The organism is Photobacterium rosenbergii (genome assembly GCF_003026455.1).
GTDB lineage: Bacteria > Pseudomonadota > Gammaproteobacteria > Enterobacterales > Vibrionaceae > Photobacterium > Photobacterium rosenbergii.
In genome coordinates, this window is sequence record NZ_PYMB01000017.1 from 57,672 (window position 1) to 101,903 (window position 44,232).

38 protein-coding genes and 6 tRNA genes (1 of these 44 cut by a window edge) are annotated in these 44,232 nt (G+C 52.6%); 19 read left to right on the top strand and 25 right to left on the bottom strand.

Annotated elements, in window-relative coordinates; genetic code table 11:
- Window positions 1–7 carry the final stretch of a gamma-glutamyltransferase gene (ggt, locus tag C9J01_RS22035; protein ID WP_107300300.1) on the top strand. 1,760 nt of this gene lie to the left of the window's left edge, so 7 of the gene's 1,767 nt are visible here — the last part of the coding sequence; the start codon falls outside the window, past its left edge; the stop codon is at window positions 5–7.
- Window positions 8–89: 82 nt separating this feature from the next.
- On the opposite strand, the gene uvrD is transcribed toward ggt, so the two are convergent.
- Window positions 90–2,261: a DNA helicase II gene (gene uvrD, locus C9J01_RS22040; protein WP_107300301.1), complete on the bottom strand. Its 2,172-nt coding sequence runs from the start codon at window positions 2,259–2,261 to the stop codon at window positions 90–92.
- A gap of 341 nt (window positions 2,262–2,602) precedes the next feature.
- Between uvrD and C9J01_RS22045 the strand changes: the two genes are divergently transcribed.
- From C9J01_RS22045 to C9J01_RS22065, 5 genes are read left to right on the top strand one after another with little or no spacing between them, the layout of a single operon-like run.
- Window positions 2,603–2,869, top strand: coding sequence for a BufA1 family periplasmic bufferin-type metallophore (locus C9J01_RS22045; RefSeq protein ID WP_107300302.1), 267 nt, complete (start codon window positions 2,603–2,605; stop codon window positions 2,867–2,869).
- Between the two features lie 47 nt (window positions 2,870–2,916).
- Window positions 2,917–3,177: a BufA1 family periplasmic bufferin-type metallophore gene (locus C9J01_RS22050; RefSeq protein WP_107300303.1), complete on the top strand. Its 261-nt coding sequence runs from the start codon at window positions 2,917–2,919 to the stop codon at window positions 3,175–3,177.
- A 24-nt stretch (window positions 3,178–3,201) separates the two neighbouring features.
- Window positions 3,202–4,047: an MNIO family bufferin maturase gene (gene bufB, locus C9J01_RS22055; RefSeq protein WP_107300304.1), complete on the top strand. Its 846-nt coding sequence runs from the start codon at window positions 3,202–3,204 to the stop codon at window positions 4,045–4,047.
- Window positions 4,028–4,804 carry an HvfC/BufC N-terminal domain-containing protein gene (locus C9J01_RS22060; RefSeq protein ID WP_107300305.1) on the top strand — a complete coding sequence of 259 codons (777 nt, stop codon included), beginning with the start codon at window positions 4,028–4,030 and terminating at the stop codon, window positions 4,802–4,804. Before bufB ends, C9J01_RS22060 begins: the two co-directional genes overlap by 20 nt.
- Window positions 4,798–5,253 carry a DoxX family protein gene (locus C9J01_RS22065; protein WP_107300306.1) on the top strand — a complete coding sequence of 152 codons (456 nt, stop codon included), beginning with the start codon at window positions 4,798–4,800 and terminating at the stop codon, window positions 5,251–5,253. The genes C9J01_RS22060 and C9J01_RS22065 overlap by 7 nt, the downstream gene beginning before the upstream one ends.
- A 181-nt stretch (window positions 5,254–5,434) precedes the next feature.
- On the opposite strand, the gene yigB is transcribed toward C9J01_RS22065, so the two are convergent.
- Genes yigB through lptM form a run of 6 tightly spaced genes read right to left on the bottom strand, consistent with a single transcriptional unit; the run spans window position 5,435 to window position 10,039 of the window.
- Window positions 5,435–6,157 carry a 5-amino-6-(5-phospho-D-ribitylamino)uracil phosphatase YigB gene (gene yigB, locus C9J01_RS22070; protein ID WP_107300307.1) on the bottom strand — a complete coding sequence of 241 codons (723 nt, stop codon included), beginning with the start codon at window positions 6,155–6,157 and terminating at the stop codon, window positions 5,435–5,437.
- A gap of 28 nt (window positions 6,158–6,185) precedes the next feature.
- Window positions 6,186–7,097 carry a tyrosine recombinase XerC gene (gene xerC, locus C9J01_RS22075; RefSeq protein ID WP_107300308.1) on the bottom strand — a complete coding sequence of 304 codons (912 nt, stop codon included), beginning with the start codon at window positions 7,095–7,097 and terminating at the stop codon, window positions 6,186–6,188.
- Complete coding sequence (locus C9J01_RS22080) at window positions 7,094–7,798, bottom strand: DUF484 family protein (RefSeq protein ID WP_107300309.1); 705 nt, start codon at window positions 7,796–7,798, stop codon at window positions 7,094–7,096. The genes xerC and C9J01_RS22080 overlap by 4 nt, the downstream gene beginning before the upstream one ends.
- Entirely contained in the window at window positions 7,795–8,625 is an 831-nt protein-coding gene (gene dapF, locus C9J01_RS22085; RefSeq protein ID WP_107300310.1) for a diaminopimelate epimerase, read from the bottom strand. Before dapF ends, C9J01_RS22080 begins: the two co-directional genes overlap by 4 nt.
- A gap of 14 nt (window positions 8,626–8,639) precedes the next feature.
- Complete coding sequence (gene lysA / locus C9J01_RS22090) at window positions 8,640–9,893, bottom strand: diaminopimelate decarboxylase (RefSeq protein ID WP_107300311.1); 1,254 nt, start codon at window positions 9,891–9,893, stop codon at window positions 8,640–8,642.
- Window positions 9,894–9,919: 26 nt separating this feature from the next.
- Complete coding sequence (gene lptM, locus C9J01_RS22095) at window positions 9,920–10,039, bottom strand: LPS translocon maturation chaperone LptM (RefSeq protein WP_107300312.1); 120 nt, start codon at window positions 10,037–10,039, stop codon at window positions 9,920–9,922.
- Window positions 10,040–10,117: 78 nt separating this feature from the next.
- Here lptM and cyaY point away from each other — a divergent pair, with 78 nt between their 5' ends.
- Window positions 10,118–10,429 (top strand): iron donor protein CyaY, encoded by a 312-nt coding sequence (gene cyaY / locus C9J01_RS22100; RefSeq protein WP_107300313.1) that lies wholly within the window; start codon window positions 10,118–10,120, stop codon window positions 10,427–10,429.
- A gap of 81 nt (window positions 10,430–10,510) precedes the next feature.
- Here cyaY and C9J01_RS22105 read toward each other — a convergent pair whose 3' ends face one another.
- Window positions 10,511–13,069: a class I adenylate cyclase gene (locus tag C9J01_RS22105; protein WP_107300314.1), complete on the bottom strand. Its 2,559-nt coding sequence runs from the start codon at window positions 13,067–13,069 to the stop codon at window positions 10,511–10,513.
- Between the two features lie 411 nt (window positions 13,070–13,480).
- Between C9J01_RS22105 and hemC the strand changes: the two genes are divergently transcribed.
- From hemC to C9J01_RS22125, 4 genes are read left to right on the top strand one after another with little or no spacing between them, the layout of a single operon-like run.
- A complete protein-coding gene (gene hemC, locus C9J01_RS22110) occupies window positions 13,481–14,413 on the top strand; it encodes a hydroxymethylbilane synthase (protein WP_107300315.1) in 933 nt (310 codons plus the stop codon).
- Window positions 14,413–15,180 (top strand): uroporphyrinogen-III synthase, encoded by a 768-nt coding sequence (locus C9J01_RS22115; protein ID WP_107300316.1) that lies wholly within the window; start codon window positions 14,413–14,415, stop codon window positions 15,178–15,180. The genes hemC and C9J01_RS22115 overlap by 1 nt, the downstream gene beginning before the upstream one ends.
- On the top strand, window positions 15,173–16,393 hold the full coding sequence (gene hemX, locus C9J01_RS22120) for a uroporphyrinogen-III C-methyltransferase (protein WP_107300317.1): 1,221 nt from the start codon (window positions 15,173–15,175) through the stop codon (window positions 16,391–16,393). The genes C9J01_RS22115 and hemX overlap by 8 nt, the downstream gene beginning before the upstream one ends.
- Window positions 16,390–17,577: a heme biosynthesis protein HemY gene (locus C9J01_RS22125; protein ID WP_107300318.1), complete on the top strand. Its 1,188-nt coding sequence runs from the start codon at window positions 16,390–16,392 to the stop codon at window positions 17,575–17,577. The genes hemX and C9J01_RS22125 overlap by 4 nt, the downstream gene beginning before the upstream one ends.
- Before the next feature lie 350 nt (window positions 17,578–17,927).
- Here C9J01_RS22125 and C9J01_RS22130 read toward each other — a convergent pair whose 3' ends face one another.
- The 3 genes from C9J01_RS22130 to C9J01_RS22140 all read right to left on the bottom strand — a co-directional run bounded on the left by C9J01_RS22130 (window position 17,928) and on the right by C9J01_RS22140 (window position 22,446).
- Window positions 17,928–18,401 carry a hypothetical protein gene (locus tag C9J01_RS22130; RefSeq protein WP_107300319.1) on the bottom strand — a complete coding sequence of 158 codons (474 nt, stop codon included), beginning with the start codon at window positions 18,399–18,401 and terminating at the stop codon, window positions 17,928–17,930.
- Between the two features lie 82 nt (window positions 18,402–18,483).
- Complete coding sequence (locus C9J01_RS22135; RefSeq protein WP_107300320.1) at window positions 18,484–19,254, bottom strand: class I SAM-dependent methyltransferase; 771 nt, start codon at window positions 19,252–19,254, stop codon at window positions 18,484–18,486.
- Window positions 19,255–19,314: 60 nt separating this feature from the next.
- Window positions 19,315–22,446, bottom strand: coding sequence for an ABC transporter substrate binding protein (locus C9J01_RS22140; protein WP_107300321.1), 3,132 nt, complete (start codon window positions 22,444–22,446; stop codon window positions 19,315–19,317).
- Between the two features lie 137 nt (window positions 22,447–22,583).
- On the opposite strand from C9J01_RS22140, the gene asnC reads away from it, so the two are divergent.
- Window positions 22,584–23,045, top strand: a complete 462-nt coding sequence (gene asnC, locus C9J01_RS22145) for a transcriptional regulator AsnC (RefSeq protein ID WP_107300322.1) — start codon at window positions 22,584–22,586, stop codon at window positions 23,043–23,045.
- An 80-nt stretch (window positions 23,046–23,125) separates the two neighbouring features.
- Here asnC and hemB read toward each other — a convergent pair whose 3' ends face one another.
- From hemB to C9J01_RS22200, 11 genes are all read right to left on the bottom strand, one after another.
- The gene (hemB, locus tag C9J01_RS22150) at window positions 23,126–24,178 is read right to left on the bottom strand and encodes a porphobilinogen synthase (RefSeq protein WP_107300323.1); all 1,053 of its coding nucleotides are present in this window, start codon (window positions 24,176–24,178) and stop codon (window positions 23,126–23,128) included.
- Between the two features lie 49 nt (window positions 24,179–24,227).
- Window positions 24,228–25,025 (bottom strand): 3'-5' ssDNA/RNA exonuclease TatD, encoded by a 798-nt coding sequence (gene tatD / locus C9J01_RS22155; protein WP_107300324.1) that lies wholly within the window; start codon window positions 25,023–25,025, stop codon window positions 24,228–24,230.
- A gap of 64 nt (window positions 25,026–25,089) precedes the next feature.
- The gene (locus C9J01_RS22160) at window positions 25,090–26,031 is read right to left on the bottom strand and encodes an ABC transporter permease (RefSeq protein WP_107300325.1); all 942 of its coding nucleotides are present in this window, start codon (window positions 26,029–26,031) and stop codon (window positions 25,090–25,092) included.
- 3 nt (window positions 26,032–26,034) lie between these two features.
- Window positions 26,035–27,012, bottom strand: coding sequence for an ABC transporter permease (locus C9J01_RS22165; protein WP_107300326.1), 978 nt, complete (start codon window positions 27,010–27,012; stop codon window positions 26,035–26,037).
- Between the two features lie 86 nt (window positions 27,013–27,098).
- Entirely contained in the window at window positions 27,099–28,655 is a 1,557-nt protein-coding gene (locus C9J01_RS22170; RefSeq protein ID WP_107300327.1) for an ABC transporter substrate-binding protein, read from the bottom strand.
- A 93-nt stretch (window positions 28,656–28,748) separates the two neighbouring features.
- Complete coding sequence (locus C9J01_RS22175) at window positions 28,749–30,467, bottom strand: ABC transporter ATP-binding protein (RefSeq protein ID WP_107300328.1); 1,719 nt, start codon at window positions 30,465–30,467, stop codon at window positions 28,749–28,751.
- 571 nt (window positions 30,468–31,038) lie between these two features.
- Window positions 31,039–31,115 (bottom strand) — tRNA-Pro (locus C9J01_RS22180).
- 45 nt (window positions 31,116–31,160) lie between these two features.
- Window positions 31,161–31,236 (bottom strand) — tRNA-His (locus C9J01_RS22185).
- A 9-nt stretch (window positions 31,237–31,245) separates the two neighbouring features.
- A tRNA-Pro gene (locus C9J01_RS22190) sits at window positions 31,246–31,322 on the bottom strand.
- Between the two features lie 157 nt (window positions 31,323–31,479).
- Window positions 31,480–31,555, bottom strand: a tRNA-His gene (locus C9J01_RS22195).
- Window positions 31,556–31,589: 34 nt separating this feature from the next.
- Window positions 31,590–31,666, bottom strand: a tRNA-Arg gene (locus C9J01_RS22200).
- A gap of 290 nt (window positions 31,667–31,956) precedes the next feature.
- On the opposite strand from C9J01_RS22200, the gene C9J01_RS22205 reads away from it, so the two are divergent.
- Entirely contained in the window at window positions 31,957–32,367 is a 411-nt protein-coding gene (locus tag C9J01_RS22205; RefSeq protein WP_107300329.1) for a c-type cytochrome, read from the top strand.
- A 75-nt stretch (window positions 32,368–32,442) separates the two neighbouring features.
- On the opposite strand, the gene rep is transcribed toward C9J01_RS22205, so the two are convergent.
- Window positions 32,443–34,458, bottom strand: a complete 2,016-nt coding sequence (gene rep, locus C9J01_RS22210; protein ID WP_107300330.1) for a DNA helicase Rep — start codon at window positions 34,456–34,458, stop codon at window positions 32,443–32,445.
- A 141-nt stretch (window positions 34,459–34,599) separates the two neighbouring features.
- Between rep and C9J01_RS22215 the strand changes: the two genes are divergently transcribed.
- The 4 genes from C9J01_RS22215 (at window position 34,600) to ubiK (ending at window position 39,886) form a co-directional block, all read left to right on the top strand.
- On the top strand, window positions 34,600–35,211 hold the full coding sequence (locus C9J01_RS22215) for a TetR/AcrR family transcriptional regulator (RefSeq protein WP_107300341.1): 612 nt from the start codon (window positions 34,600–34,602) through the stop codon (window positions 35,209–35,211).
- Between the two features lie 34 nt (window positions 35,212–35,245).
- Window positions 35,246–36,352 carry an efflux RND transporter periplasmic adaptor subunit gene (locus C9J01_RS22220; RefSeq protein ID WP_107300331.1) on the top strand — a complete coding sequence of 369 codons (1,107 nt, stop codon included), beginning with the start codon at window positions 35,246–35,248 and terminating at the stop codon, window positions 36,350–36,352.
- A 12-nt stretch (window positions 36,353–36,364) separates the two neighbouring features.
- A complete protein-coding gene (locus C9J01_RS22225) occupies window positions 36,365–39,484 on the top strand; it encodes a multidrug efflux RND transporter permease subunit (RefSeq protein ID WP_107300332.1) in 3,120 nt (1,039 codons plus the stop codon).
- Between the two features lie 132 nt (window positions 39,485–39,616).
- Window positions 39,617–39,886: a ubiquinone biosynthesis accessory factor UbiK gene (gene ubiK, locus C9J01_RS22230; RefSeq protein ID WP_107300333.1), complete on the top strand. Its 270-nt coding sequence runs from the start codon at window positions 39,617–39,619 to the stop codon at window positions 39,884–39,886.
- Window positions 39,887–39,962: 76 nt separating this feature from the next.
- Here the strand turns inward: ubiK and ilvC are convergent, their stop codons facing one another.
- The gene (gene ilvC / locus C9J01_RS22235; RefSeq protein ID WP_107300334.1) at window positions 39,963–41,447 is read right to left on the bottom strand and encodes a ketol-acid reductoisomerase; all 1,485 of its coding nucleotides are present in this window, start codon (window positions 41,445–41,447) and stop codon (window positions 39,963–39,965) included.
- Between the two features lie 133 nt (window positions 41,448–41,580).
- Here ilvC and ilvY point away from each other — a divergent pair, with 133 nt between their 5' ends.
- Window positions 41,581–42,459 (top strand): HTH-type transcriptional activator IlvY, encoded by an 879-nt coding sequence (gene ilvY, locus C9J01_RS22240; protein ID WP_107300335.1) that lies wholly within the window; start codon window positions 41,581–41,583, stop codon window positions 42,457–42,459.
- 20 nt (window positions 42,460–42,479) lie between these two features.
- The gene (locus tag C9J01_RS22245) at window positions 42,480–43,685 is read left to right on the top strand and encodes a Rossmann-fold NAD(P)-binding domain-containing protein (protein ID WP_107300336.1); all 1,206 of its coding nucleotides are present in this window, start codon (window positions 42,480–42,482) and stop codon (window positions 43,683–43,685) included.
- A 425-nt stretch (window positions 43,686–44,110) separates the two neighbouring features.
- On the opposite strand, the gene C9J01_RS22255 is transcribed toward C9J01_RS22245, so the two are convergent.
- Window positions 44,111–44,187: transfer RNA gene (locus C9J01_RS22255), tRNA-Asp, on the bottom strand.
- Between the last annotated feature and the right edge of the window lie 45 nt (window positions 44,188–44,232).

A 44,232-nucleotide genomic window follows, 5' to 3' on the forward strand; every position in this document is an offset into this window, starting at 1 on the left:
GAAATAAGGACACACGCCCTTCACCCATAAAAAAACCGTGGCTCCTGCCACGGTTTTTATTTCAGTATCAACAATGTGCCAACCAATGATTACATCGGCTCAAGCTTGGCATACTGGGTGACCAGCCATTTGATCCCTTCGCCGTTGAAGGCGACCTGAACCCGGCTCTGGGCACCGCTGCCCTCGAAGTTGATAATGGTACCTTCTCCGAATTTCGGGTGCTGGACCCGTTGGCCAAGGCTATAGCCGGTCTGGTTGAAGTTATCGTTAACCTGACTCTGGCTGAAGCGACCGCTACTGGCCGGGCGGGAGACCTTGGCCTTCATCCGCACTTCTTCAATGAACTCTTCCGGGATCTCGCGGATAAAGCGTGACGGTTTATGGAAGTTATCTTTGCCGTAGAGGCGGCGCATTTCCGCATAGGAGATGTAGAGCTTCTGCATCGCACGTGTCATCCCCACGTAGCACAGGCGGCGCTCTTCCTCCAAACGGCCGACTTCCTCAGTGGTGCGCGAACTCGGGAACATGCCTTCCTCGACACCGACCATAAACACCACCGGGAACTCCAAGCCCTTGGCACTGTGCATGGTCATCAACTGGACCGCATCTTCGAAATCATCAGCCTGGCCTTCACCGGCCTCTAGCGCAGCATGGGACAAGAATGCCGACAGCGGGCTCATCTCCTCGGCTTCTTCCGGGATCTCAAACTGGCGGGTTGCTGTTACCAACTCCTCCAAGTTTTCAATACGGGCCTGGGCTTTCTCGCCTTTCTCCTGCTCGTACATGGCGCGCAAGCCAGAGTTACGGATCACTTCATCGGTTTGCTGGTACAGCGGCAGCTCACGGGTGTCGTCTTCCAGTGCATTGACCAACTCGATGAAACGGCGCAGTGAGTTGGCGGCACGGCCAGCCAGCACCTGCTCTTCCAGCAAGGCAATACTGGCTTGCCACATCGTCGCACCACGGTCACGGGCCGCCATGCGGATAGTTTCAAGGGTGCGATCACCCAAGCCACGAGTAGGGGTATTCACTACGCGTTCGAAAGAAGCGTCATCATTACGGTTAGCAATCAGGCGCAGGTACGACAGGGCATCCTTGATTTCCTGGCGCTCGAAGAAGCGCATGCCGCCGTAAATGCGGTATGGCATCCCGGCTTGGATCAAGGCCTCTTCCAATACCCGCGACTGGGCATTGCTACGGTAAAGCAGGGCAGCTTCGCTCAGCGCACCACCCTGATCACGTAGCTCTTTGATTTTGCCAACCACAAAACGGGCTTCATCCAATTCATTGAAGGCCGAGTAAATCGAGATCAACTCACCTTCAGCACCATCGGTCCATAGGTTTTTGCCCATTCGCTCATTGTTGTTGGCGATCAGGCCGTTGGCCGCTTTTAGGATATTGCCGGTCGAGCGGTAGTTCTGCTCAAGGAAGATAGAACTCGCCCCCTTGAAGTCATTCAAGAAACGCTGGATGTTCTCCACCTTGGCACCACGCCAGCCGTAGATAGACTGGTCATCATCACCCACAATCATCACGTTGCAATCTGGGCCTGCCATCAAGCGCAGCCAGGCAAACTGGATGTTGTTGGTATCCTGGAACTCATCCACCAAAATGTGCTTGAAACGCGCCTGGTAGTGCTCGCGGATATGCTTGCTGCGCTGCAGCAGCTCGAACGCACGTAGCAGCAGCTCGGCAAAATCGACCAAGCCGGCACGGTCACAGGCTTCCTGATAGGCGGTGTAGAGGCGTAACCAGGTTTGCTCGACCGGATCATTGAAGGTATCAATGTGCTGTGGTCGTAGCCCCTCGTCTTTTTTCTCGTTGATATACCACGCCGCCTGACGCGCAGGCCACTGCTTCTCGTCCAAATTCTGGGCTTTGATCAAGCGACGCAGCAAACGCATCTGGTCTTCGGAATCCAAGATATTGAAGTCTTCCGGTAGGCCAGCATCAAGATAATGGGCACGCAGCATACGGTGACAAAGGCCGTGGAAAGTACCATTCCACATCCCGGCCGACGAGCCATGCATCAGCTCATTAATTCGGCCACGCATTTCGGCAGCGGCCTTGTTGGTAAACGTCACCGACATGATGGAGTAAGGCGAAGCCTGCTCTATCGTCATCAACCAAGCAATGCGATGGACCAAGACCCGGGTCTTGCCACTACCGGCTCCGGCCAAAACCAGGTGGTTACCCAACGGTGCTGCCACCGCCTCGCGTTGTTTGTCATTCAGGCCATCTAACAGAAGTGAAACGTCCATCGCTCTCTACTGGTTATTTATACAATGGTGATGATTATAACCACAAAGCCCCCCGCGATGCGAGAAACCTCCCTCCCCGCCGAGATGCCACCCCACATAGATGACAAACCCGTCAATAATGGGTGACAAAAATTTCACCTAATCAACCTCTTGCCAGATTGTTTTGTTCTATGCTTGGAATTACGCAAAGTTAACGGAAAGTTAAAAAAACTTAAGAAAGCGTGAAAGTTATTTCTAACTCGCCCTTTCTTATGTACCGAGAGCACCATTGAGGTGCCAGTTAACCAGAAAGGAAACGTTGCAGTTTCCTGCAACAGTCAGCGTATTTAAGAGGAATGAACATGAAAAAGACTACCAACATCGCACTCGCCACTGCCGTAACTGGCTTACTTGCCCTAGCAGGTACCGCCATGACAACCACAGCAGCGGTTGCCGCCGAAGAGAAAGAGAAGTGCTATGGCGTCGTGAAAGCCGGTAAGAATGACTGTGCAACCAAAACCAGTTCTTGTGCCGGTACTTCGAAAACCGATGGCCAGAAAGATGCCTTCGTGATGGTTCCTAAAGGTTTGTGTGATCGCCTAGCCGGCGGCTCAACCAGCTCATCATAACCCTTGGCCACCTACCAACTTGATAACACTAAAATGAAGGAATCATTATGAAAAAGTCTAACCTAGCTGTTGCTACTGCGGTTTCAGGCCTACTTGCCCTTGCGGGTACCGCATTAACCCCATCTGTTGCTGTCGCAGCAGAGAAAGAGAAGTGCTACGGTGTGGTCAAAGCCGGTAAAAACGACTGTGCAACCAAAACCAGCTCGTGTGCCGGTACCTCGAAAACCGACGGTCAGAAAGATGCTTTCGTCATGGTGCCTAAAGGCCTTTGTGATCGTCTGGTCGGTAGTGCTAAAGAGGCTAAGTAATTGAGCAGGTTGTCTTATGACAAGATGGTAGGGGTGGGGCTTCGCTCCCCCCACATCCATCAAATTCTCTCTGAACGGCCAGAAATCGGTTGGCTGGAGATCCACAGCGAGAATTATTTCACGGCCAACTCACCGGCCCGCCAGCAACTCCGGGATATTGCCAACCACTACCCCATCAGCTGCCACGGGATCGGAATGTCCCTCGGCTCTGCCGACGAGCTGGATAAACAACATCTTGGCCAACTCAAGCAACTGGTCGATGAAATCAACCCGATAGCTGTCTCCGATCACCTAAGCTGGAGTTCGGTCGACGGACAATATTTCAATGACCTGTTACCGCTCCCTTACACCGAAGAAGCACTCGCCCATTTTTGCCGCAAGGTTGAACAGGTGCAGGAAGCCCTCGGGCGTCAATTACTGGTTGAGAACCCGTCCAGCTACTTAAGCTTCAACCATTCGACCATTCCCGAATGGGAATTTCTGCGGGCTGTCCAGCAGCGCACCGGTTGTGGCTTGCTGTTCGATCTCAACAATATCTATGTCAGCAGCTTCAACCATGGCTTTGACTGCCAGACCTACCTTGATGCTATCGACCCACGAACCGTCAAGGAAATCCACCTAGCTGGCTTTACAGTTAAGCAATTCGCGCAAGGGGAGATCTGGATAGACACCCACAGCAAACCGGTCAGCGAACCGGTGTGGCAACTCTACCGCCAATGGGTACGCCAACATTTTACTGTACTAGGCGGAGTGCCTACACTCATCGAATGGGATCTCGATATCCCAGAGTTGGACGTACTGCTCGGGGAAGCTGAAAAAGCGCAACAGATTATTGCCAAGGAGGCCAACGATGGGATCTCCGCAGCCTAACACGCTTCATCAGCTACAGCAGGATTTCGCCGAAGCACTGCATTACCGGCCCAGCTCGGCCAGCGAGAACATTGCTGACAGTACATTCGGCCCGGAACAACTGATCCAGGTTTACCGAAATAATTTTATTATCAGCCTGTCAGAGGTGCTGGAAGCCACCTACCCATGCTGCCTGGCCGTTGTTGGCGAGGAGTGCTTTGCCCAAATAGCCCGCCAACATGTCCTCAACTATCCGCTTAGCGAGGGCAATGTTACCGACTACGGCGACGGGTTCAGCGATACCATCAACAACCAGCAGGCCTTGGTTGAGGCCGTCCCTTATCTAGCGGATCTGGCCCGCCTTGAATGGCTGGTAGACCGCGCCAGCCAGCAAGTCCCAGTCAGCACTGATTTCCCATTCGAGCAACTGACACTCATCACTGAGGACAACCTGCCCCAGCTGGTGATGCAGGTGGCCGAGCCTGTTTTCAGCTTCGACGCCCGATACCCAGTCGCCAGCCTATGGCAGATGATCACCCGGGACCAGATTGAGCAAATTGACCTTAACCAACCGGAGTCGATCATTATCCAGCACCGCCCTCAAGGGATGCAGGTGTTGGCAACCACCCCATCGGCTACAGCACTGTTGCGCCTATGCCAGCAGAGAAAACCCTTAGGGGAAGCCGATGAAGCCATGTTGGCTATTCTCGGCGAACTCATCCAACAACAACTCTTTACCCGTATCCACGGCTTGCCTGAGGGAGAATGCGCATGCTGAATTTTCTCAAACAAATCGACACCACGTCCCAGCGGATCACCGAGCCACTGATCCCACTCCTCCTGCTGTTCACCCGGCTCTGGGTAGCGTGGGTCTTCTTCAAATCAGGCATGGTGAAATACAACAGCTGGGACAGTACCCTCTACCTTTTTGAGTATGAGTACCAAGTACCGTTGCTACCTTGGCAAATCGCCGCCTATATGGGAACCGCTGCCGAGCTGATCCTGCCGGTGTTCCTGGCACTAGGCTTGTTTACCCGCCCGATGGCACTGGCTTTGTTCGTGTTCAATGTTATTGCGGTGGTGTCCTACCCACTATTGTGGGAGAAAGGGTTCTTCGACCACCAACTGTGGGGCATGATGATGCTGGTCAACGTGTTCTGGGGGGCCGGAATGATCTCGGTCGACCATTTGATTAGCAGCAAACCTAAGCAGTCCCTGCTGCAGTAATCCATCACCAACAAAAAAGGGCTGCAAAATCTGCAGCCCTTTTTGGTAGATAATGGCAGCTTTGGCAGTAGGATAAAATATCAAAACCTACCTGCCAGGGACGGCAGGTTGGAGCGACATGGATGTCTTTATGCGTTTTTGAAATTTTCATCCTGCTGGCGTAAGCAACAAATGTTTATTCTTACTCAGACACCAAAGCCAACAGCTGTGAAAGCTGGCTGATTTCGACATCCGGCAACCACTTGGCGCGCGGCTCGCGGCTCAACACCCGCTGCTGGTCGTTGAACCAGCAGGCCTTGAAGCCATTGCACTTAGCCCCGCCAACATCGGTCACCAGGTGATCGCCAACATGGAGGATATCGCCCGGTGCCAGGCCGAGTCCTGCCGCTGCACGAGAAAACAAGTCCGGCTCGGGCTTTGACAGCCCATCGCGGCCCGCCATCAAGACACCATCGAAATATTGCCCCAGTCCGATTTTGTCCGCATCGACATTCCCATTGGTAATCGCCACCAACGGCAGTTGCTGCTTTAGCAAGGCCAACACCCGATGGGTTTCTTCAGGAACATCGACTTGGTTCCTAACCTCCAGTACCACCGCCACACCTTCGGTCGCCGCTTGCTCAGCTGCCGACAAGGAGTAGCCAAACTGCATAAAGCCAATTTTGAGCAACTCAAAGCGCCATTGGGTCACGTCATGGCGCAGCATGGGATCGGCCTTGGCCAGGCGCATTTTCAGCTGCAGCCAACCCGCCGTCCCGACACCTTTCGTGCGCGGGTGATGGGCTACCAACCAATCATGCATGGCTTGCTCGGCACGGCGGATCACCGGACGGTTATCATAGAGGGTATCGTCAAGATCGAAGGTCAGCGCTTTGGGCGCGGACAAGCGGCGGTAAAACTGCATCAGCGGTTACTCTCGAAACAATCCCGGCTCAACGCTTGTTGCGCTTGGCTCGGGGATGGGCTTCATCGTACACCTGTGCCAGGTGCTGGAAGTCCAAGTGGGTATAGATTTGAGTGGTCGAGAGGTTGGCATGACCCAGCAACTCCTGGACAGCCCGCAGATCTCCCGATGACTCGAGCATATGGGTAGCAAAGCTATGGCGCAGCTTGTGCGGGTTGATATGGCTGGAGACGGCCTGCTTCTGGCCCCATTCCGCCATCCGCTTCTGGACATTGCGGTTGGAGATTCGCTGCCCGAGCTTGGAAACAAACAGCCCCGGCTCACCGGGCGCTGCCAACTGACCCCGGACTTTGAGCCAATGACCGACCCACTCACGGGCCAGTCCGGCGAAGGGGACTATCCGCTCCTTGTCGCCTTTACCTATCACCCGTAAGTCGCCCTTACGCAAGCTGACATTCTTGACGTCAAGGCTCACCAGTTCAGACAAACGCAGGCCGGCACCATACATTAGCTCCATCATCGCCCGGTCGCGGATCGACAACGGATCATCCTCATCGACACTGAGTAGCTGATCCATTTCATCAACATCGAGGTTCTTCGGTAGCGGCCTTGCCTTACGCGGCGCCGAGACGCCCTTGGCCGGGTTAGCCTTGAGCAGACCTTGCTGGACTAAATAGTCGAAGAAACTGCGCAGCGCTGACAGGCGCATCGACAGGCTACTGGCCTTAAGGCCATCACGCATACCTTTAGAAGCCAACTGGCGCACCCAGCCGGCATCCACAGCCTGCCAATTATCGACACCCAAAGAGACCAACTGCTCTGCCATGGTTGTCAGTTGGCGCTTGTAGTTCTGCTGAGTATGCAGGCTAAGCTCCCGCTCACTACGCAGGTATTCATAAAAGCGCTGCAACGGCTTTTCCAGACCGGATGGCAGGCTCATTCAATCACCTCTCGGGTATATTCCCAGTGGTGGATCAATTTAGCCAAAACCATTGCCAACTGCTCGACAAACAGGGTATCCATTTCTGGCTGGAAATGGCCACCATCGACACTGGCGAAACTAAGCACACCAAATGGCCTGTCATTGCCAAGCGGCAATACCAGGAAGGAGCCCAATTGCGGCGGCTGATCAAATAACACCTCTGCCTCATGCTTACGCAAGCGACCAAGATAGACCGGACGGGACGACAGCCGCGAGCGGCTGAAGCTGTCGAAGCTGCGGCGCTCGAGGAAGAGGTTGTCATCCAAACTATCAAACAGACGCAGGCTGACATCAAGCCCCAGCTCTTCGGCCAAGGTCTCCAGCACACACAACGCCTGGTAGATGTTATGGGTCTGGAACAACTGCTGTTGCGCCTTGGCAAAAGTATGGTAGAGCTGGCTGTTCTTCGTCGCCGCCCCCACCAAACCGGTAATTTTCTCTTCCAGTTCACCGACATTGCTACGCAGGCGTTCAAGCTGGATATCCACCAGCGACACCACACCGCGATCGGCATGGTGGACCTGGATCCGGCTCAGCAGCTCCGGATGGCGAACAAAGAAATCTGGGTTGGCCAACAAAAAGTCAGCCACTGCCTGCTCGTCCAACGAGACGGTGTCCTGCCGAGGGGTGCACACGTCCAGCTGAGAAATATCGGTCATAATACAATTTGTCCATCGAACACGTGCGTTGCCGCACCTGTCATATACAAAGGTTTACCCTCGCCCGGCCAGCGGATCTGCAAGTCACCGCCCGGTAGCGATACCTTCACATTATCATCCAGCAGCCCCTGCATCCGGCCGATGGCAACAGCGGCACAAGCCCCGCTTCCACAGGCCTGGGTTTCACCGGCGCCACGCTCATAAACCCGCAGCTTGACTTCATTGCGGTTGATCACCTGCATAAAGCCCGCATTGACTCGCTCAGGAAAACGCTCATGGGATTCCAGCAGCGGCCCTAGGGTCTCGACATCCGCCGTGTCGACGTCATCGACGACTGTGACACAGTGGGGATTACCCATACTCGCTGCACCACAGAACACGGTTTTTTCGCCAGCACGCAAAATGTAGGTTTTCTCACTTTGCTTGGCACGGAATGGGATTTTCGCCGGATCAAACTCTGGGACACCCATGTTCACGGTGACCTGGTTATCGTTCTCCAGCTTGAGCACCATCTTACCGGCCTTGGTACTGACCGAGATATGGTATTTATTGGTTAGCCCCTTCATCCAGACAAAACGGGCAAAGCAGCGCGCACCATTGCCGCACTGCTCAACCTCGCTGCCATCGGCATTGAAGATCCGGTAGTGGAAATCCGTTTCGGGATCATAGGGCGGCTCCACCACCAGCAGCTGATCGAACCCCACCCCACGGTGGCGATCAGCCAGGCGCCGGATTGCATCCGGCGAGAAGAACACGTTCTGAGTAACACAGTCGACGACCATGAAATCATTCCCCAGACCATGCATTTTCGAAAAATTAACCTGCATGTTGTCCCTTCTCATTATTCCGGCAGCAGATGCTCAGACTGCCACAGCTGCGCCAGCTCTTCACGCTCGCGCACCACATGGGCCTGGTTGCCATCAACCATGATCTCTGCCGCGCGGGTACGGGTGTTGTAGTTCGAAGACATCACAAAACCATAGGCCCCCGCCGAACGTACCGCCAACAAATCCCCCGTTTCAAGGCATAGCTGGCGATCCTTACCGATGAAGTCACCCGTCTCACAGATAGGCCCCACCAGATCATAAGTCACCTTCTCACCTTCACGTGGGGCAACTGGCACGATATCTTGCCACGCTTGGTACAGCGTCGGGCGGATCATGTCATTCATCGCCGCATCGACAATGGCAAAGTTCTTGTGCTCGGTATGCTTAAGGTATTCCACCTGGGTCAGCATCACACCGGCATTCGCTGCAATTGCACGGCCCGGCTCGAAGATCAACTCAAGGTCACGATGCTCGGTCAAACGCTCCATCAAGGCCTTGGCATATTCCGATGGCTGAGGCGGGCGCTCGTCACTGTAGGTCACACCCAAGCCACCACCCACATCAAGGTGGTGGATGACAATACCTTCCTCTTTGAGGGTATCAATCAGGGCCAACAAACGGTCGGTAGCATCGATAAACGGATCAATGGCGGTCAACTGCGAGCCGATGTGGCAGTCCATCCCAGTGACGTCAAGGTGAGGTAGGCTGTGGGCCAAACGGTAGACCTCTGGCGCCCGGTCAAAGGCAATACCGAACTTGTTATCACGCAGGCCGGTTGAGATATACGGGTGGGTCTGGGCATCGACATCCGGGTTGATACGCAGTGAAATCGGCGCCACCTTACCCAGTTCGCCTGCCACTTGGTTGAGGCGCTCCAGCTCAGGCTCAGATTCTACATTGAAGCACTTGATGCCAAGCTCCAGCGCCCGTTTCATTTCTGCTGCTGTCTTACCGACACCAGAGAAAACAACCTTGGCCGGATCGCCACCGGCGGCAACCACCCGCTCAAGTTCACCACCCGAGACAATATCGAAGCCCGAGCCTAGCCGTGCCAGCACGTTAAGTACCCCGATGTTGGAGTTGGCCTTGACGGCATAGCAGATCAGGTGTGGGTGATCGGCCACCGCCTGGTCAAACGCATGCCAGTGACGCTCCAGCGTCGCACGCGAATATACATAGAGCGGTGTGCCAAAACGGTCAGCCAGTTCGGCCAGTGGAATGTCTTCGGCCCATAGTTGGCCATCTTGCTGATAATTAAAGTAATCCAATGTAGTCTCTTCCCTGTCTGAACCGTTTATTGATCGTTTTGCTGTTGCTGCTCGCTGTCGTCAGGCATGTACAGTGGTCCGCTTTGACCACAACCGGTGAGGGCCAGTACGCCCAGCACCAAAATTGCTAATAAACCTTTACGCATTTTTGAAAGCCAGTGATTATCATTTCATTGCCCTCTATAATCGCACCCACACTAGGAAAAGCAATAGGACGATCGGGGATGAATGATACAGAATTTCATAAGTTAGCAGATGAAGTGCTGATGAGCATCGAAGAAGGCATCGACGAATCCGGTGCCGATATCGAATACGAGACCACCGGCAACGTACTGACGCTGGAATTTGAAAACCGCAGCCAAATCGTGATCAACCGCCAGGAACCGCTACACGAGATCTGGCTGGCGTCGAAATCCGGTGGCTACCACTTCAAGTACAACGATGGCGAGTGGCGCTGTACACGCAGCGGTAACGAGCTGATCGCTTTGGTGAAACAGGAATGTTCGCTACATGCCGGTGAAACCGTCGACTGGTGATCTCAGCCAAAGATAGCCCAAACAAAAAGCGGAAGCCCTAAGGCTTCCGCTTTGTTTTTTTGATGTGTGGTCGCCTGCGCCTTAGCGCGTCATATTGGCATTCATCAACGGCTGAGGTGCCACGACCGGACGGCGTGACGGCTGCTGGCCACTCTTGTATGGCAGCACCTGCGGCTCACCGCTCTCACTATGCACAATGTCGTAGAACTGCGGCAGGTTAAAGTTGATAAAGTTCGCACTGTAGCTGAAACGGTCGTGGGCCGAGGTATAAAAACGGTTCACCCCATGTACCATCTCGTCTTTATCGCCGCTGCACTGGCGATATACCTCAATCCGGTTCGACTCATCGAGGATATAGATATTGAAGCCTGAATCGCAGTCTTCGAAGAAGAACTGGATCAGCCCCTCACTGGCATAAGCATCAACGATTTCTGGCGGATGCGGCTCGTCGGTCTTGCCCATCACAAGGTTAGCCGAACCCAACAACTTATTGGTCGAGATACAACTGTAGAAATCGACCGAATTTTCCAGCTTCTGGACCGATACACCACGGCGTTCGAAGAACAAACCATGGGTCTGGCGGGCAATACGGATCGCCTTGAAGCGACGGCGTTTTTCCTGCTCAACCGGCTTGAGGCGCATCTCGATACACTCGGCCACCAACTGATACACCAAGTTACGGATCAAACCGCGCATGTGCTTGCTGTAACAGAATACGTCCACCGACTCAGGCGGCAGCGCATCCTGGTGCATCTTGCCCAGCACCGTCTTCAGCGCATCGAGCATGGCATTATCACCGGTGAAATTCAGGGTACGCACTTCGTTCCACGAGTTGCGGTACACCAAATCGACACTGCCGACCAAACACATCTGATCAGGGCCATAGCTGAAGATGTCAGTATTCTTGAAATCGAATTTAACCGAGCGGTTGCGAAGCCGGGTGGTCGGGTCGTTTTCCAAGTTGATGAACAAGCCTAGCTGGCGGATCTCACACGGGCTCGACAGTGCCTGCAAGCTCGGCTGCGGTCGACGGATCGGGAACGTGTTTCGGATGTCGCTCACTAGCTGGTAAAGCTTGTCGATATCCACTGCCGAGTTGCGAACAACGTTATGCAGGCAGGTTGATTCGGTCAGCAAGCCATTGAAATAGGCCCACGCCACCAGTTTGCTGAGGTAGCGGTTATGCTCCAGCGCCGGACGCCCCATGATGGCGATCGGATCCAGCGACTGCTTGTAAAGGTACCAGCCTGCGGTATTGGTACGACCCGCCGGTACCTGGATCAGGCTCAGGTCCTGCTCGTGCAAATCAGGAGACAACTGCGGGTTGAGCAAGGTTACCTTACCCGGCAGTACCTCGAACGCGGCATACAGCTTACGCGCCAGGATACTGATATCTTCCGGGCTGATCGCCGAGGTAATATTGTTACGGCGGGCAAACCGGATCAGGTTACGGTAGCTGAGCATCAAGGCATCAAGCAATTCGTTGTGCGCGCTCTTGACCTGCTCGACCTTCCAGTCACGGCGACGGTCGAGCTCGACAAGCACCTCTTGCGGCCACTGCCATTCATCGGTCAGTTCCTGCAACACCTTGCGGCGCCACGGTACTGAGCCAGACGCCGGCTCGCGGGTCAGCTTTTCATGGGTCTTGAGGTAGAAACAACGACGGACCAAGTCGAGGCGACGGTGATCATCGATGCGCTCGAGGTAACGGGTCACCTTCTCCAGCATCAGGTAATACGCATCCATACAGAACTCAGTGCGGTCGATCGCGAAGAAACGGCGTTTACCGTCGACACTGAGCAGTTGGGTATGCGGGTATTCCCAGGAATAAGCTTCAAGCAAGATCGCTTTCAACACCGATTTGTACGGTGAGTCGATACTCTTATAAAGCTGCCACAGGCTGGAGCCAAAGTATTCCTCGGCAGGAATACGTGACAGACCACCAAAATCAATCCATTCATCACGATGGATATACCCGCCATCTTCCAGATAGCAGATGTAGTCATCGTAACACTCCTCCATTTCTGGTGGCACCATGAACCAAAGCAGGCGCTGACCGGCCAGGTTCACCGCTGAACGGTAGAACTCATCCAACAACAACAGGTGCTGGCTTGAGCCACAGTTCTCACCGGTCATCTGCTCGGAGAAGTTATCGCGGAAACGGTTTTCGTCAATAAGGAAGAAGTTGGCCTCTACGCCCTGCGCCAATGCCCACTCTGAGATCACCGCACACTTGGCTTCCAGCGCCTGACGGCTTTCTGCAGGCATATCGGTACGGATACACACCCAGATATCCAGGTCGCTGGTCAGGCTCTGGCCCAACGAGGCCGTACTGCCCATGGCATAGAGGCCCTGGATAGGGAAAATATCAACAACAGGAGGTGAAATTGGGGTAGCACAAGCCAAGCCACAGTCGTCAATTAACTGTTGCTGCTGCTCGGAGGCAGTAAAAGACGCAATCCCCACCGGAACGTCCTGATCAAGATAGCCAGGTACCGCCGGGTGATTATAGTGAAGTAGAACCGGTAACAGGTTAAAAACCTGAACAGACTGAGGTGTCATCGCAGCGCGTGCGCGCTCGAGCCTTAGCTCGTTGAGCTGATCCAGTCTACCTTTAAGCGTTTCGATATAGTTCTGCAAATTACTCTTCCAAGAGCTACCAGCTTGAGAGCGGCCCAAATCTTGTCATTAAAGCGGTTGAGATGGCTCGAACCAGGAGTAAAAACGTGATCAATCTAACAGTTTTTGTATTAACCGTAAAGATAGTGCCGTTTTATGACAATTTATGAATGGACTGAAATGTTGCCAGCTGACCTTTCCGTAGTCGTCTCCCCTCAAGCTAGTACAAGTTCACCAAACCGCCACTTTACGATCGGCTTTCTGTATACCGCCAAGGACATATGTGACCAATATCACATTAATCACAGTTTATGGCAAGACAATATTGCCCCAACGCACTGACCGCAACACATCAATTACCATCCCCGCCCAGTAGTGGTAGGATTAGAAGCAATAATGTCAGTGCCCAACTAAATATATGGATCCGATCCTATGACCGATACTCCAATCCGTATTGCCACGCGCAAGAGCCCATTGGCTATGTGGCAAGCCGAATTTGTCAAAGCAGCCTTGGAACAAGCCCACCCAGGCCTAGAAGTCGAACTGGTTCCTATGGTCACCAAAGGCGATATTATTCTCGACACCCCACTCGCCAAAGTGGGTGGTAAAGGGCTATTTGTCAAAGAACTGGAAGTCGCGATGCTAGAAGGCCGCGCCGATATTGCCGTTCACTCAATGAAAGACGTTCCGGTAGAGTTCCCTGAAGGGTTGGGGCTGGTCACCATCTGCGAGCGCGAAGATCCGCGTGATGCCTTTGTGTCCAACCAATACGACAACCTTGAGCAGTTACCTGCTGGTGCCGTGGTCGGTACCTCAAGCCTTCGCCGCCAATGCCAGTTACGTGCCCAGCGTCCTGATCTGGTTGTCAAAGATCTGCGCGGCAACGTCAACACCCGCCTGCGCAAATTGGATGACGGGGAATACGATGCCATTATTTTGGCTTGTGCCGGCCTCAAACGCCTGAAGATGGAAGACCGCATCCGTGATGCCATCGCGCCGGAAACTAGCCTACCGGCTGTTGGCCAGGGTGCCGTCGGTATCGAATGCCGTTTGGATGACGAACGTGTCCGCCAACTGCTAGATGCCCTCAACCACCGTGACACAGAAACCCGTGTTCTGTGCGAGCGTGCGATGAACAACCGCCTGCAAGGTGGCTGCCAGGTGCCAATCGGCAGCTATTCAGTGCTGGAAGGCGACCAAATTTGGCTTCGCGCCCTCGTTGGCGAACCCGATGGCAGCCAGATTGTCCGCGGCGAGATCCGTGGCCACCGCGACGATGCCGAACAACTCGGTGTTCAGTTGGCCGACCAACTGCTAGGCGACGGTGCCAAGGCTATCCTCGACGAGCTGTACGGCAACGCCTGATGACAATACTGATCACCCGCCCGGCACCGGAATGCCACCAGCTAACCCAGCAGCTGACTGCTGCGGGGATCAGTGCCATTGCCCAGCCCCTGCTGGAAATTCAGCCGGGGCAGCAACTGCAAGACCTACCCAATGCCCTCTCACAACTGCAAAATGGCGATTTCCTGATTGCCGTCAGTGTTCACGCAGCCAACCTAGCGCACAATTACATGATGTCGGTAGGTGTCAGCTGGCCAAAAAACGTGCATTATATAGCGGTCGGCCAGAAAACCGCCGCCGCGCTGCAAGACTATACAGGACAATCTGTCCAGACACCGTCTGAGCGCAGTGACAGTGAGGGTCTATTGGCCTTACCGATATTGTCTGATGTGGCTGGGCGCCGAGCGCTCATTCTGCGGGGCAATGGCGGGCGCGAGTTAATATACCAGCGCCTATGCCAAAGTGGGGCCGATGTCTCCTATTGCGAGACATACCAGCGCAGCTGGTTACCGCTTGATGGCCCGGCCCTGAGCCGGAATTGGCAGCAGGCCAATGTTGACACCCTGGTGGTCACCAGTGGTGAGCAACTTGACCAGTTGGTCAAGCTCATACCAGACAGCGCCAAGGCTTGGTTTCTTAACTGCCAGCTATTCGTACCAAGCCAGCGAATCGCCGATCAAGCCCTCGGGCTTGGTTTTCGTTTAATTTCCAATGTGGGAAGTGCGGCTAACGGCCCACTGTTCACGACCCTAAGCAAAATAGGCACAATGGGAAAATCGGATGACTGATAAAAAAACCAATAATGAAAACCCTGCAGATAAGCAACAATCCGCAGCGAACAACACTAATAAGCAAGGACAAGCCAGTGCCAAGGCACAAGCGCCAAAACCTGCCCCAGAAAAAAAACCAGCGCCTGAGAAACAGGAAAAAGCAGCCCAGCCTGCTGCACCAGCCAGTCAACCGAGCGAAAAACAGGGCGGCAGCAAAACGGGTGCCATTGCTATCGCACTGGTCATTGCCCTAGGAGCCGGCCTTTACTACCACGGCCACCAGCAGACCCTAGCCCAAAACAACCAAATGACCGCCCTGAAGCAGGAAATTTCCCAGCTTCAATCCCAGCTCCAGTCATCTCTCAAGACTTCCCAGCAAGAAACATTAAGCCAAGTGAACAGCAGCCTGCAGCGTACCGAGACATCGATCGAGCAGCAGGATAAGTCTATTACCGGCTTGCAGATGGCGCTTGCTGAAATGAAAGGCCGCCGCCCGAACGACTGGCTGCTGGCTGAAGCAGACTACCTGGTCAAGATGGCTGGCCGCAAACTGTGGCTCGAGCACGATACTGTCAGTGCGACTATCTTGCTGGAATCTGCCGACCACCGCATTGCTGAGCTCAACGACCCTAGCCTGACCCCTATTCGCCAGGCAATGCACACCGATATTACCGCCCTGAAAGGCGTTGCCCGTGTTGACCGCGATGGCCTTGTCCTGCGCCTAACCAGCCTACAGGAAGAAATTGGCAAACTACCACTGGCCAATGCCATCCTGCCTGAAGCTGAAGCTGTCGAGTCAACCGAGGTCTCAGCATCTGTTGACGACTGGAAGCAAAACCTGAAGACCTCACTGAAAAACTTCAGTGACCACTTCATCACTTATCGTCAGCGTGACGGCAGCGTGATCCCGCTACTGACACCGAAGCAAGACTTCTACCTGCAGGAAAACATCAAGTCCAAGCTAGAAACCGCCATCAAGTCGGTATACCGCGAGCAGGGTGAGCTTTACACCACCTCACTGGCGATGGCTAAAGACTGGGCTGAGCAGTTCTACAATATGGAAGATCCTGCGGTTCAGAGCTTCATCAGTACACTAGAAGCACTCGGCCAAGAGAACATCGAAGCTGATTACCCAAGCAAGCTGCAGTCTCAGGCGCTGATCACCGATACCATCAGCGAGCGCCTACGCCAGCAGGTGAAACCGCTTAGCACAGAGGAGAACCCTGCATGATCAAACTGCTATTGCTGGTTGCCGCACTGATCGCCGGTATCGTTGTCGGTCCAATGCTGGCCGGTAACCAAGGCTACGTACTGATCTCTGCGGCCAACCAAACGGTAGAAATGAGCCTGACCACCCTGATCATCTTGGTGGTTGTCCTGTTCGGTGCTTTTTTCCTACTGGAGAATATCCTCAAGCGCTTGTTCTCGCTGGGTAGTTCAACCCGCGGCTGGTTCTCGGGCCGCAAGACCCGCAAAGCACGCCTGCAAACCTCTGAAGGCCTGACCAAGGTTATCGAAGGTGATTGGAAGCAAGCTGAAAAACTGGTTGTTAAGTCCGCCAAGCACAGTGACGCCCCGCTACTTAACTACCTAGCCGCAGCCGAAGCCGCCCAGGGCCAAGGTGACGCTAGCCAACGTGACGAGTACCTGAAATTGGCCGCTGATATCGATGGCCAAAGCCTGGCGGTTGCCCTGACCCGTGCCAAGCTCCAGTACCGCCAGCAACAATTCGAGCAGGCTGTTGCTACCTTGCAGGACATCAAGCGCGACCATGGCCGCAACCCTGTATTGCTGACCCTACTCAAAGACTGTTACGTCCGTCTGGAAGATTGGAAACCTCTTCTCGCCCTGCTGCCCCAGCTTGAGAAAGCTGGCGTGATCGATGCAGAAGAAGCTGCCAAACTAGAAGCCAAAGCCGAGTGTGGCATCATGCACCATATCGCTAAGCAGCAAGGTAGCGAAGGGTTGATGGGGCATTGGAATAGCCTTAACCGCAAGACCAAGGCCCGTCCTGATCTGGTTGCCTGCTTCGTCAAGCTCATGAGCCAGTACAATGCCGACAGCGAAGCGTATACCGTACTTCGTGACGCACTAAAGAAGAACAATGACGAGTCGCTGATCAACCTTGTTCCAGCACTAAAGCTGGCCGACAACCACCCAGCTATCGTTCGCCTGCAGGACTTACTTCGCTATGACAGCAGCAACCCGAGCACCCACAGTGCCCTGGGCCAGTTGTTGATGCGTGAAGGCAAACTGGAAGAGGCCAAGGAGCATTTCGAGAAAGCCATCGCCCTGCGTAGTGATGTGGCTGACTATGGCTACCTGGTTGAGGTGATGGAGCAACTGGATGACAAGCAAGGCGCTGCCGAGCTGTCCCGCCAGGCTCTCACATTGGCGCTACCGGCCAAAAGTTAACAAAAAAGCAACATAACATTTTGCAATTAAAAAGCACCCGGAAGGGTGCTTTTTTATACTCAAAAGCAATGGTTTGTGTGTCCTATTACGGATATTTGTTTCTAATTGTTAACAGGCGTTTCAACCTATATCCATCCCATTGCTAGCATTTTGTAAACAGGTTTCAATAGGGGTTCCCGTTGCTCAACAGATGGATACCTAACTATGGATATGCTTCCTTGGTTAATCGTTTCTGGCATTATTGTTTCTGTGATCACCTGCCTAATGACTGCAGTACTGATCAAAGAATCATAATTGCCCAGAACAAAAAAACCTCCGCCAGGAGGTTTTTTTATGTCCGAATTTTACAATTAAATCGACGCTTGTACTTCTTCAAGCGCCTTGTGGTAGCGACGGGTCGTCTTCATGGCTTTCTTGAGTTGCTTCTTCTGCTTCTTCGCCAGTTTCTTCAATTTTTTAAGCTGCTTGGCTTTCTTCTTAGCCTCTTTACGGCTTGCAACCACTGCCGGGTGGGAGGCTATAACAGGCGCAGGAACATCCAACTCCGCTGCCACGGCAGCAACCTGTGCCGCCCCTCTAGGCAACGGAGCTACCTGAGGCAATTCAGACACAGTTGCAGTCTCCACCGACGTCAGGCTCGGTTTCACCACATGAGTCATATCGGTAGGCCGTTTCAGGGCACTGGGCTTACACAAATAAGCTTTCTCTGACGCGACCCGGGTACAGCTGCTGCACATATAGTTGGCAGTACTAACAATCCGGCTGATAGTGGAAAACTGGGCTGCGATTTCAACCCGGCGGTATTTACATAACGACTTTGCCATTCCCTCATCTCCGGCTGCCCGGTCAAGGTCCGACCGGAGTAACTACTCTCATTTACAATATACCGCCGCTATCAAAGGAACGCTACTTCATCGCTGCTTTTACATAGACATCAAAACGATTTTTCTTGGTCTCAATCGCAGTAGCCGGTTTTTGCCCTGCCAAAAACTCCGCATAGTCCGGACGTTTGACCACGACCCGCTTGGTCGCCAACGCCAGTGCGGGGGCCAACAAACCATCGGCATCGAGATCGGCGCCAACCAATGTCTGGAAGACCCGCATCTCCTTTTTCACCAAGGCCGATTTTTTCTTGTGCGGATACATAGGGTCAAGGTACACCACATCCGGTGCAACGAAGTCGGGGTCGGCAGCCAGTTGCTCCAGCGCGTTATGGCTAGAGGCATGCAGCAGGGTCATACGCTCGCTGATCCAGCCACCGATTTCACTGTCGGCTTTAGCTCGGGCCAAACCATCATCGAGCAACGCGGCTACCACCGGATGACGCTCGACCATCTGCACTTTGCAGCCTAGCGACGCCAAGACAAAAGCATCTCGCCCAAGGCCAGCGGTACCATCGACAACCGTCGGCGTCACCCCACCCTTAAGGCCTACCGCTTTGGCAATTGCCTGCCCGCGGCCACCACCAAACTTGCGACGGTGCGCCACTGCGCCACCTGCAAGGTCAACATATACTGCACCCAATTTAGGTTCGTCGAGCTTGCGCAACTCCAGCCGCTCAGCTGTCAGTACCAAGGCAAACTCGCTGTCAGGATCATGGGATAGCCCCCAGCGTTCTGCCAGCAGATCCAGTTCAGGTTGACGTTCAGGGGACTCACAAATTAAGGCTAGTTGCACACGCACACTCCGGTAAATACAGGGCCTGCCAGCCACATAAGGCAAGCATTAGGCGGCGGATTATACCACCTCTTCTCGTTGGCTCAATTGAGCGACCAATTGGGACAACGGTTGCGGGCGGCCGAACAGGTAACCCTGGGCGTAATCCACGCCGAGCTCACCGAGCCTGGCAAGGATTGCCTCATTCTCGACAAACTCCGCAACAGTCTGTTTGCCCATCTTCTTGGCCAGATCATTGATCGCCTTCACCATGGCAAAATCCACTTCATCATCGGCGATATCTCGGACAAACATACCATCAATCTTGATGATATCGACCGGCATCCGCTTCAAGTAGCCAAAAGAGGATAACCCAGAGCCAAAGTCGTCCAGTGAAATACGGCAGCCCAGCTCTTTGAGCAAGGTAAAGGAGCGAATCGCCTCACTCATATTACCAATAGCGGCCGTTTCGGTGATTTCCAAACAAAGTTTATGCGCCGGTATCAACGAGTGGCGGATTTTGTCCTGCAGGAAATGGACGAAATCACGATCGCCAATTGACTGGCCCGAGAGGTTAATGGCGCACATATCCAAAGATGCAACAGCCTCCGGATGGGACTCCAGCCAGCCTATCACTGCGCTGACAACGTAGCGGTCAATACGGTGGGCCAGGTTGTAGCGCTCAGCTGCCGGCATAAACAAACCCGGTGAAATCATCTCGCCATCATCGTTACGGATCCGGACCAACACTTCATAGTGCTGCCCCTGGCTATTTACACCAAGGGGTGAGATCGGCTGGGCATAGAGTTCAAGCCGTTGCTCGGACAAAGCTTTGCGGATGAGGTTAACACACTCCATTTCCAGCTCACGGCGCCGCAGCTCTTCATCATCAGGATGGTAGACATGGAGGCGGTTACGGCCCTCATCTTTGGCGGCATAACACGCAGTATCGGCCTGGGCGTGCACTTGCTGGGTTGAACCCGCGGTTTCATCAATCATCCGCAGACCTATCGAAGCGCTGAAACTAAAACGGGCGGTCTGCCAGTAAAACTCGCTCTCTTCGAGCAAATGCAAGATTTCGCGCCCGAACGCTACTGCCTCAACCAATTGGCAGTCGGTCAGGATCACAGCAAACTCATCCCCGCCAAGGCGGGACAACACTGCCCCAGCAGGGGTGATCCCCTTGAGCAGCATGGCCACCTGTTTAAGTGCCTCATCACCGGCTTCATGGCCGGCAGTATCATTGATGATTTTGAACTGATCCAAATCAATGTAGAGCATCGCGTGCTGGGCCTGGTGTTCACGGGCCTCTGCCAATGCCTTTTCTAGCGACTGCTCAAAATGGTTACGGTTGTATAAATCGGTCAGGTAATCATGGCAGGCCTGATAGGCAAGCTGTTCTTCCAGCTCTCGGGTCGAGGTAATATCTTCCCCGACCACCAGCAACTGGCGGTTTTGTGCCTGGCGTATCGTCTCTCGGATCCATACTGTGCGGCCATCCTCGCAACAATAACGCAGTTGGCGCCGCCATACCCGTTGGCCCACATTATCCAGCGCCGAGCTAATATAACGCTGCGGAACCGGTTCATCCCCTTCATAGAAATTGGCAATCTTATGGCCGAGTAAATCCCGTTTACTGTAGCCAAGTAGATCGGCGGCAAATTGGTTGACTGACTGGATCCGGGACTGGCGGTCGACTGTCAGCAGCATCACTGGCTGTTGCTCGTAGAGCAAACGGTAGCTAGCCTCACGCTCACGCAGCTTTTCCTCCATTTGGTGGCGGGCTGTCACATCACGGGCCTCTAGCAACAGTTGCACCTCACCGCTCTCCCCTGCAGGCAAACGCTTGATCACTATATCCAAAACCCGGCAGCCATCCTCCTGGCTCTGGATATCGATTTCCATTCGCACCGGCTGGCTGCATGCTTGGGTCACCGCGCGGCTTAATTTAAGGGCGGCTTCCGGGCTCCAGCAATACCATCGCCATAATGGCCGGTCATACTTGACCACAGAGCGCCCTACCAACTCATGCAACGCGAGGTTGCCCGATACCAGCATCCCCGCCTTGTCGAAGATACCGATGAACTGGAAGCTCTGATCGAAGACCCCTTCAAACAGGGCCCGGCTCTGCTGCAGCCGTTGCTCCCCTTTACGTAGCCTGCGGATCACCATCACCAGCAGGGCGATAACGCCCCCCATCACGCTCAGGGCAACCGTCAATACCCGGATTTCATTCTGGTAGCGGTGAAACCAACTCTGCGGCTGGTTAATGATAAGGGTCTCATTGTTGTCAATTTCCAACCCCCAACGGGCAACCTCGGGGTAGTTAAAGATTTCTTTGCCGTTGCTGCGAATAAAGGTCGGAAAGCGGGTGACTTTACCATCGAGCAGTTTGACCAACATCTTGCCAATCTGCCGGCCTTTGTCATAACCACCTACCATGACACCACCGACCACGCCATGGTTGAGCATGTACTTATAGGAGGCGTACACAGGTGCTGCTGCCCGCCCTGTCAATTGTTCGAGAAACTCACCACTGTTCTTGTAATGGCCCTGGCTATCTTGGAAATAGCTCAAAAACAAAATGGCTGAGCGGGGTGATAAGTTCTCTGATTGGGCGAGAATTTCCTCAAAACTGCCATCCTGGATACGGACCACCTCGAGGTTGAGGAAGTTGACGTCGAGAAATTCACGGACCCCTTTCCACAATGCCCGCCCGGTCACGGTATTGTCTGCCAAGACATAAATGGTTTGCAGATCCGGCTGGACCGATAGTGCCAGGCTGATATTGGCCGCGGCATCAGTCTGGTCAAGGATACCAATGACGTTTTTCAACCGCCGGTGTTTGTGAGGGTGGTAGTCATTGATGCCCGCAAGGATAACCGGCGTCTCACCGACTTCATCTGACAACTGGTTGATTAACCAAAGGGCATTGTCATCCGTTGCAACGATAGCCCGGTACTTCTCCCGCAACAACTTAGTGCGGTAGATATCCAGCAGCTCATTGAGGTATGCCGGGGACTGGTAGCGCTTGCTGTCCATGTAATTGACATGGAGCGAGACACCCTGAGTATTTACGACCGACTCAAGCCCGGCCTGAATCCCGTCTGTCCAGCGCATTCCCTTATGGTAGGAGTGGATCACCAAGGTGTCATAGGCCGAAGCTTGAAGCGGTAACCAGCCAAGAAAAAACAGAAAAGCAATCAAGCGCATAAAGATCAGGGGTCCTGTCTATCAGTTGCAGGGCCAGAAGCAGGCCAAACGATAATTTTTTAATATAATTTAGCGACATAACTGGGCGACAGTATAAGATATGAACAAGCACGTATAAACCAAGGATTGCTTCTACCATGACCAGCCAGATTAGAATTGATGATCTCGACCGCGAAATCCTCAATACCCTGATGAACGATGCCCGCACCCCCTATGCCGAAATGGCCAAGCGGTTCAATGTCAGCCCGGCTACGGTCCATGTCCGGGTCGAAAAAATGCGTGCGGCCGAAATCATCACCGGTACCGAGGTGATCATCAATCCAAAACTGCTTGGTTACGATGTGTGCTGCTTTATTGGTATCAACCTCAATGCCGCACGGGACTACCACTCGGCCCTACGCAAGCTCAACGAACTCGATGAAGTAGTAGAAGCTTACTACACCACCGGGGCCTACAATATCTTCGTCAAACTGATGTGCAAATCGATCGAAGAGTTGCAGTACGTGCTGATCGACAAACTGCAGGCTATCGACGAAGTCCAGTCAACCGAAACCCTGATCTCGCTACAAAACCCCATTAACCGTAACGTCAAACCCTAGTTCGAAAAGACCGGCACAATAAAAAGGCCAGCGCTTTCGCGCTGGCCCTACCTAACCTTATCAGTAAGTAAACACTTACATTACTGCTCGCTAAGTTTGTCCAATTCGGCCTGGCGCGCTGCGGCATCTTCTGCCAACCACTCGGCCACTGCCTTGGCAAAGTAAGTCAGGACACCATCGGCACCGGCACGCTTGAAGCACAACAATGACTCCATCACGGTCTCGCGCTCTTTGAGCCAACCATTCTGGATCGCAGCCATGTGCATCGCGTACTCACCGGAGACCTGGTAAGCAAACGTCGGTACCTGCAACTCGCTCTTCACCCGGCGAACCACATCCAGGTATGGCATCCCCGGCTTGACCATCACCATATCGGCACCTTCATTGACGTCCATTGCAACTTCATGCAACGCTTCGTCTGTGTTGGCCGGATCCATCTGGTAAGTCTTCTTGTCGCCACCTTTTAAGTTACCCGCCGAGCCGACCGCATCACGGAACGGACCGTAGTAGTTCGACGCGTACTTGGCAGAATAAGCCATGATTTGGGTATGCACATGGCCCGCTTCTTCCAACGCTTCACGGATAGCACCGATACGGCCATCCATCATATCCGATGGCGCAACAACATCAGCTCCCGCTTCTGCATGGGACAAAGCTTGCTTGATCAGCACTTCAGTCGTAACGTCATTAATCACATAGCCGTCTTCATCGATGATGCCATCCTGACCATGGATAGTGAACGGGTCGAGGGCAACATCGGTGATCACGCCCATCTGCGGCACATGCTCTTTAAGCAGGCGCACGGCACGCTGGACCAAACCTTCCGGGTTGAAAGCTTCCGCAGCACAGGTTGATTTGAAGTCTTGAGATACCACAGGGAACAGGGCAATCGCTGGCACACCCAGTGTAGCCAGGTATTCCGCTTCCTGAAGCATCAGGTCAATCGACAGGCGCTCGATCCCCGGCATGGAATCAACCGTTTCACGACGGTTTTTACCCATCAGGATAAACATTGGGTAAATCAGGTCATTCACAGAGATCTGATTTTCTGCCATTAGACGGCGGCTGAAATCATGCTTACGCATACGACGCATACGGCGTGCTGGAAACGCGCCCTGGATAGATACAGACACTGCATACTCCTTTTATGGGTTAATTCGCTTTATATGGATCATATCACCCTCACTCGACGGAAGGTGATCCGATATTGAAAAATGCCTGAGTGGTAACATAAGCATTGGCCATCACTTGCTCGGGTTGCTGGCTGCGGCACTCGGCAATCACTGATGCGATATGGGGCAGGAACTTAGGCTCGTTGCGGCTGGATTTCGGCTTTGGCCGGTAATCCCGTGGCAATAGGTAGGGGCAGTCGGTTTCTACCATTAAACGGTTATCAGGAATATCACCGACAATTTCCCGCAACTCGGTGCCCCGGCGTTCGTCACAGACCCAACCGGTAATACCGATGTGCAAGTCCAGCGCCAGGCAGTCGGCCAGTTCATCCCGGGTGCCGGTGAAGCAGTGCAATACCGCCGCCGGCAGTTTGTCGCGCCACGGTTTGAGAATGGCTATAAAGCGCTCGTGGGCATCACGGCAGTGCATGAACACCGGCATATTGAGCTCTGCTGCCATCGCCAGTTGGGCTTCAAAGACAGCCTCTTGCTGCGGCCTTGGCGAAAAATCACGGTTGAAATCGAGTCCGCACTCACCGATAGCGACGACTTCGGGGTGGGCGGACAATTCACGGATCTCTGGCAACGCCAAATCCAAGACGGTTTTAGCATCATGGGGATGGACGCCAGCTGTACTGTAGGTATATCCCGGCCACTGGCGGGCCATCATCAGGGCCTGCTGGCTTTCTTCGATACTGGTACCGGTAACAACAAGGCCGTGGACACCCGCTGCTTTGGCGCGCGCCACGACCTCGTCGCGGTCTTTATCGAACCGGCTGTTGGTTAGGTTTACCCCGATATCAATCATCGTTGTTGCCACTCATTTTTTTAAGCAATGGGAACAACTTAATGAATATCGCGGCGTATTGCTATCACCCTTTGTAAATTTTCGGGTTGAACACATCCCGCAGCCAGTCACCCAGCAGGTTAATCACCAATACCAAGGCGACCAGTACCAGGCCAGGGAAGGCTGTGATCCACCACGAACCAGAGAAGATATAGTTGAAGCCAATGCTGATCAGCGAGCCCAGTGACGGCTGGTCAACCGGAAGGCCAAGGCCTAGGAAGGACAGTGCCGCCTCCGACATGATGGCGTTGGCAACCTGTACTGTTGAGATCACCAAGATTGGCGATAGGCAGTTCGGCAGGATATGGCGGAACATGATCCTCGGGGCTTTGAAACCCATCACCTTGGCCGCTTCAACGTATTCCTTTTTCTTCTCGGCCAACACCGACGCCCTGACTGTCCGCGCGTACTGGGGCCACTCGGCAATACCGATGATCACCACCAGCATCACCACCGCATACTGGGCAAACAGCTCAGAGCCTAGCGCTGTACGGAAAATCGCCGAGACAATAATGGCCACCATCATGGTTGAGAATGACAACTGGACATCGGCAAAGCGCATCAGGAAGCTATCAACCCGACCACCGAAGTAACCGGCGCTCAAACCAATCACAACACCCAGCACCAGTTGCAGGCCAACCGCCAGCAAACCGATAGTCAACGACAGGCGCGAACCATATAGGATAGTCGAGAAGATATCCCTCCCTTGGTTATCGGTACCCAGCAGGAAGCGGCTGTCACCCTCCTCCATCCAAGAAGGCGGCAGCTCGGAGTCCATGATATCTATGGTCGACAGATCATATGGGTTGGTCGGCGCAATCACCGGGGCCATCAGCGCCGAGACGGCAAACACCATAAAGACAGCAAAGCTGACCATTGCCACTTTGTCGCGGCGGAAGTAATACAGGAAATCTGACTGCTTGAAACGCTCCCAACGGCTTGGGGCAGCGACTGTGGTACTACTCATAACTTACTCTCCCTTGCCAGTCAGGTTTACAGTCGGGTTTACCAGGCCATACATCAGGTCAACAATGGTGTTAGTGACCACAAAAATCAGGCCGACAAAAATAACGTAGGCGGTGATCAGCGGGGTATCGACCCGATTGATCGCCTCAAGGAACAGGAAGCCCATACCCGGCCATTGGAATACGGTCTCGGTCAAAATGGTATAGGCAACCATGGTACCGATCTGGACGCCACCGACCGTCAGTACCGGCAGCATGGTATTTTTCAGGGCATGCTGGTAATAGATTTTGTTCATCGCCAGGCCCTTGGCCTTGGCAAATTTGATGTATTCCGAGCTCAGCACCTCCAGCATCTCGGAGCGTACCAGACGGATAAATAGCGGCAGCATGATTGATGCCAGCGCGATACACGGCAGCACCAGGTGGCGCAGCCCATCAAGGGTAAAGTAGCCCGAGTCCCAGCCAAGGACATTGGCGGTTTCACCCCGCCCGTAGGATGGCAGCCAGCCAAGCTCTATCGAGAAGACATACATCAGCATAATTGCGGTCAAGAAGACCGGAATGGAAATACCGATACTACTGAAGGCCATCACCACTTTGGTGAAAAAGCTATGAGGGTGGATTGCCGAATAAACCCCAAGCGGGATCGACACCACGATAATTATCAGGGTTGCCCCGAACACCAGCTCCAGGGTAGGCACGAGTTTATCGAGGATCACCTCGGCCGCCGGGCGCTTGAAGAAATAAGATGTACCCAGGTCGCCTTGCAGCGCATCGCCGACAAACCGGCTGTACTTGACGATAAACGGATCGTTGAGACCCAGCTCGTCACGAAGTTGTTGACGTTCAGCTTCTGATACCGACTGCCCCACCAGCTCTCGCAGCGGGTCGCCAAGGTTATCCTGAATGGCAAACGCCACCAGACTGATCACAAACATCACTATCAGTGCCTGAAACAGGCGCTTGACCAGAAACGTAAACATTCCCTGCCCCTTTTTTCATCCTTAAAAACAGCACCGGCCGATGCCGGTGCTGACAAGCTGCCGGTTACCCGGCAGCGGTAGTGCTATTACTCTTCAACAACCAAGTCGCCGAAGTACGGGAAGTTCATACCGTTAACAATCGAGCCAATCTTGAGGTTGGTTTTCGCAGCCCAAGATGGGTCCTGCCAGTGCAGCGGAACAAACGCGGCATCGTTGTACAGTAGCTCTTCAACCTTCTTGAGCATCGCGCTGCGCTTCTCTAGGTCGGTTTCTTTGTTGGCATCAACAATCAACTGGTCCACTTCTTTGTTTGAGTAGTGGCCACAGTTGTACTGGCCTTTACCAGTGCCTTCATCACGGGTCATGGTCAGGAACTCAGTAAAGTTCGCCGAATCCTCTGTGTCCGGGTGCCAGCCAATCATCATCATGTCTGCCGCACAGACATCGAACTCAGGCCAGTACTGAGCTTTTGGTAGGGTCTTGAGGTCAACCTTGATACCAATTTTCGCCAGCATCGCTGCCGCAGCCTGTGAAATCTTGTCATCATTCACATAACGGTTGTTTGGCGACATCATGGTTAGGGTAAAGCCATTTTCGTAGCCCGCTTCTTTCATCAGCTGCTTGGCTTTTTCAACATCAAAGCGAGGAGCTAGGCTCTCGTCATAACCCGCGTAACCCACTGGGCTCTGCTGGCCTGCAGCCGTTGCTGCACCTTTCATTACACGCTTGGCGATACCCTCGTTGTTAATCGCGTAAACGATCGCCTGACGAACACGGACATCCTTCAGTGCTTCGTTGGAGTTCTGGTTCATCTGGAAAGTGATGATACGGGTACCCGGCATGGTGATCAGTTCGACATCCTTCGAACGCTCAATACGGTTGTAGTCGTTAGGGCCAACCGGAGCAATCATATCGACACCACCCGACAGCAGGGCGGCAACACGGGTCGCATCTTCTTTGATAGGGACAAGGGTCAGCTTGTCGACATTACCCTTGGAGTCTTTGTCCCAGTAGTCGGCAAAGCGTTCAAACTCAACTTTTACCCCTTGTTCACGGGATGACACGATAAATGGACCCGTACCTGAAATGTTGCCGGAAGCAAAAGAGTTACCGTGCTTCACCAACTCCGCTTTGTCTTTGCCGTCAGCCGTTTTACCGGTGTAGAACTTGCTGTCCATCGGGAAGATGTAAGTGGCTACGTTCTCTACCAACGGGTAAGTACCGTCAGTTTTGATCTCAACCGTGTAGTCATCAACCTTGGTCAAAGACAGTAGTGGCTCGAAGATACCCTTGAAGTCAGGGGATTCTTTCAGGCGGGCAAACGTCCATACCACATCATCAGCAGTCAGCTCATTGCCAGAATGGAACTTCACACCTTTGCGAAGGTTAAAGCGCATTGTTTCGTTATCAACACGATCCCAACTCTCTGCAAGACGCGGCTCGAACTCCATATCTTGGGTAAAGCGGATGAGTGGATCAAAAACCATGTGAGATAGCTGCATCGTACCGCCAGACAGTTGCTCATGCGGATCAAGTGATACTGGATCTGCGTCATAGGCAACTTTGATTTCGGCAGCAGCGGCACTAAAGCTCAGGCCGGCAGCCATTAGGGCAACGGCCAATTTGGTCTTGATGGTTTTCATTGCATAGCTCCTTTATGCGGGGAGGTAACTCCCTTGCTGTTGTGTTTGCTTTTGTTATGTCCGGGTGCCGCTGTTGCCAGCGGCTTGAATGGATTAAGCTAACTTCAGTCCTTCCTGACTCATACCCTTGAACTCAGGCATCAGCGAGATCAACTGGCGGCTGTATGGATGTTGTGGCGCCGTAAACAGTTGTTCTGTTGGGGCCACCTCAAGCAAGGTCCCCTTTTGCATCACCCCAATCCGGTCACACATCTGGCGGATCACCGGGAGGTCATGGCTGATAAACAGCATGGTCAGGTTCAGCTCATCCTGAAGGTCTTTAAGCAGGTTAAGAATTTGCGCCTGTACCGACACATCCAATGCAGAGGTCGGCTCATCACAAATCAATAGGCGGGGACGGGTTGCCAGGGCCCTAGCAATTGAGATCCGCTGACGCTGGCCGCCGGAGAACTCATGCGGGTACTTCACACCGGATGCACTACCCAAACCGACATGATCGAGCAGATCATTGACGATCTGGCGGGTCTGGCTCTCGCTTTCAGTCAATTTGTGGAAACGGATAGGCTCGGCGATGATATCGGCGATCTTCATCCGCGGGTTCATCGAGGTATATGGGTTCTGGAACACCATCTGCATCTGGCGACGCAATGGGCGGCGCTCAGCCTCGTTCTTGAGGGCAGTCAGATCGACGCCTTCAAAAGTAATTTTGCCGGAGTTAGGCGGATACAAGCCAGTGATCGCCCGGGCAATCGTCGACTTCCCTGAACCTGATTCACCCACCAAGCCAAACGTCTCACCCTCAAAGATTTCAAAGCTGACATCATTGTTGGCCTGGACATATTCACGGCGGCTTTCGAAGAAAGAGTCCTTGGTGACAAAGCGCAGATTAACGTTTTCCACCTGTAACAAGGCACCGGTATAGCTTCGCTGGTCTTCACTTTGGCCAAGCCAGTGGTTCTTCACATCCAATTGGCTCATTTCCTGAGCTTCTTCGATGTAGCTCACCAGCGGGAAGCGCTTGAGTTTGATATCCGAGCGCGGCACAGCAGAAATCAGGCTCTGGGTGTACGGGTGGTTAGGACGGCACAAAACCTGCTCGGTATCGCCCATTTCCACCAGGTCACCACGGTACATCACAGCCACCCGGTCAGTGACGTTAGAGACGACACCCATGTCGTGGGTCACCAGCATACAGCCAACGTTTTTCTTCTGGCACAGCTCACGGATAAGGTTGAGGATTTGGTCCTGGATAGAGACATCCAGTGCCGTCGTCGGCTCATCGGCAATAATCAGGTCCGGCTCACCAGCCAAGGCAATGGCAATCACGACGCGCTGACGCATACCGCCGGAAAACTGGTGCGGATACTGCTTGATACGTAACTCGGGCTGCGGGATCCCAACCTGTTCCATCAAATTGATAGCACGCTTGACGGCCTCTTCCTGACTCACCTTGAGGTTAGTCACTATGGTCTCTGTCAGCTGCTGCTCAACCGTAAACAATGGGTTGAGCGAGGTCATTGGGTCCTGAAAGATAAAACCGATTTTCGACCCACGAACCGAGCGCATCTGCTCCGGTGTTAGGCCCGAAATCAGCTCACCATCAAGGAAAACATCACCACTCGCCACCCGGCCCGGGGGGCTGAGCAAATCAATCACCGCATTACCCACGGTTGATTTACCGGCACCGGACTCACCGACCACGCCGACAATCTCCCCTCGCTCGATCGAAAACGAGAGCGATTTAACTGCCGCATGAACCCCATGTCGTGATGGGTATTCGATACGCAGGTTTTTTACTTCCAATAAAGCCATTACCAGACCCCAACTGCTTGGCAGCGTTCTGCCCTGTCTGAAAAATTGAATCCCTTCTTTCAGCATAATTTGCTGAATATATGTTCAGAACACAATCTGTCAAATATTTCACAAAAAATCAACAACGCATTCGTAAAAACCAGCAAAACGAATAAAAAAAGAATAAATAATCACATCGCAAGAAAGAAGAGTAAGAAATCAGGAGCAAATGCAGGTAAGACCACCACACATAACACAGACAACTAGCAGTGAAAGCGACTACAAATCCAGTTATATGATATAGCTAACACTTTTTGGAATTGCATAAATAATCAAAAAGCCAAAAGTAGCACTTAACAATATAGAAACAAACACCGTACTATTACCGTGCAGTGATGTGATATACCGGATTACCTCCGATATTCAGAGGGGTAATCTATTTCAAATTGTTTTTAGCAGCAGATCACACTATTGAAGGGAAAGGGATTAGCCCCAAAAGGAGTGGGCTTGTTTATGGATTCTTGAATGGAAAAAGAGACATAACTAGGAGAAACGAAAAAAGCCCTAGTCTTTCGACTAGGGCTTCTAATGGTGGTCGGTGAAGAGGGATTCGAACCCCCGACCCTCTGGTCCCAAACCAGATGCGCTACCAAACTGCGCTATTCACCGACAATGTTTTAGGCTGATGCCAAGGTATCAAGATACCTGAAATAATGGGGTGGCTAACGGGATTCGAACCCGCGACAACCGGAATCACAATCCGGGACTCTACCAACTGAGCTATAGCCACCGCTGTAAGTGGTCGGTGAAGAGGGATTCGAACCCCCGACCCTCTGGTCCCAAACCAGATGCGCTACCAAACTGCGCTATTCACCGACTTAATTCTTTTCCTTGGTTTCACTCCAAGAGGGTTACCCTCTGGTCCGCTATTCCCAAGAGCCGTGATGCACTATCAAACTAGGCAATTCACCGACTTAATTCTGTTGAGATTTTCACCCCTAGATACTGATATTATAATCAATACCCTAAAATATGGGGTGGCTAACGGGATTCGAACCCGCGACAACCGGAATCACAATCCGGGACTCTACCAACTGAGCTATAGCCACCAATGTTTCTTTGCCAATACGATCCTGTCCGGAATGGCGCGCCCGAAAGGATTCGAACCTTCGACCTTTGGCTCCGGAGGCCAACGCTCTATCCAGCTGAGCTACGGGCGCATGCCCTATCGGCGGAGGTGAATATTACGGATCGGGACCCCTGTCGTAAAGTGTTTTTTTAAGTTTTTTTCTCGTTCGCTGCAAATATAGGCAAATAACTGTTGATTAGTATCATACAAAAGCAGCCACCTAGTTTATCGCAAGGAAAATAGGGGATATAATCACGATGTTTTTACATATTAAACATTTTGTAAATAATCACTGCCTTGTCTCAACAGTTTGACTAACAACAAGCACGAATAAGACTGTGGCAATCGCACATAATGATCTGGAAGTGTAAGGTGAGCTCAATGGAATTTTCTCTTCGACAACTTATGGTAGCGGCCGTTGCTGCCCTGGCATTTACCGGTACTGCAGTCGCAGCCGATATGTCAGATGAAGCTATCGCAGAACGTATCAAACCGATAGGCTCCGTTTACCTTGAGGGCGATGCCCCAGCTGGCCCAGCGGTTGCTGCCGGCCCGCGTAGCGGTGATGCCGTATACGGTACCTTCTGTGCAGCCTGTCATGGAACAGGAGTTATGGGAGCACCTAAGATTGGTGATTCAGCAGACTGGAGCGAACGTATCGCCAAGGGCAATGATGTGCTGGCCGACCACGCTATCAACGGCTTCAATGCCATGCCGGCAAAAGGCTCTTGTATGGACTGTAGCGATGACGAAATTATTGCCGCTATCGACCATATGATTGCCGGCCTGTAATTCCCCCCTACAACAAAAAAGCGAGCGCCTTTCGGCCCTCGCTTTTTTATTGTCCTTAAACCGGCAATCTCGGCGCTATTTCTTGAACATCGCCCGGATATTGGCAATGTGGGCTTGCCCCTTTTGCATACGCTGCTCCTGGGTTATCGGCTTCTTGTCTGCTTCCCACTCCAGGTCATCCTGCGGCAACTCGAACAAGAACCGACTCGGCTCAGGTTTAATTAGCTCACCAAATTGCCTACGCTCCTTACACAAGGTAAAGGTCAGCTCTTTCTGGGCCCGGGTGATACCTACATATGCCAAGCGGCGCTCTTCCTCGACATTATCCTCATCAACACTGGTTTGATGGGGCAATATGCCCTCTTCGGTACCCACCAGATAGACATATGGGAACTCTAGGCCCTTAGAGGCATGCAATGTCATCAGCTGAACCTGATCGGCATCATCATCATCTTCGCCACGCTCCATCATATCGCGCAGGGTCAAACGCTGGACAACTTCCTTGAGCGTCTTCTCTTCCTGATCGTAGTTATCCCCTTCAAGGTCGGCCGTTATCCAACTATACAAGTCCGAAACGTTCTTCATCCGCATTTCGGCAGCTTTAGGACTCGCCGAGGTCTCATACAGCCAGTCCTCATAGTTGATATCACGCACCAACTGGCGCACAGCAGCCACTGTATCGCCACGCTCGGCATTATCAGACAACTCAACGACCCAACGGGTAAAGCGCTGAAGGGACTCCAAGCCACGCCCAGACAGGTGCTGCTCTAGCCCCATCTCAAAACTGGCAGCAAAAAGGCTCTTACCACGCATGTTGGCGTAGGTGCCGAGCTTCTCCAGTGTCACCGGGCCAATCTCACGGCGCGGGGTATTAACAATACGCAGGAAGGCATTGTCATCATCTAGGTTGGTCAACAAGCGCAGGTAAGCCATGATGTCCTTGATCTCGGCGCGCGAGAAGAATGACGTGCCCCCGGAAATCTTATAAGGGATCCGGTTTTGCATCAGCGCCTTTTCAAATAACCGTGATTGGTGGTTACCCCGGTAGAGGATGGAGTAGTCCTTATACTGGGTATTGTTGAGGAAGCGATGGGCAATCAATTCCCCTACCACTTTCTCCGCTTCGTGTTCTTCATTCTTGGCAGTGATCACCTTGAGCATCTCGCCATCGGGGATCTCAGAGAACAGCGTTTTTTCGAACACGTGCGGGTTATTGGCAATCAAAATGTTGGCGGTACGCAGGATACGACTGGTTGAGCGGTAGTTCTGCTCCAGCTTAATGACTTTAAGCGATGGGAAATCTTTGTTGAGCAGCACCAAGTTTTCCGGCTGGGCTCCCCGCCATGAATATATCGACTGGTCATCATCGCCAACCACGGTAAAGCGGGCACGCTCCCCCACCAGCAACTTAACAAAGATATACTGGCTGGTATTGGTATCCTGATATTCATCCACCAGCAGGTAACGGATCTTATTCTGCCAGCGCTGGCGCACCTCCTGGTTATCACGCAGCAGCAGTACCGGCATCAAAATCAGGTCATCAAAGTCGAGCGCGTTGTACGCTTTCATCTGGCGCTGGTACATCTCATAGCAATAAGCAAACATCTGGTCGCGCTCGCTAGAGGCGCGGGCCTTGGCTTCTGCCGGCGACAGCATGTCATTCTTCCAGTTGGAGATGGTCGACAATAGTTGCTTCAGCAGATCCTTATCGCCGTCGATCTGCTTTTCGGTCAACTCCTTGAGCAAGGCCATCTGATCTTGATCATCGAACAAGGAGAAGCTTGCTTTGAGCCCCAGCGCCTTGTATTCGCGACGGATAATATTCAGCCCAAGAGTATGGAAGGTCGAGACCATCAATCCCTTGGCTTCCTGTTTGCCCAGCGTCTGGCCAACCCGCTCTTTCATCTCCCGGGCAGCCTTGTTAGTAAAGGTCAAGGCCGCGATGTTACGGGCTTTGTAGTCACACTGCTGAACCAGGTAGGCAATCTTGTTGGTGATCACCCGGGTCTTGCCCGAGCCTGCGCCGGCAAGGACCAAACACGGTCCGGCGACGTATTTTACCGCTTCGTTTTGCCTTGGGTTCAGTTTCATTGACTTATCCTGTGTTGATCTTCGGGTCAGCAGGCGCATTGTAGCGGGTTCACCGGCATTGTCTATTCGACTCCCTATCACGCCTGCTTATCCCGACGATATAAAAAATTGCTTGCACATATAATCAGGCACCATAGAATGATGAATGAACATTCATTCACCATCTTTATTTACAACTGCCTTTTTATGAGTGACAAGAAAAAACGCATCCTTCAAGCAACAGAAAAGTTGCTGGCGGAACATGGCTTTCACGGGATTTCGATGCAAATGGTGGCCAAGGAGGCAGGGGTAGCCGCAGGGACGATTTATCGTTACTTCGAGGACAAAGAAGATCTGTTGCACCAGCTTCATGATCACATTTTGGCCTATGTCGCGAACAAAATCAGCCAGAACGTGTCAGATGACATGCCATTGCAGCATAGGTTTCGCACTATGTGGCTCAACATCTGGAACATGGCAACCCAGGAAGATGCCCCACTGATCAACCGAGGCCAGTTCGAAAACCTGCCACGGCGCGAAAGCCATGAACAAAAACTATTAGAAAAGAAAATGTTCGCCAAGGTGAATACGTTATTCGAGGAGGGCAAGGCCTGTGGCCTGTTCAAAAACCTCGATAACGAAATCTTGAGCGCACTAAGCCTTGAGCCAAGCGCTTGCTTGGCCCGCAAACATATAAACGGCGTTTACCAGGTCAGCGATGAAGCCCTCGAGGCAGCTATCCAAGCATCGTGGGACGCCATAATTCAGCATTAACATTACATTAGCTAACTTCGGAGCACACCCAACAATGAAAAAATGGATAGTGATGCTACTGGTCGCGATTCTGCTTTTCGGCAGCGTGATTGGTTTCAATCTCTTCAAACAAAAAAAGATCGCCGAGTACATGGCCAATATGCCCGAGCCTGATTTTCCAGTGACGGTTACAACAGCGGCTCCAAGCAACTGGGTACCGGCCATCGAAGCGATCGGCTTTATCGAACCAAATCAGGGTGTCACCATCACCACGGAAGTATCGGGTGTGATCCAAAGCCTCGATTTCGAATCCGGTGCGACGGTAAAAGCCGAGCAACAGCTTTTAGCCCTAGACTCTGATGTGGAAAATGCCAACCTGAAGAGTTCCCAGGCCCGCCTTCCAGCAGCCAAAGCCAAATATGAGCGCTACCGCGGCCTATTCAAAAAAGGTTCGATCTCCAAAGAAGCCTTTGATGATGCCGAAGCGTCTTACTTCTCACTGGTTGCCGATATCGAAAGCCTGAAAGCAACTATCGAGCGACGCACTATCAAGGCACCGTTCGACGGTGTTGTCGGCCTACGTAATGTTTACCTGGGTGAATATATCCAACCAGGCAAGGATGTGGTCCGCCTTGAAGACACTTCGCTAATGAAACTGCGCTTTACCGTGCCACAAACCGATATCTCCGAGATCCATTTGGGCCAGCAAGTAGAGATCTTTGTTGATGCCTACCCGGAAACGCCATTTAGCGGTGAAATCAGTGCTATCGAGCCTGCAGTCAACTACCAGAGCGGTCTCGTCCAGGTCCAAGCTGACATCCCGAATAACGAAGGCCAGCTTCGCAGCGGTATGTTCGCCCGTGCCCATATCATCCTGCCAACACTGGAAGATCAGATCATCCTGCCACAGACAGCCATCACCTACACCCTGTACGGCGATAACGTCTACCTGGCAGGCGAAGATGAAATCGGTGTATTGCGCGTCAAGCAATCGGTGGTCAAAGTCGGCGAGCGTAAAGGTAACAGCGTCCACATCCTCAACGGTGTGAAAGCCGGCGATACCGTGGTCACTTCAGGCCAGGTACGTCTGAGTAACCACGCCAAGGTCCGTGTGGTTGAAAGCAACTCGCTGGAAGCTCCAGCTGAAACCCCAATGCTGTGATCCGGAGGAGACATGCGCTTTACAGATGTTTTTATTAAACGTCCTGTGTTAGCGGTATCGATCAGCTTTTTGATCGCCCTCCTTGGCCTGCAGGCAATTTTCAAAATGCAGGTCCGGGAATACCCTGACATGACCAATACCGTAGTAACGGTCACCACCAGCTACTACGGCGCCAGTGCCGACCTGATCCAGGGCTTTATTACCCAGCCACTGGAACAGGCTATCGCACAGGCTGACAATATCGACTTCATGACCTCGTCATCGGTGCTGGGTTCCTCAACCATCACAGTCACCATGAAGCTGAACACCGACCCGAATGCGGCACTGGCAGATATCCTGGCCAAGACCAACTCGGTACGTTCGCAGTTGCCTAAGGAAGCCGAAGACCCGACAGTTACCATGTCGACCGGCTCGACGACGGCGGTGATGTATATCGGTTTTACCAGTGATGAGCTGGTATCAAGCCAGATCACCGACTACCTTGAGCGAGTGATCAACCCGCAGCTATTCACTGTTAACGGTGTGTCCAAGGTTGATCTGTACGGCGGTATGAAATACGCCCTGCGTGTTTGGTTAGATCCGGCCAAGATGGCAGCCTACAGCCTGACTGCCTCGGATGTGATGAACGTACTCAATGCCAACAACTACCAGTCGGCAACCGGTCAGGCGACCGGCGAGTTCGTGCTTTACAACGGTACGGCAGATACTCAGGTAACCAACACTGACGAGCTGGAAAAACTGGTTGTTTCTACCCAGGAAGGCCAGGTGATCCGCCTAGGTGATATCGCTAAAGTCACCCTCGAGAAGAGCCATGATGTCTACCGTGCGTCTGCCAACGGTGAAGAGGCTGTCGTAGCAGCTATCAATGCGGCACCAAGCGCCAACCCAATCAACATCGCAGCCGATGTCTACGAGCTCTTGCCTGAGTTGCAACGCAACATGCCAAGCAACATCTCGATGAACATCATGTACGACTCCACCATTGCGATTAACGAGTCGATCAATGAGGTTATCAAAACCATTGCCGAAGCTGCGCTGATTGTACTGGTCGTGATCACCCTGTTCCTAGGCTCACTGCGTGCGGTTATCATCCCGATTGTCACCATCCCGCTATCACTGATTGGTGTTGCCATGGTGATGCAGTCATTCGGTTTCTCTTGGAACCTGATGACCCTGCTGGCAATGGTACTTGCTATCGGCCTAGTCGTAGATGACGCCATCGTTGTGTTGGAAAACGTTGACCGCCATATCAAGGAAGGGGAATCGCCATTCCGTGCGGCGATTATCGGTACCCGTGAGATCGCTGTGCCGGTTATCGCCATGACCCTGACACTGGGTGCGGTATATGCCCCTATCGCTATGATGGGTGGGATCACCGGCTCGCTGTTCAAGGAGTTCGCCCTGACTCTGGCCGGTGCGGTATTCGTATCGGGGATCATCGCCCTGACGCTATCACCGATGATGTGTTCGAAGATGCTTAAGGCCAACGAAAAGCCAAGCAAGTTCGAGACTACAGTCCACCACTTCCTTGATCGCATGACCAACCGCTACGAGAAGATGCTTGGCGGTATTATGAAAATGCGTCCGGTGGTGATTGTATTCGCCCTGATCGTATTCGGTACCCTGCCGCTGCTGTTCAAGTTCATCCCGAGTGAACTGGCGCCATCGGAAGATAAGGGCGTACTGGTAATGATGGGTACGGCGCCGTCTAACGCCAACCTTGATTACATCGAGAACACCATGGGTGAAGTCAACCGTATCCTGGTCGAGCAGCCTGAAGTCGCGTTTGCCCAGGTCTTCTCTGGCGTGCCTAACTCCAACCAGGCCTTCGGTATTGCCTCTATGGTGCCTTGGAGCGAGCGTGAAGCGAGCCAGGCTGACGTGGTTAAGCGTGTCACTGACTTGGTCAAAGACGTACCGGAGATGGCAGTAACGGCTTTCCAGATGCCTGAGCTACCAGGTGCGGGTTCAGGCCTGCCTATCCAGTTCGTGATCACCACGCCGAACAGTTTCGAGAGCCTGTTCCAGATCAGTAGTGATATTTTGGGCAAAGTGAAAACCAACCCAATGTTCGTCTACTCGGATCTCGACCTGAACTACGACTCGGCAACGATGAAGATCAAGATCGACAAGGACAAGGCCGGTGCCTATGGCGTGACGATGCAAGATATCGGTATGACCCTGAGTACCATGATGGCCGACGGTTATGTTAACCGTATCGACCTTAATGGCCGCTCTTACGAGGTGATCCCACAAGTTGAGCGTAAATACCGCCTCAACCCGGAATCGCTCAAGGGCTACTATGTCCGCGCAGCTGACGGCAATGCTATTCCATTGGGTAGCCTGGTAACGATTGAAGTGATCTCCGAGCCACGCTCGCTGCCTCACTTCAACCAGTTGAACTCGGCAACCGTCGGCGCAGTTCCTGCACCTGGCGTCGCGATGGGTGATGCAATCAATTGGTTCCAGACCGAAGCAGCTAGCACGCTACCAGCCGGTTACCAGCATGACTTCATGGGTGAAGCCCGCCAGTTCGTGACCGAAGGTAATGCACTGTACACCACCTTTGCCCTGGCACTGGCGATCATCTTCCTGGTTCTGGCTATCCAGTTCGAATCACTGCGCGATCCGCTGGTTATCATGGTCTCGGTTCCACTGGCTATCTGTGGTGCCCTGATCGCCCTGGCATGGGGCGCAGCCTCGATGAATATCTACTCGCAGGTCGGTTTGATCACCCTGATTGGTCTTATCACCAAGCACGGTATCTTGATTTGTGAGGTCGCCAAAGAAGAGCAGTTGCACCACAAGAAAGACCGTATGGCAGCAGTGATGGAAGCGGCGAAAATTCGTCTGCGTCCAATCCTGATGACCACTGCGGCGATGATTGCTGGTCTGATCCCGCTGTTGTATGCCACGGGTGCCGGTGCAGCCCAGCGCTTCAGTATCGGTATTGTTATCGTTGCCGGCCTGGCTATCGGTACGGTGTTCACCCTGTTTGTACTACCGGTGATTTACACCTACTTGGCTAGCATCCACAAACCGCTGCCAGTCTTCGTCGAGGACAAAGACTTGGAAAAGCTTAAGCGTGCCGATGAAGCACGCAACGCCTTGAAAGAAGCGCACGATAGCTAAGCAGAAAGACTGAGGATCAAGAGGCCGTTTTTAACGGCCTCTTTTATTTTGTACCAACAGCAACGACAATCCTGTTATATTTGAATAAAATAACGACAACAGATGAAATGCCGTTACGGAGTTAACTAAGCTATGTTTGATCCAAAGAAACTTGAGCAAGTGGCCAAGCAGATCCAGGACGCGATGCCTCAGCCAGTTAAAGAGCTGGGTAATGATGTAGAACAGAAAGTTCGCCAAGTGATCCAAGCACAGCTTGGTAAGTTGGACGTGGTTAGCCGCGAAGAATTTGATGTACAGACCCAAGTGCTGCTGCGTACCCGCCAGAAGCTATCCGCCCTTGAGCAGAAGCTTGATGAGCTGGAAAACCGCATGGCACCAAAAGCTGATACTGAACAAGAATAATTCCTTGTAAAACAGCCAATAAAAAGCCCGGGTGATGCATCACCCGGGCTTTTTTAATGTTTAGACTTTGGGAGGATTAACCACCCACAGCGATACGCTTCATATCTGTCATGTAGCCACGCAGCTCTTCACCGATGTACTCAACAGGGTGGTTACGGATAGTGTCGTTCACAGCAATTAGGGTCGCGTTATCAACCTGATTAGAGGTCTCACCTAGGCCTTTGCCGATAACATCCGTACCTACTGATGGCATGAACTTCTCACGCAGTAGCGGGGTTGCTACGTTAGCGAACAAGTAGTTACCGTATTCAGCAGTATCAGAGATAACCACGTTCATCTCGTACAGGCGCTTACGGGCGATAGTGTTGGCAATAAGCGGAAGCTCGTGCAGTGACTCGTAGTAAGCCGACTCTTCAATAATGCCAGAAGCTGTCATTGCTTCGAACGCCAGTTCAACACCAGCACGTACCATCGCCACCATCAAGATACCGTTGTCGAAGTACTCTTGCTCAGAGATTTCTACGTCTGTATCTGGGTAGTTTTCAAACTGGGTTTCGGCTGTTTCACCACGCCAGCCCAGTAGGTTCACATCGTCATTCGCCCAGTCAGCCATCATGGTGCTAGAGAAGTGGCCAGTGATGATGTCATCCATATGCTTGTTGTACAGCGGACGCATCAGCTCTTTTAGCTCTTCAGACAGCTCAAAAGCTTTCACTTTCGCTGGGTTAGACAGACGGTCCATCATATGGGTGATACCGCCAAACTTCAGTGCTTCGGTGATGGTTTCCCAACCGTACTGAAGAAGTTTACCGGCGTAGCCTGCATCAACACCATCGGCAATCATCTTCTCATAGCATACAATCGAGCCTGCCTGTAGCATACCGCAAAGGATAGTCTGCTCGCCCATTAGGTCAGATTTCACTTCGGCAACGAAAGATGATTCCAACACACCTGCGCGGTGACCGCCAGTTGCAGCAGCCCAAGCTTTTGCGATTTCAAGGCCATCACCTTGAGGATCATTTTCTGGGTGAACCGCAATCAAGGTTGGAACACCAAAGCCACGCTTGTACTCTTCACGTACTTCAGTACCCGGACATTTAGGCGCAACCATTACCACTGTAATATCAGGGCGGATCTGCATACCTTCTTCAACGATGTTGAAACCGTGAGAGTAGCCCAGTGACGCACCTTGCTTCATCAACGGCATTACCGTTTCAACCACATTGGTGTGCTGCTTGTCCGGCGTCAGGTTAACAACCAGATCCGCTTGAGGGATCAGGTTTTCGTAACTGCCTACCTCAAAACCGTTTTCTTTGGCGTTCTTGTAAGATTGGCGCTGCTCATCAATTGCAGCCTGACGTAGGGCATAAGCCACATCCAAGCCAGAGTCACGCATGTTCAGGCCCTGGTTAAGGCCCTGGGCACCACAACCAACAATCACGACCTTCTTACCTTTGAGGTAATCTGCCTCGTTAGCGAACTCGTTGCGATCCATAAAGCGGCAACGGCCTAGTTGGTCTAATTGCTGGCGAAGATTAAGGGTATTGAAATAATTAGCCATAACAGCGAACTCCGTGAAAATTATTATCCTTGGGCCGACAGTGCTTGTCGAATAATCCGATAGTAGATCAGGCAGTAAATTGCGCAAAGTGATATATTCACAATAAGTCATTGCAAAAAGTGCAACATGGAAGATGAACATAAAAACCTTGCAGTTATTCCTTCACCTATGCGAGTCCAAAAGCTTCAGCCAAACCGCCCAGGCCATGCATATCAGCCCATCGGCCCTTAGCCGGATCGTCCAACGACTAGAAGAGGACTTGGGACAAACCCTGTTTGTCCGTGACAACCGCAGTGTCGAACTGACATCTGCAGGACAGACCCTATTGCCAACAGCGGCATTGATTGTCTCCAATTGGCTGGAGGTCAAAGCCGAACTGGCTGACCATCACCACAAGCTGCAGGGTAAACTGACGCTCTTTTGCTCCGTCACTGCCAGTTACAGCCACCTGCCTGATATCCTCAACCGATTCCGCCAACTCTATCCCCAGGTAGAAATACAACTGCTCACCGGCGACCCGGCCCAAGCCATCGATAAAGTTCAGAACGATGAGGCCGATATAGCGATTGCAGCTAAACCAGATACCTTACCGGGCAAACTGACCTATACCGAGCTAGACAATGTCTCGATGTCGGTTATCACCCCTCTGCTACCGCCAGCAAGCCTGCAAAAGGCACTGGCAGACCCGCCGAATTGGGCCAGCCTGCCTTTTATTTTGCCTGAGTCCGGTACCGCAAGGGATAAAGCCGACAAGTGGTTAAAAAGCAAAAAGATAAAACCCCAAATTTATGCCCAGGTCGGCGGCCATGAAGCAATTGTCAGTATGGTCGCGCTGGGCTGTGGGGTAGGCATAGCCCCTGATGTGGTCATTGAAAATAGCCCGGTAGGGAACAAGGTCAAACGGCTAGAAAAAGAAAAAGTGCATCCGATGCAATTAGGGCTGTGTTGTAAACAGAGCCGTCAACATGAGCCGTTACTCTATGCGCTACTCAATCTGTTTGGCTGCAATTAATTTTCAATGGAATAATAATAATGCCTCAACCAATCTTAACTCATTCGTACTACTCTGATTTTTACGCAGCCAAGGGCTATGATTTCCTAAAAAAAGTGGCACAAAGTTATAGTACACCGGACAACTTAATCATTTTTTCAGTGATGCATTGCTATGAAGGCTCCCTGCCTTATATCAATGTGCTGGCTGAACTTGCCCACCAATTGATCTTTATTCCCAAAGGAGCAACAGCCAATGGCAATAGCGCTATCAAAGAGACCATTGAAAAACTGCCAAGCTGCTCGATTGCCAACGATACGGTTACCAAAGAACAACTGCGTGATCCTCTATTTGCCGAAGCCTTTATTCGTCAGCACATCACCGCTGACAGCAAATTCCTATTGCTCGATCACGGCGGGTACTTCTCCCATGCCATCGAGCACCTCGGCAACGTATTCCAAGAACAACTGATAGGCATCACAGAGCTCACAGCCAATGGTTTGTACAAGTACCTCAACCGTACCATGCACCACCCGTTAGTGACTGTCTCCCACCTTAGTATCAAGGCGCCTGCCGACTACGAGGCTTCGGAGTGTATCGTCCACTATTCTGATCAGATCTTGCGTGAAGAGTTTGGCCTCAAGCTCAATAACGATGGATTCCTCAAGGTTGGGGTGATTGGGGCCGGGAATCTCGGCTGCGGGGTGATCCAATACCTTAAAGGCAAGGCTATCGGTAACATTTATGTCGCAGATATCGACCCAAGGAGATTAACCCAGTTTCCCCGCAACGGCGTCCAGGTTTGTTCCATAGAGCGCTTAATCCGAGAATGTAACCTCATCTATTGCTGTACCGGCAATGGGGCGATTCCGGAGCACCTGCTCGATAACATCAGTGATAACAGCTTTATTGCCACTGTAACCTCAGCTGATGATGAGCTTAACCTACCCACCTTGATTGCCAATGGGGCACTCACTGAGGTAGGCGGTAATAAGCTGATCCGAGAATACCAAACTAGAAAAGGTCATCGCCTCTACCTGTTAGCTGGCGGCGAATCGGCCAATACCCCATTCAAAACGGGGATGGGTGATCCAACCCTCTACCTCTTCGAAGCCGCCCATATGCTGGCTGGACTTCAGTTGCTCTGCGAGCCAGAAAGATTCAAATCAGGTATCCAGCCTTTGAGTGAGAATGACGAGACTGCTATCGCTGAGCACTGGTTAAGGCATTTTTATAATTATCAATGAGGAAGATGGGCGATGGGCGATGGGCGATGGGCGATGGGCGATGGGCGATGGGCGATGGGCGAACCAGATTGTTTGAAAAAGCTTAACCATTTCAAGATCCTGCTCTTGCTTTAGCCTCTGGCCTGAAACGTAAAAAGCCCTGCTATCACTAGCAGGGCTTCTTACTTCATATCGGAGTACTGGGATTACATTACTGCTCTTCAGCTTTGCTCTTATGCTTCTTCCCGAGCCTAAGACCCGCTCTACCCAGGGCCTTACGTTTTGCCGAAGGCCAAACGTAAAAAGCCCCGCTGTTTCCAGCGAGGCTTCTTAATAAGTGGCGGAGGGCCGGGCTTGCGCACAAGCGGGACTCATTCGCCTGCAAGGCGAACCATATCCGACAGATGTAAAAAAGCCCGAGTCTTTCGACTCAGGCTTAGTATAAGTGGCGGAGCGGACGGGACTCGAACCCGCGACCCCCGGCGTGACAGGCCGGTATTCTAACCAACTGAACTACCGCTCCACTCAAATCACCGTGTGTTCAGCACGATAACTTAAATTGGAAGCC

What these genes read in the sequence shown, in the direction of transcription:
- uvrD (WP_107300301.1), bottom strand. Translation starts at nt 2,261, where the DNA reads ATGGACGTTTCACTTCTGTTAGATGGCCTGAATGACAAACAACGCGAG.
- C9J01_RS22045 (WP_107300302.1), top strand. Translation starts at nt 2,603, where the DNA reads ATGAAAAAGACTACCAACATCGCACTCGCCACTGCCGTAACTGGCTTA.
- C9J01_RS22050 (WP_107300303.1), top strand. Translation starts at nt 2,917, where the DNA reads ATGAAAAAGTCTAACCTAGCTGTTGCTACTGCGGTTTCAGGCCTACTT.
- bufB (WP_107300304.1), top strand. Translation starts at nt 3,202, where the DNA reads ATGGTAGGGGTGGGGCTTCGCTCCCCCCACATCCATCAAATTCTCTCT.
- C9J01_RS22060 (WP_107300305.1), top strand. Translation starts at nt 4,028, where the DNA reads ATGGGATCTCCGCAGCCTAACACGCTTCATCAGCTACAGCAGGATTTC.
- C9J01_RS22065 (WP_107300306.1), top strand. Translation starts at nt 4,798, where the DNA reads ATGCTGAATTTTCTCAAACAAATCGACACCACGTCCCAGCGGATCACC.
- yigB (WP_107300307.1), bottom strand. Translation starts at nt 6,157, where the DNA reads ATGCAGTTTTACCGCCGCTTGTCCGCGCCCAAAGCGCTGACCTTCGAT.
- xerC (WP_107300308.1), bottom strand. Translation starts at nt 7,097, where the DNA reads ATGAGCCTGCCATCCGGTCTGGAAAAGCCGTTGCAGCGCTTTTATGAA.
- C9J01_RS22080 (WP_107300309.1), bottom strand. Translation starts at nt 7,798, where the DNA reads ATGACCGATATTTCTCAGCTGGACGTGTGCACCCCTCGGCAGGACACC.
- dapF (WP_107300310.1), bottom strand. Translation starts at nt 8,625, where the DNA reads ATGCAGGTTAATTTTTCGAAAATGCATGGTCTGGGGAATGATTTCATG.
- lptM (WP_107300312.1), bottom strand. Translation starts at nt 10,039, where the DNA reads ATGCGTAAAGGTTTATTAGCAATTTTGGTGCTGGGCGTACTGGCCCTC.
- cyaY (WP_107300313.1), top strand. Translation starts at nt 10,118, where the DNA reads ATGAATGATACAGAATTTCATAAGTTAGCAGATGAAGTGCTGATGAGC.
- hemC (WP_107300315.1), top strand. Translation starts at nt 13,481, where the DNA reads ATGACCGATACTCCAATCCGTATTGCCACGCGCAAGAGCCCATTGGCT.
- C9J01_RS22115 (WP_107300316.1), top strand. Translation starts at nt 14,413, where the DNA reads ATGACAATACTGATCACCCGCCCGGCACCGGAATGCCACCAGCTAACC.
- hemX (WP_107300317.1), top strand. Translation starts at nt 15,173, where the DNA reads ATGACTGATAAAAAAACCAATAATGAAAACCCTGCAGATAAGCAACAA.
- C9J01_RS22125 (WP_107300318.1), top strand. Translation starts at nt 16,390, where the DNA reads ATGATCAAACTGCTATTGCTGGTTGCCGCACTGATCGCCGGTATCGTT.
- C9J01_RS22130 (WP_107300319.1), bottom strand. Translation starts at nt 18,401, where the DNA reads ATGGCAAAGTCGTTATGTAAATACCGCCGGGTTGAAATCGCAGCCCAG.
- C9J01_RS22140 (WP_107300321.1), bottom strand. Translation starts at nt 22,446, where the DNA reads ATGCGCTTGATTGCTTTTCTGTTTTTTCTTGGCTGGTTACCGCTTCAA.
- asnC (WP_107300322.1), top strand. Translation starts at nt 22,584, where the DNA reads ATGACCAGCCAGATTAGAATTGATGATCTCGACCGCGAAATCCTCAAT.
- tatD (WP_107300324.1), bottom strand. Translation starts at nt 25,025, where the DNA reads ATGATTGATATCGGGGTAAACCTAACCAACAGCCGGTTCGATAAAGAC.
- C9J01_RS22160 (WP_107300325.1), bottom strand. Translation starts at nt 26,031, where the DNA reads ATGAGTAGTACCACAGTCGCTGCCCCAAGCCGTTGGGAGCGTTTCAAG.
- C9J01_RS22165 (WP_107300326.1), bottom strand. Translation starts at nt 27,012, where the DNA reads ATGTTTACGTTTCTGGTCAAGCGCCTGTTTCAGGCACTGATAGTGATG.
- C9J01_RS22170 (WP_107300327.1), bottom strand. Translation starts at nt 28,655, where the DNA reads ATGAAAACCATCAAGACCAAATTGGCCGTTGCCCTAATGGCTGCCGGC.
- C9J01_RS22175 (WP_107300328.1), bottom strand. Translation starts at nt 30,467, where the DNA reads ATGGCTTTATTGGAAGTAAAAAACCTGCGTATCGAATACCCATCACGA.
- C9J01_RS22205 (WP_107300329.1), top strand. Translation starts at nt 31,957, where the DNA reads ATGGAATTTTCTCTTCGACAACTTATGGTAGCGGCCGTTGCTGCCCTG.
- rep (WP_107300330.1), bottom strand. Translation starts at nt 34,458, where the DNA reads ATGAAACTGAACCCAAGGCAAAACGAAGCGGTAAAATACGTCGCCGGA.
- C9J01_RS22215 (WP_107300341.1), top strand. Translation starts at nt 34,600, where the DNA reads ATGAATGAACATTCATTCACCATCTTTATTTACAACTGCCTTTTTATG.
- C9J01_RS22220 (WP_107300331.1), top strand. Translation starts at nt 35,246, where the DNA reads ATGAAAAAATGGATAGTGATGCTACTGGTCGCGATTCTGCTTTTCGGC.
- C9J01_RS22225 (WP_107300332.1), top strand. Translation starts at nt 36,365, where the DNA reads ATGCGCTTTACAGATGTTTTTATTAAACGTCCTGTGTTAGCGGTATCG.
- ubiK (WP_107300333.1), top strand. Translation starts at nt 39,617, where the DNA reads ATGTTTGATCCAAAGAAACTTGAGCAAGTGGCCAAGCAGATCCAGGAC.
- ilvC (WP_107300334.1), bottom strand. Translation starts at nt 41,447, where the DNA reads ATGGCTAATTATTTCAATACCCTTAATCTTCGCCAGCAATTAGACCAA.
- ilvY (WP_107300335.1), top strand. Translation starts at nt 41,581, where the DNA reads ATGAACATAAAAACCTTGCAGTTATTCCTTCACCTATGCGAGTCCAAA.
- C9J01_RS22245 (WP_107300336.1), top strand. Translation starts at nt 42,480, where the DNA reads ATGCCTCAACCAATCTTAACTCATTCGTACTACTCTGATTTTTACGCA.